Below are 51,637 nucleotides of genomic sequence, written 5' to 3' on the forward strand. Positions count from 1 at the left end.
AATCCACTATGTGAATCAGAAGGAATGAAGGTAATATGTTACACTTCTTCCACTTTACGAAAACGTAAGAATAAGAAAGCTAAGAAAAGGAAAGCTTGCGAAACGTTTCCCGTTCTGGAGAGAAAGGGCGGACCGCCAGCCTTTGGCTGGTGGGGGAAAGTAGAATCCTCTATGTGAATCTATGGGAATAACGGTAATATGTTGCTCCTCACTTTTTTATAAGAGAGGCCATTCGCAGAATCCCCCCTGCAATTCCTGTGGAATTTCACCGATCGGCCATGATGAAGTTAAGGCACCTACCTACATCCGTTTAGGATGTACCGACCTGTGAGCTGCAGGCTCATCTATATCTCCTCTTCTCATATGGACAATTATCGGCAAAGAGTTTATACTGATAAAAAAACGATGTTGTATAGATTGGCAACAAAAGTATGAATTTTCCGGGATAAAGGTGATATCGTGGATATTGAAATAACTGAATTGCTGCAGAAAATAGTGGATGAAGCTCCCATGGGAATATATGTGTTAGATACAGAGAGAAAAATCGTATTCTGGAGCACAGGTGCCGAGCGTATCACCGGATACAGCCGGGAAGAAATGGTGGGCCGCTATTGCTTTGAAGGTATGCTGAATCACATTGACAGGGAGGGGGTTCATCTGTGTCACGACTTTTGTCCTATGATGGCTACCATTTTCGATGGGCAGTCTAGGGAACAGCCGGTATTCCTGAAAGACCGTACCGGTCAACGCATTCCGGTGATGGTTCATACAGAACCTTTATTCAAAGGACAGGAAACGCTGGGGGCTATTGAATATTTCTGGCTTCTGCCGGAATGTGAATATCCTGTGCCGGAAGAACGGAGACACTCATGACTCAGGAACAGATTCAGCATCTGGTTCTTCAGCAGATGCCGGAACATCTGCCGGGCGGTATCCTGATTTATCGTGATAACAAACGGGAAGAGATTCTTTATGCCAACTCCTGGCTTATTTCCATGATGGGGTGTTCCTCTTTTATGGATTTCATGGAGCTGACGGGAGGGACTTTTGCAAACCTGGTTCATCCAGATGACCGGGAAGGGGTAGAGCGGGATATCCGCGAGCAGATTGCCGGCAGCCGAAGCAAACTGGATTTCGTAAATTATCGGATAATCCGAAAGGATGGCTCTATCCGCAGGGTAGAGGAGTTCGGACACAGAGTATTCATCCCCGGGGTGGGTACCGTTTTTTATGTATTTTTTCTGGATAATGACACCAAATATAAGGTCTATGATATGGACTCCCTTACCGGACTTCCAGGGAAAACACGGTTTCTGAAGCATGCCTCTGTAGTTATGAAATTAGCTTCTCTGGATTCCAAGGCGCCGAAAATGGCATTGGTGTATGTGGATATCCGTAATTTTCATCTGTATAATATGCGTAATGGCAGCGAAAAAGGGAATCAATTCCTCATCCGAATGGCAAAAGTACTAAAGGGAAACTTTCCAAATAAGCTGATTTCCCGTTTTGAGGATGACCATTTCGTAATACTGACCAGCCTGCCGTCCCTGAAAAAACAGATTCCGGTAATTACCGGGCAGATTCATGGATTATATGATGCCAGCCATCTGGATGTGAAATTTGGCATTTGCCCAGTGGATGATTATACAATGCCGCTAGAGGTGGGCTGCAGCAGGGCCCGGATGGCCTGTGACACCATTAAGGAATTTCCGGACAAACATGTGTGCTTTTATACTCAATCTATGGGTGATGCCAGGAATCTTCGGAATTATATAATTGACCATTTCCGGGAGGCTATGGAAAAACATTGGATTCAGGTATATTTCCAACCGGTAATCCGCACTGTATCTGGAACCCTGGCAAGCATGGAAGCCCTGTCCCGCTGGATGGATCCTCAAAAAGGGAAAATTAATCCCGGTGTGTTTGTCCCTTTATTGGAAGACAGCCGTCAGGTTCGGAAGTTGGACATGTATGTACTGGAGGAAATCTGCCGTCTGTACCAGAGTCAAAAAGAACAGGGGAAAACCCTGATTCCGGTCTCGTTTAATTTATCGAGAGGAGATTTTTTCCAGGAGTCAGTTTTTGACGAAGTGGAAGAAATACGGAAGCGGTATCAGGTGCCCAGGAATATGCTGTATGTGGAAATCACCGAAAGCTTATTAGTCTATGAAGGGGATATACTTTATCAGGAAATAGAGCGGTTTCGGCAAGCCGGATACGAAGTGTGGATGGATGACTTTGGCAGTGGCTATTCATCCCTGAATACACTGAAAAACTACAGTTTTGATGAAATCAAGATTGATATGGCCTTTTTGGCCCATTTTACGGATAAATCGCAGAACATAATCCAGGCTATAATCCGGATGGCTAAAAAGATCGGAATGCATACGCTGATGGAAGGCGTAGAGACCAGTGAACAGGTGGAATTTGCCAAATCTATTGGATGTGAACAGCTCCAGGGCTATTATTATGGTAGACCTATGCCTTTTGAAGAACTGAAACGAGTATGTCAGGATAAGCACTGGCAGGTGGAAACGCCACAGCTGCGCAAGTATTATGGATCCCTGGGAGCTATCGATTTTCTCATAGACAAGCCGATGGCGGTGGTAGAAGTAACCAACCATCGTATACGATATCTTTTTGTCAATGAAGAATACAGAAAGACACTTCAATCCATTGGAATAATGAGTCTGGAAAAAAACGAAGAGTTTGTTAATGACCAGGCCGGCCCGACCAGCAAAAATATGCAGAGGATGCTGGCAGATGTTATAAACAGCCATACCGAAGAAGCGCTGACATATACGTTAAATGGCCGATATGTGAAACTGGAGGCCAACTACCTGGCCTCTCATGGTCAACATCACCTGGTTCAACTCTACCTGACCAACATCACCATGCAGACCGAGAGAAAATTCAGTGAGAATCTGGACCAGGTTACCCGGAACCTGTTATCCCTCTACCAGATGGTTTTCCTTGTAGATATGGAAAAAGATACAGCGGTTCCGCTGATAATAAATACTCCTTTCCAGGAACATTTTTATCAGAAGCGTGTGGGAATTCAGGCCATGGTTAAGCAGTATGCAGAAACCATGATTCATCCTGAAGATAGAGAACGTTTCCTGGCTTTCAATGAATCGGAATCCATGATGAACCGGATTCGTCAGAACCCAGAAGGAACGATTTCCGGTGTCTTCCGGACCCTGGGAAATGATGAGAAGTGTCACTGGGATATTCATTCCATTTTCCCGACCATGTTGAATGGAAAGATTTATCTCCTCTATACCACCCGAATTTCACCACTTGAAAACGAGTTAAACATAGCCTGCACTTCCAGTAGGGAAGAAAAGGAAACATAGGGCTAACGAATGCTGGCGAAAAAATAATAAAAATGCCATGCAATAAAAAGAATCGGACAAGGGAAAGAAACTATCAATGGTTTCAATCCCGGTCCGATTCTTTTTTGCTTTAAGCCGTACCCCTTACCATTTCCGGGGGATTGTAAGGGGGAACGGAATATTCTCTTGTGAAAGGTAAGAATGCGAAAGCCAAGAGCAGGAAAGAAGGCAGTATGTATGCAGAGAAAGTCTTCTCTTCATTGCCCATAATTCACAATAATCAGAAATTCGCAAGTATTCCGCAAGTATTCCTATGTATGATGGGCTGGTCTGCGGTCAGGCGGACCATTTGTGCAATAGATGGTGGGGGAGAGTGTCGTATGTGACTCTGAAGCAATAATAATGATATTATGTTGCTCCTTGCTGAGACTGGGGAGCGCATAGTCCCGGCATTCCCTCCATAGCTCGAACCTGTTTTTCTATCTCACCGTTTGGCACCTCCATAATACCTTAGTCATCGTCGTAGTCATCATAGTCATCATAGTCGTCATAATCGTTGTCATAATCATCGTAGTCATCGTCATCATAGGCAGAAGCATTTCCATCTTCAAACCCCTGCTCATATCCAAATTGTCTGGCTTCCTCTATATCCCGTTCTGCACTATCTGTGCCATCTGCAAAACCGTTGTCATATCCCCATATATAACTATAGCCGTCATAGCTGTCATAGTCGTCATATTCATAGTCCTGTGTGGTATTATGTTCATTTTCATCGTCCGTGTCACATCCTACGTGACCATGATAGCGGTGGCTTGGATGGACCGAATGAATCCGTATGAGTGGTTGTTTGTCAGAAACAGAGAACAAAGGCTCAGGTGGAGAACTGTGATTTGAAATTTCCTTAGCAGTTGTACTTACCGGGAACTGGCTGCCTGGTGTGGGCGGTGGAAACCATAGAGAGTGTTTTCCTTTTCTTACGGAAGGGATGCTCTCAAGTTTATCCCAGATAACGATAATGACAAGTAACCCCAAAAAAGGGACCAACATAATAAATGACATGAAAAATTATCTCCTAACGGTAAGAATATTCCAGATATACACTATTGATTATAGTATATCAACTGTAATAAGCAATGAGCCGGAGGAGAAATCCGGGACAGCATCTTTTTCAGGAAGGAGATATCATGGTAGCTCTAATGCCATGTGAACCGGTGTTATGCGTAGATTGCAGGTATGTGACAATCGATATAATTCATCGTCAATACTATTGGGACTCTTGGATAGAGTATTAGATATGGGAGATTTTTAGCCAGAAGAATTTGGGAGATATAATAATTGGGGAGATATAATAAGGAATTGGTTTTGATTTCTGTATAGATAATGTAATATAATTAACGAATGTTAAGATATTTATACAAATGAATATGAAAATCATCGCATGGATTGGAGCACTGCTATGGATAAACGTAATGAAGTCATTGCAATTTTAAAATTTCTACAAGAACTTGGAAACCTCAGGATAAAAATCGTTAAAGACATACAGGCTGAGCCATGGTGTCTATTTCTTGATAGGTTGCCTGTCAGGAACGATGAAATCACCGTGAATTATCGTGATCGTGTAGATAGCGGGGAAGAAAATCAATCGCAGGTATTGGTGTCTGTTCATAATCCAGCGCTTCAGGAAGCACCGAAACCACCGGAGAATGTTTGTAATTGGTTGGATCAAAATGAATGGAATAATGCAAAAAAGAAGCCTGAACCTAAAACAGAGGTTGTAAGAAAGGGAAATGATGGCAATCCGCTGAGAGATCAGTATGGCAACTATATATACGATAAGTTTACTGATAATCCAAAGAGGGTTGCTGATTATCAAGGATGGATTAAAGATTGGGAATTTTGGTCGAAAGAAGAACAAGAATTAGAAAGAGTACGCGAGTTGTTTCGTACTTTGTATACATTGTATGTTCAGTTGAAGCAGGAATCAGAAACACTGGAGTTTATGATTGGTAATGGTATTCTTATAGATCATACGGGACAATCAGTAAATCATCCGATTCTTGCCAAACGCGTTCGTATCGAATTTAATTCAGATAGCAACATAATTGCAATTTGTGATACAGATCAAAAACCTGAACTTTATACGTTGTTACTTTCAAATCTGGATATGGTAAGACCTGGTGTTGTGCAGGATCTGCAACAACGTCTTGATGCAGAATATTATCATCCAATGGATCGAATTGATACGCCAGCATTTTTACAAGCGACTATCAACAGTCTTTGTGTTGATGGCAGATTTGTAAAAATGAATGAAGATATACCGCAAGGAACAGCAGATAAGTTTTTCCTGCAGCAGCGTCCTGTATTTTTCTTACGTCGTCGTATCGATGGGCTTACAAAGTTTATAGATACGATAGTGGCTGATATTGAAGAAAAAGGGGAATTTCCGGCATCTCTCGCCAATATTGCGGGGGCAAATATTGCATTTCCCGTTACTGATTATGCTGAGCCGACGTTGGAACAAGGTCTTGCAGAGGTAGGTGGGGAAGACGTTGATATTCTTTTGACGAAGCCTGCAAATAAAGAACAACTTGAAATTGCGCGACAAATTGGTATACATGATGCTGTACTGGTACAGGGGCCTCCTGGTACAGGCAAAACGCATACGATTGCCAATCTCATGGGGCATTTTCTGGCCTTGGGGAATAGTGTACTCGTAACAAGCCATACACCGAAGGCATTGAATGTATTAAAAGATAAGCTACCCAAATCACTTCAAAACCTTTGCGTTTCAATACTCGACGACACAAATAAAGATATGGAAAGCTCAATTGATGGAATCACCGAATATATATCAAAACATAGAACAAAAGAGCTTTCTAATAGGGCTGAACAAGCGCAGGAGGAACGCCAGTCGGTTATCGACAAGTTGGCGGAAGTTCGCAAAAAAATTTATACTATTAATTTCCGTGAACATGAACCTTTGACTTACAATGGCGAAGGAGTATCGCCAATCAAAGCTGCACATTTGGTGAACCTCCATGCTTCTGAATTAGACTATATTCCCGGGAAAATTAAAACTGGGGCACCTCTGCCACTCTCATTTGAAGAGCTTACACAGCTCTATCAATCGAATGTGCAAATAACAGCCGACGAAGAAAAGGAGCTGAATTATAATCTGCCAGATCCGGCAAAACTTGTCTCGCCGGAAGAATTCCGAGGGGTGCTAAAACGTTGCGATACCTTAAATAGGCAGATCAGGGAGGCGGCCAAAAAAATAGACGCTCAGATAGAGTTAATCTCGCCCAATGAAGGAAAGATTGCCGATGGAACAGTACTTAAAGTTACTCAGGCAGATAAGGTGATTCGTCTACGTGCAGCTGAAAATAAAGCATTGTCAGATTTGCATAAATATTTGTCTAATCTCAGTCGTGTAGAGGATTGGATGATTATAGTTGCCGCTGATGGTGTGCGTGGTGCCGGTCCACGACAGCGTTGGGAAAAGCTTTGTGATGCTGTTCTGAAAACTTGTAATTATGCCGATAAATCTACAGACACAATCTTTGGGAAGAATATTGCTATCGACGAAACCTTGAATTTACAGGAATTACGTAAATTGTTACCAGTAATGAAGTCACTTTATGCAGAAAACGGTAAAATTCCATGGTGGAAGAGATTAACCAACAAGAAGTATGAAAAAGCAACTAATGGAATCCATATTAATGGTGAATCTATGGATACGGCTGAAAAATGTGATACGGTTTTACATTTTCTGGAATTAAGCGATATGCGTGATGAATGTGCCCGTTATTGGAATGAGCTTATGAAGGAGACGGGGGTTCCTGCTTTTGAAGAACTTGATGGTGGCAAGGAACCAGAACGCATAGCTAGGAATATCACTGATAAAATTACACATTGGCTTGAGTGGTATTCAAGGGATTTCCAGAATCTCTGTGCCCTTATGAAGAAATCAGGAATGAGCCCGGAGGATATTTTTGTACATGATGATTTTGATGATGACGCAAAGCGGATTCAAAAAATCTTAACAAAGTTTAATGCATTGTTGCCAACATTGATAACAATTCAGAAGGACGCTGGTGAGTTAATAAAGCTGAAAAGTCGTTTGGATGATATTTACCTGGCGCTCGAAGATGCGTCATCACTGGGATCCTCACTTTGTACAAAATTGAGAGATGCCGGTCTGGCGCAGGATATGACTCTTTATGCGGAACTATATTATGAACTCCGTAATCTCTATCAGAAGTACACTGTACAATATCGTCGAAAGAAATATTTAGAACGTTTATACTCTGTTGCACCGATATGGGCCAATGCTATCCGTGATAGGGTGGGGGACCACGGAAAAAGCGAGATTCTTGAAAATATTGAAGAAGTTTGGCGGGTGAAGCAGTACAGCCAGATGATAGCAGATATCACAGCACAGCCGTTTGATGAATTGCAACGGCAAAGTGTTGAATTGTCGCGGAACTATCGTGAAGTGACGGGGAAGTTAGCTGAATATCGTGCGTGGTATCATCTGTTGCAGCGTATTGAAAAAGATGCAACGATGAATCAGAATCTGCAAGGATGGAAACTGATTACGAAGAAAATTGGCCGTGGTACTGGTAAACGAGCGCCACGGTATCGAGCTGAAGCCAAGCAACTCATGACAAAATGTCAAAAGGCGGTGCCCGCCTGGATTATGACGATTAACTCTGTTTTGAATAACATGGTGCCGGGGCGCAATAAGTTTGATGTCATGATTATTGATGAAGCCAGCCAGGCAGATATTACATCACTGCCATTAATGTATCTTGCAAAGAAAATTATTATTGTTGGCGATGATAAGCAGGTTAGTCCAATGGCTGTTGGCCTCGACATCGATAAGATGGACGCATTGGTAGATATGTATATTAAAGACCGAATTCCAAACTGGTCACTTTATACAGGTAATACATCGCTTTATGACATTGCCAAGACTATTTGTCAGCCATTAATGCTGCATGAACATTTCCGCTGTGTTCCAGACATCATTAACTTCTCCAACCAACTTTGTTATGATGGTAAAATTAAGCCGCTACGTGATACTAGTAACTGTAAACTTCTGCCTGCTGTTGTGAATTATCGGACTGATGGACATCGTGATGGAAATAGTAAGACAAATGCCGTTGAGGCCAATACGATAGTTGCGCTTATTCAGAGCATGATTCAGCTTCCGGAATATAAAGATAAGACTATTGGAGTTATTTCGCTTCTTGGTAAGGAGCAGGCAGATAAAATCGGTACGCGTCTGATGGATGCGCTTGATCCTGCCGCTATCGAACGGCACAAAATTATTTGGGGTGATGCTGCGCAGTTCCAAGGTGATGAACGTGATGTAATTCTGCTAAGTATGGTAGACAGTAATGAAGCAAGTGGTCCGCTTAAGCTGAAGAGGCCCGATACGAATGATAACTTTAAACGTTACAATGTTGCTGTCAGCCGTGCACGTGATCAGCTTTTTGTTGTACATTCACTTGACTCTGGTAGGGATCTTAAGGATGGTGATATTCGTAAACGATTGCTTGAATATGCTGAAAATCCACATGCTTTACAGCAAGAGTATGAACAGATTGAGCGTAAGGCGGAATCACCATTTGAAGAAGCTGTTGCGAAGTCACTGGTTAGGAAGGGGTATCATGTGGTACAACAGTGGGCTGTTGGCAGCTATCGAATTGACATGGTAATAAGCGATTCTCAGGGACGTGTGGCTCTTGAATGTGATGGTGAACGTTGGCACAGTGGTGATGCAAAGATTCGTGCGGATATGGAACGTCAGACTATCCTGGAACGTCTGGGCTGGCGGTTTCTCCGGTTGCGTGGCAGTGAATACTACAGCAATCCTGAAAAAGCTATGGAGCGCATTTTTGATAATCTCGCAGAACTGGGCATACAGCCGACTGCTGGCAGCATAGTTAAGAAGCAGGAAAGCACACCGTTACTCAATCGTGTAAAACAAGGATGTTGGAAATTTATGCACCCGGATATGAAAGCTGTCGGAGGTGGAAAGGATAAAATGTTGCTAAAAAGCGAGACGTTTTGTGATATTTTTTGAATAAACCAACTATAATTCAGAGGAAGGCGGTGATGAGGTAGTTTGGCAGGATCAAAGTATAGTGAAAATACATCAAATATACTTTGATAATATTGATGTCGAATTAATTGATAATTTCGTTCAAAACCAAAACGTATTTATCTATCGTTTCAACTAAGAAAAGCCCAAAAAACAGGTATCTTATGAACTGCTGTTTCAGTAGCTGTTGTACCTGGATAATATAAAAAGTTTTCAGACTTTTGTAGAGCAGATAAGCAAAAAAACCGGACGGGGAAATGTCTATATTTTCCATGTCCGTTTTTTTGCTTATTCTGACATTTGCTCACGGGGTTATTGAGGTGGGACAGCATTCCTTGCCTTAAATTTCTGTTTTAGATGGCATAATTCTTTATTTTATTAGATGATAATTATACACAATAATGTGTAATTTTCGGCTGTTATTGATAATAATGAAAATAAAATTTATAATAATTACATAATAGTAAATCGATATAGGGATAAAGTTCAAAGGAAGGAAATAGAAGTTTGTTTATCCAAGCAGAAATTTTAAAATTCTGTATATAAATTCGCATTAGAAGAATGTATGAGAGCAGGATATCATCTAATTTGGCTAGGGGTGGAATAATGGTTAATCAATTAAAAACAGTTACTATTGCTTCTTTGCTTCATGATATAGGAAAGGTGAGCTATAGAGCAGGGGGAGAGAAAAAAACGCATTCTCGCCTGGGAGCCGATTTTTTAGATGCCTTTTGTGGCGAAACGGAAGCAGGGCAGGCAATTCTACGTTGTATTCGTTATCATCATGCAAAAGTTTTAAAAAACTCACATTTGGCAGATAATGATTTGGCGTATCTTGTTTGTGAAGCTGATAACATTGCTGCGGGAACAGACAGGAGAGATGCGGCAGATAAAGGGGAAGCTTTTGGATTCGATTCCAAGCTATCGTTGGAAAATGTTTTTAATGTATTTGAAGGGACAAAAAAGGAAGATAAATCATATTTCCCTTTGAGCGAACTGAATGCCAGAGAGATGCCTGATTATCCTGTCAAAAGTCCAAGGCCGATAGCTTCACCAGGAGAATATGCGAAGATTCTCAATGATTTGAAGGCCAATTTCCAGAGAAAAGCACCCCAGGATATGGAACCTAATGAACTGCTTCGTATCTTGGAAGATACAGTTAGTTTTGTTCCATCTAGTACAGACAAGAGTCAGGTGGCTGATATTTCTCTTTATGATCATGTAAAAATGACAGCGGCTGTTGCTTCAGCCCTTTATCGATACCTGCGTAGCTATCATGTTGATAACCTAAAGGATTATTGTTTTACCCATGGAGAAAAGCATCGCAGAGATAAAAATATGCTTTTTATTTCTGCAGATTTTTCAGGTATACAGAAATTTATTTATCGAGTGCCAACCAAAGGCGCTATGCGCATGCTCCGGGGAAGATCATTTTATCTGCAGATAGTTATGGAAAACATAATTGATGAAATTTTAAGTCGGTTAGGACTTTCCAGGTCAAACCTTATTTATTCTGGCGGCGGTCATTTTTATATGCTGGCAGATAACTCTGAAGAAACGGTGCAACTTTTGGAGAAAGCATTTCATGGTGTTAATGATAGGTTGCTGGAACTATATGGAACAAGACTTTATGTGGCAGCGGGGTGGGTTCCAGTTTGCGCTGAGGAACTAATGGGCAAAACAACAGATGAAGACTCCGTTTTTTATCGTGTAAGCAGGAAAGTAGCAGAGAAAAAGAGGGGGCGTTACAGTCAAAGCCAGATAAAGCAGATGATTGCCGAAAATAGTCAGCTGAATTTTATGGAACCCGGGATGAGGGAGTGTGGCTTGTGTCATCACTCTTTAAAGGAATCCCTTTTGTCTGATTACATGGCAGAAAGAGGAGAAGAAGGTGAAAAGCTTAAGGTTTGTCCTCAGTGCAATGGTATGTATTATCTGGGAAAAATGATGATAGACAGAAACCCGGAGAAAGAGGCGACCTTCTTTGTTGTGCTGAATCAGGAAAAGCCAGATAGTATTCGGCTTCCTGCACCGTTTCATAATCAGTGGTTAAAAGCGGTAACGTCTGAAGAAGGAAATGAATATATGAAGGAGGGAATCATCGAACGGGTGTATAGCAAAAATGATTCCACGACTTCAGAAATGATAGCCACCCGCTTGTGGGTTGGGGATTATGCAGCCCGTGAAAATGGAAAAATTCTTGATTTTGCAGATTTGGCCGAACAAGCTGGCGGGAAGGGCAAAAAGGGAATTCGGCGATTGGGAGTTCTTCGGGCAGATGTAGACTGGTTGGGAGCTGTATTTATGGCGGGACTTCCCGGAGTATATGGAACTCTTTCCCGTTATGCCTCCTTATCCCGGTACTTATCTATGTTTTTTGCGGGGATTATTTCCCATATTTGTTACAAGGAATTGCCTGAAGGACAGAAACCGTTTTATCTGTTTCATGAAAAAGAAGGAGAAAGGGCTGTTCATATTGTGTATTCCGGTGGTGATGATATTTTCCTGGTTGGGGCCTGGGATGATTTGCTGGAAATGTCGGTTGACCTCAGGAAAGCATTTAGAACCTATACTAATGGGCAATTGTCGTTCTCAGCTGGGTTAGGATTCTTTTCCCCTTCTTATCCGGTAATACGAATGGCATCGGATACCGGAAAAATGGAAAACAGTGCGAAGAAAAAGGATGAGTCCGTAAAGGATAGCATTGCACTTTTTGGTACAGGAGGAAGCGATGTGGACATGCCGGTTTTCCGATGGACAGAATTAGAAGAGGGCGTATGGGGAGAAAAGATGCAGTTTCTTCTATCCCATTTTGTGTTTGCCGGCGTGAATGATGAAGAAAAGAAATTGGGGATGCTTTCTGCTGGAAAATCTCTTCTTTATCGTTTGTTGGAAATATTGAATGAACCGATTTTCAATCTGGCTCATTTTGCTTATGTGATTGCGCGGATGGATCCAGAAAGCAGTAAGGGTCCAAAATGTACAGAAGAAGAAAAGCAATGTTATAGCGAAGTGCGGTATGCCTTTTTCCAATGGGGGAAGCATTCCGGGGAAGATCGAAAAGAGTTGGAAACAGCACTTCGTCTGGTGATTTATCGTATGCGGGACAAATAAGGAGGAACAATGGATAATTATGTAGATCGAGCAAATCAGGTTATGCGTAAATTAAAGGAAAAGGAGGATGCGTCAAACAATAACTATAAAATGGTGACGACATCCCAAATCAGAAAATTCCTGGCAGCAGTTAATCGGATTAATGGAAAAATTGACCAGAAAAAAAACGGGAATAAAACTTCAGTAGCCCGTAAAATTCCGGAGGATTTACAGATGGAAATCAAATTTCTGAAGGTGAAACTGGCTTACCAGATTGGACGGGCAGAAGATAAACGACGCAACAACCCCGTAAAGGATTTTGAAAATAAGGCTGAATTATTTAAAGAAATAGATGGGATAGGAGATAGCCTGGAAAAGTATGAAAATTTTGCCCGCTATGTGGAAGCACTGGTGGCATTTCACAAATTTTATGGTGGTGAGGAGGATTAATTATGGAACAGACTCAACTTTTAGCAAAGGTGATTATTCGGGCAAAATTAACTGTGAAGACAGGTCTTCATATCGGTGTTTCCAATGATTATGCCCCTATTGGTGCTGTAGACCATGTCTTTATACGAGATCCTCTGACTAAGCAACCAGTTATTCCAGGTAGTTCAGTAAAGGGTAAAATGCGTACGCTTCTGGCTAAAACAAGAAATGGTATAGGCATAGGAATGTCTCCAGATAGTGATGAAGAGGTTGTGCTCAGGCTTTTTGGATCTGCGAAACAAGGTAACATTCTTTTTTCCCGTCTTCAGTTTTCTGATTCCTTTGTAAGCCAAAACTCGGTGGAACAGTTTTTCGGGCTGGATACAGATACCTATCTCGGGGAAGTGAAATTTGAAAATTCAATTAACCGCGCTACTGGTATAGCCAATCCAAGACAGATAGAAAGGGTACCAGCAGGTATGCAGTTTGATTTTCAGCTGGTTTATAACCTGGAAAGTAATGAAGATTTTGAAGAAGATATGACTGTACTTCAGGATGGATTCCGGCTTCTCCAGTTGGATTATCTTGGGGGACACGGTTCCCGGGGATACGGACGGGTGGCTTTTTCTGATTTTTATGTAAAGAAGATTGATGTCAGAACAGGAAAAGTCGAATTGGATAAAGAACTGGCAGAACGGTTTGGAAGGGGTTGCTTATGAGCACCTATAGAATTCTTCCTTTAAAGTTTACAGCGCCTGTTCATTTTGGTGATGCATCCGGAGGAGGCGGACTGGACGCAGTGCAGCCTGTTTGCAGGGCGGATACTTTTTTCAGCGCCCTGTGCAGTGAAGCAGCCCGAATGGGAAAACAAATACTGAATAGACTGGTTCAGAAAGTAGAAAAAGAAGAAATTGCTTTTTCTGACTTATTTCCCTGGTATTTTCGCGATGGAGACTATGAATGGTATATACCCAAGCCTGTTCTCTCTGTTACGACTAAGGAAGTAAAGGCAGAAACATTGCAAAAGGCCAGAGACATGTCATCTTTTAGAAAGAAAAGTAAGAAAAGATCATTTCTGCGTGCTTCTGATCTAAGGTTTTATGTGGATGATTTACGTTATGGCTCTGCATCACTCGAGGATGAACCAGATTGGGGAGCAATGCTTTCAGCGGTTCATTTCAATGGCAGAACAAGAGTGCCATATTCGGTTGGCGCTTATTTCTTTGCGCCTACAGCAGGACTTTATGTATTAATCCGCATGGAGAATCCTTCTGATTGGGAATGGTTGGAATCTCTCATCAGTATAACAGGGATGACAGGCATAGGAGGCAGAAAATCGAGCGGAATGGGCTCTTTCATTAAAGCGGATGATAGTATATTACTTTCAGAGAAAAACGATAATAAGGATGAAGTTGCTTTATCAGAATTTTTAAAGGATAGGAAAACGGACTGTCAAATGGCACTTTCCGTATTTCTTCCGACAGAAGATGAACTGGAAATAGCAGCTGCAGGAGCTGGACTATGGATACAACGAAGTGGTTTTACCTGGTCTCCGGGCATGGAAGGGCCGGTTAAGACAAAATCTATCTACATGCTTTCATCAGGAAGTTGTTTTGCTGCTCGCCTTCATGGACGTATGGCAGATGTAAGTACCAGTGGAGTTAAGCATCCGGTGTTCCGATATGGAAAAGGGTTATTTTTGGGGGTGCCGAAATGAGTATGCATTATTGGAAAGTGTTGATGGTCTGCAATTCTCCTGTCTTTGTGGGAAGTGGCGAGAAGTTCATGAAGAGTCAGTATATCTATAGTAAGGATGAAAGGAAAGTCTATTTTCTGGATGAAACTGGCTGGATTCGCTTTCTTAATCGGCATGGTATTTTAGATGATTTTTCCAGTTCCCTTTTAAATAATCCGGTTCATTTTAGTTTGTTTAGTTATATTTCCAGACAGATTCGACTTCGGAATAAATATGGTAGTGTTAGAAATATCCTTCAAACTATGAAGCAGGAAGGAGCCATACTTCGTACAGATCCTTTTGAGGGGAATTATAATAAAGGGCCTAAGGATATCCATGGATTTACTTTGGACGTATATGGAGATCCTTATATACCGGGCTCATCCTTGAAGGGGGCTTTCCGTACAGCTATTTTGATGCATTATATTTTTCAAAACCGTAGGTTGTATAAGCAGAATTGGGAAAGACTCAAAACAGTGGCCGGTAAAAAATGCGACATGGGGAAAATAATGACTCAACTGGAGCAAAAGGTGGCTATACCGTTGGATACCAACGGAAAGCGCAATATGGTAAATAGTTATTTCCGAGGCCTTTCTGTCAGTGATGCAAAGCTTGTAAGTGGAGGACTCTGTATTGTGCCAAAAATGGATTTGGGGCTTCATCCGGCTCGTACTCATGAGAGGAGTCTTTTCAGGGAAGCGCTTACACTTGGCTCAAAATTGGAATTTACTCTTGGGATTGATGATTCAGAATCAGCTATGGGTCATTTGGGTATACATGGATTTGGCGATTTTAAGAAAATACTTCAGAATTTTGTTAATTTTCAGTATGAGGTTCTGAAGATACCGTTTGAACCGTATGCACAAGATGAGCTGGAAGATATCCGACATGCTGAATATGCAGATTTTATATTAGGTGGAGGAACTGGATACATTTCAAAAACGCTGTTGTATGCCCTGGCCCCAAATCGGGAGGATGCGGTAGATGTAGTAAGGAAGCTTATGGAAGCTCTCTTTAAAAATGGACATCATGATAAAGATTACGAAATTTCACCGCATACGTTGAAGCTGGTAGAATCCAATGGATACAGGTACCTGATGGGACTCTGTTCTCTGAAGGGGGCGGAAGCGCTATGTTGAGACAAGTGGAATTTGAGATGACTCTCCCTGATGGAGAAAAACTGAATCAGTCCATGGGGTCTCTTATGCAGGGAATTCTCATGGAAAAAACAGATTCTGCCTGGGCTGCAGAAATGCATACACAGAGGGTTCGCCCCTTTAGCCAGTATGTCACCATGAAAGAAGGAAAACCGATATGGTGCATACAGACGATTACAGATCAGGCTTTTGAACACCTGATATATCCTTTGATGAGACTGAACCGGGTGCATCTGAAACAGAGAGGGTTTGATATAGGTCTTTCTCATTTTCATGTGGTCAAACAGGAAAAATTTAGTGATATAGAGACCAAATATCTGTTAAATCACCAAAAAATTCATCATATTAATCTTTCCTTTGTTACTTCAGCTACTTGTAAGACACAGGGGGGATATGCTGTATTTCCTTTCCCTTATCTGATTTTGAAAAACCTGGTGAGCAAATGGAATGCTTTTTCTGACAGTTCTATTATTAACTCTGATCATACGGCAGATCAATTGGATAAAGAGATGCAGGTAGTAGATTATCATCTGCATATGCATCCCTTCTCGCTGGAAGGGCGAAGAATCCGTGCATTTCGGGGAAATGTATCTTATGGTCTGTTTAAAAATGATATGGCTGCCCGTCTTACGGCTATTTTGACAGATTTTGCATCGTATGCAGGGACAGGTATAAAAACTGCTCTTGGTATGGGTGGTACAGCGACAGAAATTTCTTTTTACAGGGAGGGAAAATGATTGCGTATTTTATTCACACCAGCCGGTGATACAGATCCAGTGAGAGGGTATCGTGATGGCGCCATTCTTCATATTCTTAGACATTATGAGGTGGATAAGGTAATTCTTTTTCTGACAAAGGAAATGGAGGAAAAAGAAGAAAAAATGGGATGCTATACTAAAGGCATTTATTCTGTGTCTCCAAAGGTGTCGATTACCCTTATCAAGAGCAGCATTACCAATCCTGATGACTATGAAAGCCTGACGGTTATTCAGGACGACTTTGCAAGGATTTATGAAGAAAATCCGGAGGCGGAATGGCTGATTAATGTAAGTTCTGGGACACCACAGATTAAGACGGTTATGGCACTCCTGGCTTTGGATTATCCAAGGGTCAGGGCGATTCAGGTACTTAGTCCAGAGCACAAATCTAATCGCAGGAATCCTCCCTGCCGGACCAGTGAGGAACTGGTGGAAATGCTGGACTGCAATGAAGACGATCAGGAAGACGCCCCTAATCGTTGCCAAGAACCACGGCTTCTGCTTCTGAAAAAACATGGAGTTTCCATGCAAATAGAATCTCTGGTAAAGAATTATGAATACGCAGGGGCCTATGAATTGGTGAGGCTGAATCCTCACTTGTATTCTGACATGACGAAAAGACTTATTCAGCATGCTGTATACCGAAGAGATCTTATGTGGCGTCAGGCTAACAAGGTCATTTCTAAATATAAAGAGAAACCGCTTATTACACGTCCAGATGATTTTTCCGAATATTTTCAGGTTATGGAACTACGTGAAAGAAAAAAACAATATCCTGAATTTATAGTTAAGTTATCACCGGTATTGATGGAATTAGGAATTAAATATATGGAAAAGCTGACTTGTTTTCATCTGGCAGATTGTTGTGAAAAACGAAGAAGCGTGAAGTATTACGTAACAAGATATGCACTAAACCGCCATTATCCAAAACTTCTTGACTACCTGGAGACACAATTAGGAAACATCTTTCGAGATGGACCTTTGTATTTCAGTACTATAGTTCGTATTTGTGAATATTTACAGCATAATGAATTGAAAGGTCATAAGAATCATGAGAGGATTACCTGTATTTTCAGTAACCTTCGTGTGGTGGAAGAACGAACCAGAAACCTGGTAGCCCATGAAATTACAAACCTGGATGATCACTTGATACAGAAGACTACTGCTGAGAACTGGAACAACTCGTTGGGAATTCCGGGGGGATTGCGTGCAAAGGATATTATTTCCTTGCTTCATGAGGCAGTCCGATTAATTATGGGGCGAGATATTCCATGGTCTTATGATAATTTAAATGATAAAATAATAGAAAGCCTTTACTGCTAGTGCTGGAGAGTAGGATACCAGCTGGGGTGAAATCCCCGCCGATAAGCATGGAGACTAAGGAAACAGAAAAGGTTACGGGAGGAAACCATGAAGAATCGATTTTATAGGAGAACCTCGCCGAGAAATGAGTGCAGAGAGCTCATGCAATCGAGCCTCCCAGACCTGCTGTGAAAGAATATTCCCCAAACATGGGGACGAAAACCAGAACACCTATTAAGCCTCAAAATTCTTCTCAAGTGAAAGAATATTCCCCAAACATGGGGACGAAAACTGTCGAAACAGTCTGATATAATAAAGACACAAACGAGTGAAAGAATATTCCCCAAACATGGGGACGAAAACTGTAAAAATTGTACATGTAGCATACGTTTGACATTGTGTACGCGTGAAAGAATATTCCCCAAACATGGGGACGAAAACCCAACGGCTTTACAAGTATGTTGCAATGTGATAGTGAAAGAATATTCCCCAAACATGGGGACGAAAACTTCCAACAGGCCGTAACCGTCAAACCGGAAATAATCATCATGTGAAAGAATATTCCCCAAACATGGGGACGAAAACTCAATAAAAGCCTGCACATGTTCAACGTAGATATCAAATCCAGTGAAAGAATATTCCCCAAACATGGGGACGAAAACGATATTCATCATTCACCATGTAACCATTACCGCATTCCGGAAGTGAAAGAATATTCCCCAAACATGGGGACGAAAACAACATTATCCCTTGCAAGGCGAACGGCGTCTCTATAGCTGTCGAGTGAAAGAATATTCCCCAAACATGGGGACGAAAACTCTCTAGTAAGCATGCTAATCATTCTCCTTTTTCTTTAAATCTTGTGAAAGAATATTCCCCAAACATGGGGACGAAAACCCGCCCGCAATAATCACAGAACCGCATACTTTCCTTTCCACGTGAAAGAATATTTCCCAAACATGGGGACGAGAACCCGAATTGCAATGAAGCGCTATTCATTGCCTTTTTTGTATGCAGTGAAAGAATATTCCTTAAACAGGGGGGGGCGATCGTTTATTTATGAAAAAGTGAGGAAGAAAGCATAAAGACATATGACCTATGGATATCCATCACAATTGTTATGCTTATAAAAGTAGCATTTATTGGAGGAAATGGAGTGAAGTGTATGAGCTGGTTATACTTAACCGAAGTAGGTGCAAAGTTAGGAATGAAAGAGGGACATTATGTTATTAGTCGCGGAGAGGAAAATATTGCAGAAATACCAGCTGAAATAGTGGAGGGCATTACTCTTATTGATAAGGTGCAGGTATCATCAAAAATTATTGTGGATTGTTTAGAGCGGAATGTTCCAGTCACATGGCTTTCTACAGAAGGTAAGTTTTTTGGTAGATTGGAGTCAACATCAAATAGAGATATATTACAGGTGAAAGCACAGTTTGAGGCGCTTGAGGATTGTACTTTTCGTCTTGAGTTAAGCCGCATGGTTGTATTTAGAAAAATTTATAATCAGCGTACTATTTTAAGGAACTATAATCGAAGGGCAAAAAGCACTGACGTAAGGTCAATTTACGAAAAAATCGGTATCTTAATGGGGAAAATACGAAGTGCCGGAAGCGTCGATGAAATTATGGGATATGAAGGAGCGGTTTCCCGACTTTATTTCAAAGCACTTAATGTATTTTTACCCAGGGAATTTCAATTTGAAAGAAGGACCCGGCGTCCGCCACGTGATTATTTCAATTCTATGCTGAGCTTTGGGTATACGCTGCTTTTGTATGATTTTTATAATGCGATTGTTAACAGTAATATGAATCCATATATAGGATTTTTGCATACTTTACATAAGGGACATCCTGCATTAGCTTCAGATCTAATGGAGCCTTGGCGGGCTGCAGTAGTAGATTCTTTTTGCTTGGCTATGGTAACCCACCATGAAATAGACGATACATACTTTATAAAGAATGATGATAATGGAGGAGTATATTTGAATCGTGTGGGAAGACGTATATTTCTTAAAGCATACGAAAGAAAAATGAGAAGTATGAATTCATATTTCAATGGCAAATACTCATGGCGTCATACAGTTCAGATGGAATGTGATTCCTATCGGCAGGCTATTCATAAGAAAGATCCAATATTGTTGAGAGCTATGGTGATTCGATAATGAATGAAAAAGAAATAGCAGTTACTGATGTTTCAAGGTATATTGTATTGGCCATTTATGATATAGCAGATAATAAGCGTCGGCAGAATATGGTTAAGTGCTTATCACGGTATGCGGTAAGGGTACAGAAATCTTGTTTTGAAGGGATTCTCACAACAAAACAATGTTCGCAAATGGAGAAATATGCCAGCCGTATAATTAATGATAGTGAAGATTCTCTTCGCATATATCGTCTGCGGGATCATACTAAAGTAAAATCATGGGGAAGAGGACACATAGAAACAGAAGATGTTGTAATATTTTAATTTTTATTTATGCGTCTGGTGATTTTATCATTCAAAAATATAGACACATTTTATAGTGAGGAAGGTTAATGTTTTGCATTATAATTAATTGACAAATCCTCACAACACAAAAGGAAGCTCATCTTTTTAGGATGAGCTTCCTTTTTGTATGCAGAAAAACCCCCGGTTAGACCGGGGGTTCCGTTAAGTTTTAGCGTTGAGTATTTAAAGGTTTTTATGAAAAAAGTTGATATCCATAGTTTATTACATACTCAGTGGGAATATAAGTATCACATAGTATTCGAACCTAAATACAGAAGGAAGGTGTTTTATGGGCAGAAACGCTATGAAATAGGACAAATACTAAGAGAATTATGTAAATGGAAAGGAGTGAATATGTTAGAGGGAGAAGCCTGTCCAGATCATATACATTTACTGTCATAGAAGATGATGGGGGAGTGGGAGAATGGAGATACGCGTACTGCAGTACTTTATGGCGGTAGCCAGGCATGAGAACATCACCAAGGCGGCGGAGGAACTTCACCTGACGCAGCTGACGGAAGCCGGACTGATATTCAAGGCGAGAGCGCAGGAGATTTTCAGCCTGACAGAAAAGACGAAGGAGCAGTTTGCCAAGATGGATGAGCTCGTGGTGGGGGACATCTACATTGGTGCCGGCGAGACGCAGGCGATGGCCTATGTCGCGAAAGTCCTGGCGCCGCTCCTATCCTCACATCCAGTTCTATCTGGTCAGCAGCAATGAAGACCTGATCTACGATTCTCTGCAGAAGGGATTGCTCGACTTTGGGATCGTCTGCCGGGCGGATGCACCGCGGACGTATGTGTTTCGCCGCATCCCGCACGACGATGCCTGGGGGCTCATGATGCGGGCAGACAACCCTCTGGCGGTCAAAGAGGCCGTACAGCGCGCCGATCTCTTGCAGGGGCCGCTCATTGTATCGGAGCAGGCGATGAAGCATCACGAGTTGGATTATTATTTCGGCAGCGCAGCGGAGAAAATCGAGGTGGCCGGCACCTACAACTTGCTCCACAATACAATCTTCTTCATCGAGGAGGGCATGGGCAGTGCGCTTTGCTTCAAGGGCATGGCGGATGCCGTAGGTTCGTCACGCGGGCTCGTCTTCCGTCCCTTGGACCCCGTGATTTACTCGGCGAATTATGTGGTCTGGCGCAGAGACCAGGTTTTCTCCCGCGCCGGTCGTCTCGTCGTGGCGGCCCTGGACGAGGCGTTCTCTAACCATGCCTAAATTGTATCATAGATTATTAAAACCAAGTATTGGTAATCATAACCCCCCTCCCTTATAATGAATGCATCAAGTAAAACAACTGGGCATGCAGCGCTGAGTTGCAACGAATGATACACGCATCAAGGCGGTCGCGACATCGGCTATGTACGACATGTCGGATAGCATCCGCAACCACTTTCAAGGGGATTACTATACGACGGAGCAGCGCGAGATCGTCAAGTACCTCAGTGAATGATTGCTGGAAAGACGTAATCGGGAGGAGGATGTTTGATGAGCAGATTGTTCTTTTTCTGTTGTGCTCTGATTGCACTTCTCGTGCTGGGATGTGGCGGTCCCGGAGTGGAATCCACATCCTTGTCCGGAAAGGAGGTAGAGATGCACGAGACAGGAGCGGCATACCTACTAACGGGCAGCAAAGCGTATGCTCTAAAGTGGGCTGACACGGAGGCTGCTGCCGAGTTGCGGCAGCAGTTGCCACTGGCCAAGACGTTTACAGAACTCCATGGCAACGAGAAATACTACAAACTGCCGCAGCATCTGACAGCGGCGGACGAAGATGTCCGCGAGATCCATAAGGGAGATGTCATGCTGTTTGACGGCCAGTATGTCGTGGTGTTCTATCAGGATTTTCAGACGACCTACCGCTACACGCGCCTGGGTCATGTCGAAGCAGCCAATGATCTGGACGCTGCTCTGGGGGCAGGTGATGTATTCCTGACCTTGCAACCATGAGATGGGGAGAGCGGTCTGGAGGCGGAAAGGATGAAATAATATGAAACGACAGCAGCTATTGCTCTTGATTCTGGCATTTGGTGTGTTCAGCATCCTCAATACGGAGATGGGCATCATCGGCATCTTGCCGATGGCGGCGGAGATGTACCATGTGGATATCGTACAAGCGGGGATGCTCGTCAGTATGTTCGCGCTTGGCGTGGCCATCGCAGGGCCAACGATGCCGCTGCTGTTCTCGCGCTTCAATCGCAAGCGCGTGATGCTGCTTGTTCTAGGTGTGTTCACTTTCTGCAATGCATTGGCAGTCGTTGCGAGCGACTTCCAGCTCCTTTTAGTCCTGCGCGTCGTACCGGCCTTTTTCCACCCGGTCTACTGTGCACTCGCCTTCAGCGTGGCCGCCGCTTCGGTGGCTCCAGAGGATGCGCCGCGGGCTGTGGCGAGCATCAACATGGGCGTCGCGGCCGGCATGGTCGTCGGCGTGCCCATCAGCAATGTCTTGGCAGCGACGTTTGACTTTTCGGCGGCGATGGTCTTCTTTGCAGGCGTGACGGGGCTCATGTTTCTGCTGACAATGGCCTTTGTGCCGGACTTGCCGGTGACGCAGCCAATGCGCTACGGCGCGCAGCTTTCCGTTCTGAAGCGTCCGCCGGTCTGGCTGGCCATCGTGGCGGTTATTTGCCTCAATGGCTCCATCTTCGGCGTCTACAACTACCTCGCTGATTATTTGCAGAAGGTTGCGGCACTGCCGGGAGAGCTCATCGCAGCGCTGCTCCTCGTCTATGGTCTCTTGAACATCTGCGGAAGCTATCTGGGCGGCAATCTCCTTGCCAGGTGTCCCAGCGTGACCGTACGCCTTTTCCCGCTGTGTACCATCGCGCTCTACTGCCTGCTCTTTGTGGGCGGTGGGAAGCTGCTGCCTCTTCTCGCGGCACTGATCGTGGCCTGGGGCATCCTCGGCGGCATCAATGCGAACATCAATCAGTACCTGCTGGCCTGCGTGGCATCGGATGCGCCGGATTTCAGCAACGGCCTGTTCCTGACAGCGGCCAATCTCGGCTGCATGGCGGGAACCATGATCAGCGGCTTTTTCATCCGCAGCCTCGGACTGCCCTTCGTCGTCTGCGGTGGCCTGCTGCTGGCGGCCGCTGCCCTGCTACTCACAAAGTTCGTACACTGCCGGGCAGATGAGCAACAGGCGACGGATTATCTTATCGGCTCGTAACAAGTGGTTTTATGGCAGATTGCTGTTTGTTTTTGACGCTTCGGCGATGTACTGCTGGAACTCTTGGCGGAAGACATTGCTGGATTTTGAGAGCAGGCGGTATTTCTTCCGAGTTCATCTTCCGTCTGATTGACGAGCGCGAGGTGCGGAGTTCCATCAAAGATTCCCTTTTCGTCCGTATGCAATAAAAGTACCTGCTTCTATTTTAGGGAGCAGGTACTTTTTTGATAAGCATTTAATAAGAAAAATGTATGACGCAAACTAAAATATAAGCATTTTACATTTCTTGGAGGTATATTTATGGCAAATTCCTTTTGCTCATCCCATTCTATCCGTACCCCGGAGGGGAATATGCCCATGGTGCATTGGGCAGTGGTGGAATCTACGCCGGGAGGTATGACAGCTATGGGACGCATTGCCCAGGAAACGGTTGGACCGCAGTCGGCCCGCGAAGCAGGCACGTATGCGCTGTATGGTGGTGTCGATGCCAAGAATCCAGATGTGATGAGGCTTCTGGAAATCTATGAAAGCTATGAAGCTTATCGCATACACAGCACCAGTGAAGCTTTTCAGGCATATCGGGCAGCCAGACTGCCTGTTCTGAAAAATTTGCGGATATTGGAAGCGGATGGCATCGCCTTGGAGCAAAAAGACAAGGGCGTGGGCAAGGTGGTTTACATGCACCGCTATGAAGTCATCCCGGAAAAGCTGGCCAAGTATCAGAAGCTGACAACCCAGGAGGCTCGCAGGGCTGTAAACGAAGATGGCGGTGTTCTGGGGATGTTCGTTACTGCAGAACACGACGCACCAAACGTCATCCATACCATGGAAATCTATCGTGACAGAGAAGCTTTCGAAAAATATCAGGCTTCCGAAGCATGCCAAACATATATGATGGAGGTCATGCCTATGTTCAGCATGACTCACATGGTTGAGAATATGCCTGGCAATATCGTGCTTAGCGATAAGGGAATCCATAATAAGTGATTATGGGGAGCGGTATGAAAAATAAAATTATCTATGGCATCACCGTAGGCGTCATTGGGGTCATGCTGGCAGGGGCTCAGACTGCCATGTCTGCAGCAGCTTGGATGCTTCCTGAAACTGGCCTGCAGATGGAAAGCTAAGCCAAACAGGCTTATGTTGCAAAGGAAATGGGCAAGTTTTTCCATCCTCAACCGGGAGACGCAAAATCTGCTCCTGTGAAATTCGAGGTGCCGCATGGTTGGATCTACCGTACTTTTACAGTAGATGGCCTGAAGATGGAGCAGGTGCAAAATCCATCTGGCAAGGAGGGCCGGGTTCTGCTGAAATTACATGGTTGCGGCTATGTACAGGGACTCCATGACAGACACCGACAGATGGGGGTAAATCAGGCAGTACTTACGGAAGCACAATCGCTTTACATGGTTCATTATCGTCTTGCACCAGAGTATCCCTTCCCGGCTGCTTTAGAGGATGCCTTTAAAGCATATGAGTATATCCTGAATCAAGGTGTTGAGCCGGAGAACATCATCGTCATTGGCGATTCGGCTGGGGGAAACCTGGCCTTGGAACTGGCGGTATATCTCAAAGAGCATAATATGCCGCAGCCCAAAATGTTGATACTGATTTCACCCTTGACCACCTTTGCCAATGACCTGCCTTCACGTGGGTATAATATGGATCGTGATTTAGTTTTGGGACGCAATGCCTCCCCCCCTTTACAAGGCTGTGGTAGATTCTACCTATTCCAAGGGTACAGACCTTAAAAATCCTCAACTTTCCCCATTATATGCCAATCTTACGGGACTTCCCCCCATGTTGATACAGGCTGGTGGCTATGAACTACTGCTGGATGACAGTATTGAGCTTATGCGTAAGGCAGCATCCAATGATGTGGATGTAACCTTGACTGTTTATCCCGGTATGCCTCATGAATTCTCTCTGATGATGCCGGAGCTGGATGACAGCGTGGCTTCCTTTAGGGAAATTCGGGACTTTGTCAGCAGGCAGATGCGCTAGTAACAGATTTTTGACATTTTTATTCCAAGCTCACATGGGAAGATTTTTTAGATGATTATTGACAATTTGCTATATTAGGTTAAAAGAAAAGACAAGAAGGATTCCTTTAGCGTGTGCAATTTTACACTTTGCTATACACCAAGGGAGTCCTTCTTTTTATATTTTTACGCATGAAAGGATAATTATGTCTTTTGCAATTACCGATTTGCTTTTGAACACGGGGGTGTTCAAAATCCTTGCCATCGTTCGATTGTATCAAATATTGAATATTATGGGGAATGTATAGTTTTTGTGGAATTGGAACTGATGCAGACAGAATACTTCAAATAGTACAGATTCAACACAAAAGGAAGCTCATCTTTTTAGGATGAGCTTCCTTTTTTAGTAGTATTTTAACTTTTTATATTTAATCTCAGAAATGCGTCAGCGTCAGTTTTTCTGCATCCGTCCCCGGAGCAGTACAGAGGATGGCCGTTCCTTTTACCTTGTCCAGGCTGTCACATGGTTCGGGTACATATTTTCCGTCATGGGAGACGTATTGAATGAGTTCAGCAGGGGCGCCGCCACCGCTCTGGCGTACTATGATGCTTCTGGCACCGTTAGGGAGTCCGTTGGTGGCATCTTTTGTGATGATGATTGGTGTACGGATCAGAGTGAAAGACTGATAAATCTGGAATTTCCCTTTATATAGGCGTCCCCATACGGCGGAGTCTCCGCCGGTTCCACTGGTGTATGGTCCGGTGATGACAGCGAAAATTTCATCGGTACCATCACCGTTCAGGTCCACTTTATTATAGACGTAGCTGGTGTGGGTCCGTTCTTCTTTTCGAATATCATAATAGTCAGCAATGGCCTTCTCCAGTTCAGGGCAGGGCTTGGTTTCCGCATATTGTTTCGGGATAGAGGCAGGAATCCACGATTCTGAATCGTAGAAATGGTTATTTTTTTTTTTTGTCAATTCCAGTGCGGTCAGTCCGTATTCCTGATAGAGGCGGATATTATTTTTTCCCAGACTCCATTCTTCCCAGGTGGCTCCTCCTTCAGAAGGCCTGGTCTGGATATTTGTGGGATTTCCGTAAAGTTTTTGCAGAGTTCTACTGTAAGGCTTTGCCTTAGGGGAATCGAGCTGTATGGTTACAGTGCTGACTTTTCCTTCGTTGTCGTACAGCGTTCCTGCCTGAGTGTTTTCTCCAAAGAGGGGGAGGGAATATATTCGGCCAATTAATGTCGTGCCGTCTGCCGCATAATTTTCAGTACCGCCTTGAACATAGCGGCCGGCATGTAAATTATCCTCGCCCGGGAGGAGAAGGCCCAGGCGGATGGAATCTCTGGTCTGGCGAAGTATGGCAGACTGCGTATCAGTGGGCTGTAAACTGGAGAGTGCAGCATTGGCTGACACTGAAGAGACAGCACAAACCCCACAGGTCAGGGCACAGGCCAGGAGGAGACAATAAAGTGATCTATGTTTCATGATTATAGACCTTTCTTTCAAATGAATAGAATATTTGTTATCTGGATATATTGTACAATAATGCAGGCAGACAATGATAAGAACTCCAACACTTATAATACCGGGGGATAGAGCCGCTCGTGTAGATAGAAAAGATATTTACGGCGGAAAAGACAAAATCATTCCTTCCTTATAAAAATTCAGGGAATAGTTTTATACTGAGCACTTCCGGATTTTCTGTATAGCTGCATTCGGTTGCCGTAACACTTCCGCATTGTGACAAATGCTGTTGTCTGCTGCGAGAATCCGTTCTCTGGTAATAATCGCATATACAGGATGTAAGTGCATATCCTTAGCGGGGAAATTACAGACTTTATACTTGCATTTTCAGCAGATTGCTGTTTGATGGAATTAGGAAGTCCTTTGCAATCTCGACAGGCTTAACAAGCCAGAGATGAGGGGCTGTGTAAAACTGAGAAATTTTTTCACAGCTCTTGGATGACTAGGAGTTCCGCTCTTCAGTCTCATGTTATAATAAAGAAAAAGTGAAATATTTTTATTGTTCGTTTGATGATAGGGGATGAGTGCAGATGAAAAAGCAGAAGGGACAGGATTTGATAGAATATGCGTTTCTGCTGGCTCTTATAGTTGCTGTGGGAGCAGGCATATATTCCGCTGGCATGCCGCATTCTATTTCCAACGTTTTTGTGCAGGCCGGTTCGCTTCTTGGGGAGGCATCAAAGAAACAGCTTTCTGCAGTTTCTTCTTATGATGATATTATCAAACGTCTGGGGGAAGGGCGTTACCAGGGACTTGCGGATATACTGAAGGAGACCCCGGATGGCCAGGCGGTGGATATAGATTCGGATAGCGCTGCCGGACAGCAGTTGGCGCAGAAGCTGAATATCCAGACTAAAGATGGGGATGGCTGGTTTGCAAGAGTCAATACAAACGGATATTTCATAGTGTCTTACTATTCGGCGGACGCTAATAAGGGAGTAACGTTCAGCCAGCTGAAGAGTGATTACAAAGACAATCCGGGTAAGTACGGCAAGGATCCTGTAACATCCCGGTATAAGACGACTTTCAAAATTAACGAAGGGTATTATTATCCGAATGGAAATTTGAAAACCTATAATACGGTAGGCCATATAGAAACCAGTCCGAATGGGAGTGGAATGAGTATTTATCCTGGAGCTCGATAACGGGCAAGGGATTAAGGGTGTTTCATGAAAGAAGGGGTTGTGAAAACATGAGAATTGTTTTTCACAGCTTTTTTTCATTGTTGTGTTATCAAAGGGAAACAGAAGAAAATATACTGGATAAGTAAGTCACTGGTATATAATGGATTTAGAGGAATATAGGCAGATAAATTCAGGGGATATGGAATGGAAGAAAAATGTTGACAACCAGGAATTATATCACCTGATATTTGCTTTTTTATTGATGGTGCTATTACCGGAAAGAAGTGTTTTTATGAATGAACTGCTAACCCATCCTGCGGCCGCATTTGCTCTCATTGGCGTGTTAACGTTGATTCTTGGAGGCCTTTATTTCCGCCATGTTCATCTCAGCACGCGGACTCTTGTCAATATGTCACTGATGCTGGCTATTACCGTGGTTCTTCATCAGATAAAACTTTTTCATATGCCTCAGGGAGGCAGTGTGACAGCAGGTTCCATGGTGCCGCTGCTTCTTATTGCTTATCGTTATGGGGTGGGAATCGGGTCATTGGCAGGATTTCTTTATGGCTTGATTGATCTGCTTTTGAATCCATTCATAGTACATCCTGTACAGGTTCTGTTTGATTATCCTTTGCCATATATGGCCATGGGACTTGCCGGTCTCTGGAGCAAGCATCTGTATGTGGGCACAGCGCTGGCTTTCATCGGTCGCTTTTTCTGTCACTTTATTTCCGGGATAGTGTTCTTTGCCTCCTATGCTCCGTCGGGGATGAGTCCTGTGCTTTATTCTATGGTTTTTAATGCCAGCTATCTGTTGCCGGAGTTCATTATTTGCTGCCTCATACTGAAACTACTGCCACTGAGGCTTATTATGCGCAGTATGAAATCCTAAATCAGGGGCAGACAAACGGCCTCTATAGCTGCCTCTTTGATTTTGTTATAACGAAAGAAAATGACATTTAAATTGGATATTCATGCTTTTTATCTATGATAATCATGCGTTGAAAGACTTTTACAGAAGTAAAGGGAAAGTTATATTCTATATATAGGAATAAGTTCGGTAGTATAGCAAAAGGAGGTATATCATGTTAGGTAATTTTTCTTATGTTAACCCAACCAAACTGTATTTTGGAAAAGATGCACTTTCTTTTCTCCCTGGCGAACTGGCCAGATATGGGAAACATGTGGCACTGGTATACGGGGGCGGATCCATCAAGAGAAATGGTATTTATGACCAGGTTATGAATATTCTGAAAAAAGCAGGAAAAGAAGTGACTGAAATTTCCGGGGTCATGTCCAATCCTACGGCTGACAAGCTCAAAGAAGGGGTACAGATTGCAAGAAAGGCCAACGTTGATTTTATTCTGGCTGTAGGCGGCGGTTCCTGTTGTGATTATGCAAAAGCACTTTCTGTATCTGTTCATTATGATGGGGATCCATGGGATAAGCATTTCCTGAAGATGGAAGAGCCGGATTGTGAAATTGTACCGGTAGGATGTGTGCTTACTATGGTAGGAACAGGTTCTGAGATGAATGCAGGCTCTGTTATTACCAATCATGAACAGAAACTGAAAATCGGCCATGTATTTGGTGAAGAAGTTATGCCTCGTTTCTCCATCCTGAATCCGGAATTTACCATGACGGTGCCACAGTATCAGATGATTTCCGGTATTTATGATATGTTTAATCATATCTGTGAACAGTATTTCTCCGGAGATGATGATAATTCCAGTGATTATCTGGCAGAAGGGCTCATGCGCTCTGTTATCCATTCCTCCCGCATAGCAGTGAAAGATCCGAAGAACTATGAAGCAAGAAGTAATCTGATGTGGGATGCTACGTGGGCACTGAACACCCTTATAGGGAAAGGCAAGACTCAGGACTGGATGGTTCATATGCTGGGGCAGGCTGCAGGGGCCATTACCAATGCGGCACACGGCATGACTCTGGCTGCTGTATCACTCCCGTATTATCGTCATATTCTTCCGTATGGACTGCCGAAGTTCAGACGTTTTGCTGTCAATGTATGGAACGTACAGACTGAAGGAAAGACCGACGAAGAAATTGCCAGAGAAGGACTTTCTGCAATGGAATCCTGGATGAAAGAACTGGGACTGGTTATGAACCTTACTGATCTTGGTGCAACGGAAGAAATGATTCCGGATATCGTAAAGGCAACTATTATTCTGAATGGTGGCTACAAGACACTTACAACAGAAGAAGTAGAAGAGATACTCAAAGAAAGTCTGTGATTCTAGTAGGAGAAAGACAATGCAGACTTTCAGACGTCAGATTGGAAGCTCAGGAGATCTCCTTTCAGATAAAACCGTAAGGCAGTAAACTTTGTTTGCCGACTTGCGAGTCGAAGGCTCGCATTGAGCATGAGCATTAGCTCATCCTTGTATGTGAATCCATGGGAATGATGGTAATATGCTGCTCACCATCCTTTCAGCTCTCCTGCCATGTATCTCTAACCTGATTTTTTCCCTTGCAATTTTTTTTAAGCGGGATATAATAAGATACATAAATAAATATAAATGTATGGCAATGAGGCCTGTGTACTTTGGTACGCAGGCCTTTTCTATGTATGGAGGCGACGGATATGAGGTAGGAGTGTGAGACTGATTCATAAAGTCGGAAAATCAGTATAAGATATTGAAACAATTGTAATTGCATACAACAGGTAATGGTGCCGCAATGGAAGCTACAGTTATTCCATGCGGTTTTTTGTTTCTGAGAAAAGGGTTGGTCTGTATGAGAAAATATATATTAATTCCATTTTTGGAGTTATGTCTTCTTCCTGGAATCGCGAGAGCAGCTGATGCAGGAAGTGAACTTAATGGAGCAGATATCACCTTTATGGCCATATCCACGCTTCTGGTTTTGATTATGACTCCGGCACTGGCCTTTTTCTATGGAGGCCTCGTCCGCCGCAAAAATACAATTAACACCATTATGATGTCCATGGTGTGTCTGGCAATTTTTGCTGTTCAGTGGTTCGTGTATGGCTATTCACTTTCCTTTGGTCCCGATGTAGGAGGCATAATAGGCAATCTGGACTGGTCTTTCTTCCATGGAGTGGGAATTGCAGCTAATCCTGATTATTCGTCCACTATTCCACAGATTCTGTTCGCACTGTTTCAGATGGCCTTTGCCATACTTACACCGGCTATTGTCAGTGGGGGCATTGTAGAAAGAACACGATTCCCGGCGTATTGCCTGTTCATCCTGCTCTGGGGCACTTTGGTTTATGATCCCATGTGCCATATGGTATGGGCGGTAGGTGGCTTTATCAGGAATGTGGGAGCTTTAGATTTTGCCGGTGGTACGGTTATTCATGTGACTTCCGGGTTTTCAGCCCTTACAGCAGCCATTCTGATTGGAAAGAGGAAGGGGTATGGTACACTGTCCCTTCGTCCTCACAATATTCCCTATGTTTGTCTTGGAGGCAGTCTCTTGTGGATGGGGTGGTTCGGTTTTAACGCCGGCGCAGGGCTTTCTGTTTCCGGTGTTATGACACAGGCCCTGGCCAATACAGGGATTGCATCCTGCACAGCCGGGCTGGTATGGATTATTCTGGAAGAATTTATTCATAAAAAGATTACCGCGCTGGGGCTCATGACGGGTATTCTGGCAGGGTTGGTCGGAATCACACCTGGTGCTGGCTTTGTGGATACGAATGCAGCTTTTGTTATTGGAGTTACTACTCCTGTAATCTGCTTCTTCTTTATTTCCTGTGTTAAGTCTTATTTTGGCTATGATGATTCGCTGGATGCTTTTGGTTGTCATGGTATGGGCGGTGTATGGGGCGCTCTGATGACTGGGATATTCTGTACTAAAGCGGTAAATAGTGCCGGGGCAGATGGGCTTCTTTATGGGAACCCGGCACAGATGATTCCGCAGATAACCGGTATTGTGGTTGGCATGGTTGTCGCTGTGGTTATGACCGCCGTTATTCTGAAAGTACTGGGGTGCTTTATGACCGTGCGTGCAACGCCATCGGAAGAAGCCCAGGGACTTGACCTTATTGATCACGGTGAACGAGCTTATAATAAGTTATAAGAGGTGCAGATATGGATACGGAAAAGAAAATTTATAAGGTAGATGCGGTTATCCGGCCGGAAAAGCTGGAGGAATTAAAGGATAGACTCTATGCTATTGGTGTTACCGGTATAACGGTATCGGACGTATACGGTTGTGGTCTTACTCATGGGCAGGAAGAAATTTACAGAGGTAACGTACTCACAGTAAATTTGCTTCCTAAAGTCAAAGTGGAAATTGTCATATATGAGACTCCGCTCGAAAAACTTATTGATACCATTCGAGATACCTGTAATACCGGACATGTAGGCGATGGAAAGATTTTTGTTTCTGAACTGCTGACAGCCATTAAAATCCGTACAGGCGAACGGGGCGGCGATGCCATCATCGATGATAAGGCCTGAGGGGCTGAAAAGAGATATAAGAATTGAGGAGGGGGAAAAGGCCAGAGAAAATCCTCAGACAGCGATGAGCAGAACGCATAGATTGCAAACGTTTGAATTGCGACTTCATTAAACCTCAAATCTGTCCATGAGCTATAGCTCATACGGAAAGGGGTTGACATAGTAAATATTGAATGCTACAATCTAAGCAATTTAAAGTAAAACAACCGTTGAGCAGGGATAGTAACCTGGCAATATTCATTACAGAAAACCGATAGATGATGAGAATTCGGTATGTATGTGCCTGGCGAATGGGCCTGTGAGGTGCAGTCTGATCCATATGGGGTAGGAACTGCCGGAGCCTTCACCGTTACAGGAAGGCACGTATCGATTGAAATATCTGTACGCTGAGCAGGGCTTAATAGCCAATATGGGTGGTACCGCGGAAATTAACTTTCGTCCCTTTGTCATAATGACAAGGACGAAAGTTTTTTGTTTTTCAGGAAGATTACTGGAGGGATGGATATGCAGAAAATAGATGATGTATCAACGTTAGTGTTTACTAAGGCCAGAGGTGGAAAATTCAGATGGCTTACTATTTCTACACTGATGCTGGCTATTGGTATGCTTCTGCATCTGGTTTCTCCATCTGTCTTTGGATTTACACCGAACTGGATGATTGCCACATACTGTGTAGCCATCCTGCTCACTAAGCCGTCATACAGACAGTGCATAGGTATCTGTATGGTGGCGGCACTGATGGAAGTGTTTACCAGTAAGGCAGCGTTCCCTTATGGCAATTTCTTCAGTGAATTTGGCGGGGCTCTGGTTGCCGGATTTTTCGCACATTCCGTACCGCCTCTTCGTGTAGGCAGATTTTCTCTTCGCCCTATACTGACTGGATTTGTAACGACTTTGGTCAGCGGGTTTATCTTTGTAACTATTCTCAAGGTGGTCGTTGGTATTCCTATGCCGGTATATCTGTATGGTATCCTGCCGGCTGTCGCTATGGTAGCCGCTGGTAATGCGGCCATTACTCCTTTCCTTTATTTCCCGGCAAGACATCTTTTCCAGACAATGAATGGAGAGGCTGCAGTAGATGAAGACGTAAAGGACAGCGATCACAGCCAGTTAATTTTAAAGCAGTCCAGACCAGGGGTAATCAGCATTGAACATCTTTCTTATACCTACCCCGGAATGGAAGGGGAAGCACTTCATGACATAAACCTGGCGGTAGAAAAAGGAGATTTTCTGGTAGTAACTGGTGCCAATGGGGCAGGAAAGACCTCACTTCTTATGGCTATGGCAGGAGCTGTTCCCCAGTACTATGGCGGTACCATGAAAGGGATGGTATTTACCGGAGGTAAGGCGGTAACCCAGACATCCATTTCCGATCTGGCCTCTAAGGTCGGCGTTATTCTTTCCGATTACAGTGCGCAGATTGTTACGCTCACAGTTGGGGAAGAAATGGCATTTACGTTGGAAAATCATGGATACAGTCCGGAAGAAATTAAGAAAAGAAGTAAAGAAGCGCTGGCCAAGGTAAGACTTACCGGACTGGAAAAGAGGGAAGTTTCCACTTTGTCCGGTGGACAGCGGCAGCGTCTGGTTGTGGCAGCGGTACTGGCAGAAGAACCGGAAGTGCTCATATTTGATGAACCTACCAGTGCTATGGATCCGGAAGGGATTTCTGAATTTTATGAAATGGTAGGTCGGCTGAATCGGGAAAATGGATTGACCGTTGTGGTGGCGGAACACCATCTGGAAGCGGTTCTTCCCTATGCGAACCGGTTCGCTCTTCTGGATCGCGGACATCTGCTGTCAGAAGGTACGCCTGAACAGGTCATGAAGTTTATGATGAATCATCAGGTCTATGCCAATGCGATACCAGATATCTATAAGGCACAGCTTGTTCTGGAAGAAGAAGGCTGTCATTTTGAAAAACCATTTCTCAGTGTTTCGGATGCTCAGGCGTCCATTGCCAGAGCGGTGAAAGGAGAATAATATGCTGGAATTACAAAATGTATCTTTCCGGTACACGCCCAGGGGAAATAATATTTTATCTCATTTTTCCGCATCTTTTGGCGAAGGTGAGCTGGTTGCCGTTACCGGGCGCAATGGGAGTGGTAAAACAACCATGACAAGGATTTTGGTGGGGCTGGAAAAACCATCAGAAGGTATAGTTTCTTATGAGGGAAATGATATTTCTGCAGAAGACGCATCGGCACGCAGTCGATTCATAGGGTATGTGTTTCAGCAGCCAGATCGTCAGATGTTCATGCCGACGGTAAGGGAAGAAGTCGCATTTGGTCCACGTATGCAGGGGCTTACCGGGAAGGAACTGGACGATGCAGTGGAAAATGCTATGCGTGCGGTGGATGTGGCCGAAGAAGCAGATCGGTATCCTCGCTCCCTGCCAAGGGGCACACAGCAGAGAGTGGCTATTGCATCAGCTATTGCCATGAATATCCGCTATCTTATTCTGGATGAACCTACAAGCGGGCAGGATGGAAATGAAAAAAAACGTCTTATTTCGCTGATGAATGCATTGCGTAAACAGGGAATAACGGTGATTCTGGTAACTCATGATATGGATATTGTGGCATCAGACTGCAGCCGGGTTATTGTCATCGCTGATCATGAAAAGGCTTATGATGGTACACCGGAGAATCTATTTGCCTCGGAAGGAAAGGCAGAGCAGTGGGGGCTGGCCGTTCCATCGTCCGTTGCCCTTGGCAGAGCGCTGCCGGGGAGCCCGTACTGCAAAGATATGGTTTCTTTCTGTAATGCGTATATGAAATTACATGGGAGGGAGTAAATTATGGAAAAATTAGTACCGCTTACAAAAATTATTCTTACACTGGCCACTGCGGTATGGTCCCTCACGCTTCAGACTCCTTCCGGACTGGCTGTACTGTGTGTGTTTGAACTGCTTATTCTGCTTCTGGCCAGACGTTTATTCAATAGCCTGAAAGCTGTTTTCCTGCTTGTGGTTTTTGCAGTTATGCTGGGACTTATTGAATATGCTGGTGGTGGAACACCGGTAGAATGTTATGTTTCCGCATTCCGTATGCTGGCGCTTACTATCATTTTTATTTACCTCCTTGGTACGGTACGCCTTCAGGATCTTACGGCAACCATGGTGCAGCAACTGAAAGTTCCTTATGAGTATGCATTCATGTTTACTGCCGGGCTCCGTTTCATTCCTGATTTTCTGGAAGAAAATCGCATGGTAACGGAAGCCCAGGCCTGTCGAGGAATGGCCGTGAAGGGCTCCTTTATTAAAAAGTGTAAGAGATATATGAATATTGTACGTCCACTTATGCTCCGTTCTCTGGAACGAAGTGAAACCATGGCACTTTCTCTTGAACTTCGTGGATTTGGTGGGAAGGGGAGAACCTTTGTGGACAGTGTGGCTCTGCATGGGGCGGATTATCTGGTGGTAATTCTGACATGCGTTGCAACGATTATGGTATTTTATGCAAGAATGAAATATGGAGCTTGAAACGCTGATTGTATACAGGACTGAAAGTGAGTACTGGTAATTTCTACAGGGAAGAGCAGTACGTTGAATGGGATAGCCATTGGAACGGCTGCTCTTTTTGCATGTGACCCGCAGTAACATCGGAAGAGGAATAAGACTAAGAACTGTGGAGAATCATATGAGGTAAATATAGAGAAAATGTAATATTTTCAGATAGTTGACATTATTTATCTATTTTTGGATTTTTTTATATCTATATTAAGAAAATTTGATGTAGGCAGTATAATCGGATTTCGAATAAAATGTATATGTATATATTTACCTTTTTGGGGTAGTATAGTAAACTTATATTGTCTTATTTTTTTATTCTTGAAAGGAGGAAATTATGTTCAAGAATATAACAAAAATGAAGACACCGCATACTTATGCAATTATTTTCGGTGTCGTAATTTTTGCGTGGATTCTGACATTTCTGATTCCGGCTGGGCGTTTCAGCACTCATGATATTACTTATAAAGATAACAACGGAACAGAAAAGACACGTACTGTACTTCAGCAGGATTCATTCCGTTACTACTACCATTACAATATGGGGGCTGTGCAGAAAGATCTGACTGCTATTGCCAACAATCCGGAAAAGCTGGATGAAATGGGTATTGATAAGGGTGACCTGGATGATCTCCTTAAGACCAACAGCGCAGAATGGACCGATGAAGATCTGTCTGATGCAGGCATTACCGATGCTGCCCTTTACAAGGAATTTGGTATGGGCATCTATGACCAGTCTGCACCGCTGCACAAGACCGCCAGAATCTGGGGTACAGAAGATACCGGCGGATTTGGTGTTCTGAATTATGTATTTGAAGGGTTGGTAACCGGTGACAGAACAGGTACTGCAGTTGGTATCGTAGCATTGATTCTGGTTGTCGGTGGTTCTTTTGGTATTATCATGAGAACCGGTGCAGTAGATGCAGGCATCTATGCTTTCATCAACACATCCAAGGGCCTGGAACGTGCGGCTCTTCCACTTCTCTTCTTTGTATTCTCTCTTGGCGGAGCTACCTTCGGCATGGCGGAAGAATGTATTCCGTTTGCCATGGTTATGGTTCCGTTTGTAATTGCGCTTGGGTATGACTCCATTGTTGCAGTTACTGTAACTTTTGTAGCTTCTCAGGTTGGTAATGCGGTATCCTGGATGAGCCCGTTCTCCGTAGCTATTGCTCAGGGTATTGCAGGCATTCCGGTTCTGTCCGGCACCAGCTTCCGTCTTCCTATGTGGTTCATCGTTACCGCACTGTCTGCGGCATACATGATGATTTATGCAGAAAAGATAAGAAAGCATCCGGAATCTTCTGTTGTATATGAAAGCGATAAGTTCTTCCGCGACAGAATGAATGAAACCACAGAAGAAGAAAAGGAATTTAAGCTTGGACATAAGCTCATTCTTGTGGAAATGCTTGCTGTTCTGGTATGGATTGTCTGGGGCGTAACTCAGGAAGGTTATTACATCCCAGAAATTGCATCTCAGTTCTTCGTTATGGGCTTTGTAGCTGGTGTTACAGCCATCATCTTCAAGCTGAATGGCATGACCATTAATGAAATGGCTGCTTCTTTCCAGTCTGGTGTTAAGGATCTGGCAGGTACTGCAGTGGTAGTAGGTATGGCTAAGGGCATTCTGCTGGTTCTGGGTGGCAGCGATGCAACCGAACCATCGGCTTTGAACACCATTCTTCACTATATCGGAGAATCTGTTCATGGCATTCCGGCGTTCTTTGGCGCAGAAATCATGTACCTGTTCCAGAGCTGCTTCAATCTGGCAGTTACCTCTAACTCTGGTCAGGCAGCCCTGACAATGCCGATTATGGCTCCGCTGTCTGATGTACTTGGCATTCATCGTCAGATTGCTGTCCTGGCATATCAGATGGGTGCAGGCTTCGTAGACGCATTTACTCCGGTATCTGCGGCTCTGATCGGTGTACTGGGTGTAGCTCATATTGATTGGGCAACCTGGGCGAAGTTCCAGATTAAGATGCAGGGATTCTTCTTCCTTATGGGTACAATTATCCTGTTTATTGCCTGCATGATTGGTTTGCAGTAACTGGCAGAAAGCCTTATACCACAGGTGACAGGCTTTGTGTTTCTTGAGGTGTATGGCGTGACGATATGCCATACACCTTTTTTGTTACATTTCATCTATGGAGGAAATAATGGTTATTCTCATTAAAAATGCAGAAGTTTATGCTCCGGAGAAACTGGGGCGTAAGGATGTTCTTGTTCTGGATCAGCATATTGCCGCTATCGGAGATAATCTGAAGGTCGATTTTGGCGGTGCAGTTCCGGTCACTGAAGTAGATGGAACCGATATGGTTCTGACGCCAGGCTTTATTGACAGCCATGTGCATGTACTGGGCGGTGGCGGAGAAGGCGGTTTTGCTACCCGTACCCCGGAAGCTGTGCTTACTGACTTTACTACCTGCGGGATTACTACCGTATGCGGACTGATCGGCACTGACGGCGTGACCCGTGATATGCGGTCACTTGTAGCCAAAGTGCATGGCCTGGATGAAGAAGGTATCAGCACCTACTGCTATACCGGAAACTATAAGATTCCGATTAACACACTTACAGGCGATGTAATGACCGATATCATGATGATTGATAAGTGTATCGGTGTTGGGGAAGTGGCATTGTCTGACCACAGATCTTCTCAGCCTACACAGGCAGAATTTGAACGTATTGTTGCCGATGCCCGTGTGGCAGGTATGCTTTCCGGAAAGGCCGGAATAGTGGACATCCATCTGGGCGACAGCACACGGTATCTGGATATGATTCTTGCACTGGTTCATAATACGGAAATTCCATATACCCAGATTCTTCCGACACATATCAACAGAAATGCAGAACTGTTTGATGCCGGCCTCGATTATGTAAAGGAGGGCGGATATATTGACTTCACCGGTAATGCAGACATCGATTACTGGGAAACCGTATGCAGTGAAGTCAGAGTTTGCAAGGGATTCCGTCGTTATTATGACCTTGGACTGGATCCGGATCACTTTACCATGTCTTCCGATGGCCAGGGGTCTATGCCAGTATTTGATGCCAATGGCGTATATAAGGGAATCGGTGTAGCAAATTCTGCATGTCTGCTCAAGGAAATCAAAGAATCTGTAGACAGAGAAGCTCTGCCGCTGGATTTTGTTCTCCGTTGTGTTACCTCTAATCCGGCTAAACTGCTCAAACTCCACAACAAGGGACATATCCAGACTGGCTATGATGCAGATATCCTGTTGCTGAATAAGAAGGATCTGAGCGTTAATACCGTAATTGCCAAAGGCCAGATTATGGTCAGTGAAGGTAAACCGGTTAAATTCGGTACATTTGAACATATCAGAAAATAAATACGGACTAAATATGGGGTTTATGTGAGAATCCAATATTTGGGAATGACAAAAGGGACTGTGAAATAATGAATAAAATCATTTTTCACAGTCCCTTTTGATGTGCCATGCAAACGATATTTCTGTATATTGTAAAGATTAATATTCAGGGAACCATTCAATAATCAAAGGCTTTTCAAAAAGTTTACGGAACACAGGTATGATAGGTGTGACGGCATGTGCAAGAATGTCCACGTTGTCTGTGCTGAAATATACGCGCATGTCCGCTGAATGGGAAGTTCCGGAGCAGACAATCTTTTCCACAGCCCGGTCGTTGGCTTCATCCAGCGCTTCTGCCAGCTGAAGGAAGCAGGCCAGCTGACGAACGGTATCCCAGTCTTCATCTTCCAGCATGTCCGTGTAAGGGTTATTCTTCAGGAATTTGCGGGAATATCCATGATGGAATGCCACAATGAATGCGCACATAATCTGTTCCTTATGAGAAAGGCCGAAAATACGGGCATTGGCCGTAAGGTAAGCGCTGTGGCGGGCGTGGCTGTAATAGTTGATAAGCATGCCGGCATCATGGAGGAGTGAAGAGGTCATCAGTAGTTTTCTTTCCCGCCCATGCATACGATGAAGTGGTTTCCACTGATCGAACATGGTGAGTGCCATCTTGGTTACATGAGAAGCATGTGCCCCATCGTGGAGAGGGATGGAATGGCGGTAATTCTTTACAGAGTTTACCAGCATATTTTTCAGGTAATCTTTTTTGCGATCATATTTATTGTCATAATATCGGAAAAAGACACCTTCACGAAGACCGCATCCGGAGATAATCAGTTCTTCTGCGTTTACCAGTTCCAGCAGCTGTTCAATAACCAGGGACCCGGCAATGATAATATCGGTCCGTTCTTCGGACAGACCGGAAATATTTTCTCGCTCATGGGCGGATGTCCTGGAAAGGTAATCAATCATTTTGAACAGTTCTTTTACCGGGAGATGGTAGTTATGGAGTTTCGGCAGGGGATATCCGGTTTTTCTCTGATGCATCTTAGCCAGATTTCGAACAGTGCCTCCGATTCCGATAACAGGAAGCCCTGATTTAGGAAGCCAGGAAATGCGATGTAGCTTAGAAGATATAAATTCTTCCATTTCTTTGCGTTGTGATGAGGAAATTTCATCGGAAGAATCAAATTTCTGCGTCAAAGTTACAGCACCGATAGGAATGCTGATGGATTTAACCCGTTTTTTGTTTTTGACCAGGGAAATCTCAATACTGGCACCGCCCAGGTCAAAAAGGAGAAAGTCCTTTTCATCAATCGTGTGGATTACCCCGGAAAAACCCAGGGTGGCTTCTGCATATCCGCTGATAACCGTCATGGGAATACCGGTTTTGGCGCGGACTCTCTTGATAAAAGAAGCCCCGTTTCGTGCATTTCGAACGGCAGCTGTCGCTACGGCAAGAACCGTCCCAATATGCTGACTTTCGATAATATGTGCATAAACAGAAAGAAGTTTAAGCGCCCGCTGCTGTGCTTCTTCTGTGAGGCACATGTTGTTTTCCAGCATGCCAGCTGACAGGCGGATGGATTCCTTTTCCTGATATACCAGTTTATGGGCACCATTCTGAGTAATTTCAATGATAATGAAGCGGATTGAATTTGATCCTAAATCGATAACAGCTACTTGTTCCATGTTTTCTCCTTCTTTAATAACTGTCTTTATTTTACAACAGGGAAGAAGATTTGAATACAAATTTTACAATTTTTACAACGAGGAATAGAAATGTGGAGTGACAGAAAGATGAAAAAGTGATATATTTCCAGAAGAAGTAAATTAAAATTAACTATAACAGCATATAGCCCAATGATAGAGAAATTTGTATTATAATGATAATAAAGTAAACTTCTATATCAAAGGTTTGGAAAAGGAGTATTACATGAATTCGAATACAAAAATGTTGTACGGAGTTATTCACATTGGATCTACAGCGTTATCTATGCGAATTGTATCGTATCATAACTTAGATGATATTCAGGTTATTGAAGAAGTGGCTAAAGAGGTTACTTTTGGTGAAGAAGTTTATCTCAATAAGAAACTGTCCTTTGCTTCGGTTAACCGGCTGTGCAGTATGCTGAATGGCTTAAAGCAGCTTCTTAACGACTATCAGGTAAAGGAATACAGCGTATATGCAACGGCAGTATTCAGAGAAGCAGAGAACAAGCGAGCTATTCTTGATCTGGTACATGTAAATACGGGCTTTGATGTTCAGGTGCTGGATATGTCTCAGGAAATTTATCTGGAACATTTTGCATTGCAGCATCAGCTCAGGAAGTATAACCATAAAAATTCACACAGCCTTGGATCTGATTTCCTGTTTGTGGATATAACTTCCGGGGCGATGGGGCTTACCGTATGGCAGGGAGGCGTACTTACTTATCAGCATGACATACATGTAGGGACGCTTCGTCTGCTGGAAACCTTTAGTGCTAACCAGCGTGCATCCAGAGATTATCCGGATGCCCTTGCAGAATATATTCATGCGGTAATGAGGCCTGTCTGGAAGACCATTGAGCAGTATCATCCGTCAACTCTGGTGTTCTCGGGGCGTGAATCAAGGATTATAGCCAGACTTCTTGGATGGCCGGTTATTAAGCATAATATGGCCATCTGCAGTCCGGAAAAGATTAACAGTCTCTATGATGCAGTTGGGAGGCAGTCGTCTTCCCATATCCGGCAGGCATATGGAATTACAGAAGCGGAAGCGGATGTGGTTCTTCCTACCATTCATATATATCGGGAAATTCTGGAACACGTACCGGCGAATAAAGTGGTCATGATGGGAACAACCTTCCTGGAATCGCTGAGTATGTATTATGGAGCCGGAAAGACTGATGATCAGGCCATCGTGGAAATGCAGATTCAGAATCTTAAGCTTACTGAATCCATTGCCGAAGGGTACTATTATGAACCAAAACATGCGCATTGTATGCAGAATTACAGTCATATCATTATTGAAGCCTTCCGCTCAGTGAATGGCCTGGGAAAACGGGAGGAATTCCTTCTAAGTATGGCGCTGATTCTCAGCCAGATTGGTAAGTATGTCAATCTGATAGACTCCAGCAGAAACACTTGGAGCCTTATCCGCAGTATTGATATATTCGGCATTTCCGAAAAGGAAAAGGATGCGGTGGCATGCATTGCCTTTTATGAACACAAAGGTATGCCGGAAGAAGATGATTATGCGTTCAAACTTCTGGATGACAGCATGAAGATGACCGTGCTGAAGCTGATTGCGGTGTTCCGTCTTGTACGGGCTATGGATATTTCACGCAAACAGAAAATTCAGGATGTTACAGCCCGTATGGTGGATGATACACTGCTGATTGAATATGATACCAGCGCGCGCACAGCACTGGAAAGCTGGTTCTTTGAAAAGGAAAACGATTTGTTTAAGAGTGTTTTTGGTATTGAAGCCAAGCTGGAGAGAAGATAATGATGAATACAACAGATTTCAAACAGAAATTTTATCTTAATCGTGAACTTTCCTGGCTGTCATTCAATGACAGGGTTCTCGAAGAAGCGACCGATCCCAATAATCCTCTTTTGGAAAAACTGAAGTTTGTAGCTATTACCTCTTCGAATCTGGATGAATTTTTCATGATTCGTGTGGCTGGTCTCAGACATCAGAAGGAAAATGGGGTTACCAGAAAAGATATTGCAGGAATGACTCCTGAACAGCAGCTTCAGCACATATCGGAATCGGCACAGCACCTGGTGGCTAAACAGTATATGTATCTTAAGAAAATACTGAATGCGCTGGAACTGGAAGGCCTGTATTTTGTCAAGCCGCGTGATCTGACTAAAGGACAGCTGGAATGGCTCAGAGATTACTTTGAAAGGGAAATATTCCCGGTAGTTACTCCTATGGCTGTGGATTCATCCCATCCATTCCCGTTCCTGGCTTCCAAGAGTCTGAACCTGGCAATGCTTCTTGAAAAGATTGAACGTACCGGCGACGATGATAATGATATCGACGTCAAAACGGCCATTGTTCCGGTGCCTTCGGTTTTGTCGAGAATTATTGCTCTGCCGGAAGATAAGGAAAGAAAGGGCTGTCATGATTTCGTCCTGCTGGAAGATGTAATCCGTCACTTTGCACAGCAGTTGTTCATGGGGTATGATCTGCTGGAAGCGCATGCGTTCAGAATTACCCGTGACGCCGATCTGTATATTGATGAAGAAGACGCCAAGGATCTGGTAGTGGAAGTGGAACGTCAGTTGAAAAAGCGCCAGAAAGGGGAAGCCGTACGTGTGGAATTTGAGCGTGGAACCAGCCGGTTTATGCAGCGTTTTATTACACAGTCACTGAATCTGGTAAAGAACGACCTGTATGAAATTGATGGTCCGATTGATACCACTATGTATTTCCGTTTCTGTGGCATTCCCGGATATGATAAGCTGAGATATCCGGAGGCGCATCCATACACTCCGTGGAGCATGATTCAGTCCCATGAAAAGGATATCTTTTCCATGATTCGCGAAAAGGATATGCTGGTGCATCTGCCGTATGAATCCTTTGATGAATCGGTAGTTAACTTTGTCATGTCAGCGGCTACGGATCCGGATGTACTGGCGATTAAACAGACACTGTACCGTGTAAGTTCCCGGAGCCCGATTATCTGGGCACTGGAAAAAGCGGCGCAGAATGGTAAGCAGGTCACGGTTCTCATGGAAGTTAAGGCCCGTTTTGATGAAGAAAATAATATTCACATGGCCAGACGCCTTGAAAAGGCGGGAGCTCACGTAATTTATGGGCTGGTAGGGCTGAAGACTCACTCCAAGTGTACATTGATTATCCGCAGGGAAAAGGATGGCATCCGGAGATACGTTCATGTAGCTACCGGTAACTATAACGCGTCTACAGCAAAACTGTATACCGATTTGGGGATATTTACCTGCAGTGATACATTTGGTGCGGATGCGTCTGCATTCTTCAATCTTCTGTCCGGCTATTCTGATCCGCCGGTATGGGATTCCTTCCTTGTGGCACCTATCAATCTGCGCGAACGCTGTGTAGCCTTGATTGACAGAGAAATTCAGCATGTTAAGAATGGGGAAAATGGGCATATTATTGCCAAGATGAATTCTCTGCTGGACAGCCGTATGGTGGATAAACTCTATGAAGCTTCGCAGGCAGGGGTAAAGATTGAACTCATTGTCCGTGGTATCTGTGTGCTTATTCCTGGAATTCCAGGGGTGAGCGATAATATTACGGTTCGCAGCCTGGTGGGGCGTTTCCTTGAACATAGCCGTGTGTTCTGGTTTAATAATGGCGGCCGTGAAGAACTGTACATTGGCAGTGCTGACTGGATGCCGAGAAACCTTAATGATCGTGTAGAACTGATGATTCCGGTAAAGGATACCGACTGCATGCACCGCATTAAGAACATGGTGCTTAAGGAACTGGAAGATAATCAGAAGGCGCATATCATGCAGTCCAATGGTACCTGGGTCAAGATGATAGCCAGTGAAAATAAGGTATGTGCCCAGGAATATTTCCAGAAGCTGGCAGAACAGCGCGGTGAACAGGAAAAGATGACTCTGAAACAAAAATTTGAACCTTATGTTCCTGTGAAATAACAGAAAGACCATTTATAACTGAAATAACAAAGTAAGTACAACCCTGAGGAGAGTTGCTGTTGCAGGCAGCTCTTCCCGGGGTTGTGCTTTTTGTGTGCCAGTACAGGATAGCCTTGTAAATAAGAAGGGGCTGCTGTATGTACAGATGGATATATCTGTAAAGTATGGAACGCTATAACTAATATAACTATTAACACCTGGTGATAATAATTGTAGTAAGTGGTGATAATCCACCTGAAGGATGGTAAAAATGGGACAAAAAGTGGTAATAACAAATCATTGACAATCATAAAAATGACATTCCGGTGGCGGATGGTTCAAAACTTCAACCATTGAATTTATCGGTATGGTGGTAATTTTCAGCGATTTATAAATATGCATCACTTCAATATATCCATTGGATAAGTACAAAGTTTACAATAAAAATATCAATAAATTAAGATATAATCGGATAAATTAGGAATATTAATAAAATTTTCCGTAAATAAACCATGCATTTATCCGGTAACAAATTGAATAAAAAACACGACAAATACTGAATAATATCACAACAATACTTATTGTCAACTGCTATAAATTTGACATAATGTCCTCATATGGTAGAATATTTCACATAGGAAAGGGAAATGTGGATATGAAACTTAGAAAACTTCGACATGTTGCAGCCAGTATGTTTATAGCAGTAGCTGCTGTAGCAAGCACTCAGATGACCATGGCGGCTTTTTCTTTTACCCCTCAGCAGTTTGGAGAAAAAGCGGTTACCATTATTGATGGATCCAAACGTAAGGTGGTTCGCACTAATGCGACTGAATATTCTCACATTTTATTTGAAGAGAATATTAATATGGGGGCACACGATACCTATTGGTCCAGTACACCTGTAGTAGAAAACGGTTCAATTGTAGTTATCGAACGTGCCACCCCGGTAACCATTGAAGAAGATGGTAAGACAAGAAAGATTTATACCACCGATAAAACCGTGCAGGGGGTTCTTAACAGTGAAGGATATGACTGGAAAAAGAAGATGGCACTGGAAGATGGCATGGAAGTCATCCGCCCCAATATGGTTATTCATGTAGTTCCATATACAACAAAACAGGTGACCATGAAGCAGAATGGTCCTGTGTATTATGACAGATGGTATGACAGTACTCTTCCTGCCGGACAGGATGTTATCGTAGACCCGGGGGAAGGCGATAAGGAAGAAGTTGTAGTACAGCAGGTCATTGTGGATGGTAAGGTGCTTAAGAGTCAGGTACTTCAGACAAAGACACTGGCACCGGGCCGGCATGGAAAGTTAAAGACTGGAAGCCGGACTGGCGAAAATGTGGGTAAGGTTATTCACATGACAGCGACAGCCTATCATCCGTCCGATGGTAATGGCGCAGGTATTACGGCAACCGGAACCAGAGCTGGTTATGGAACGGCAGCGGTAGATCCCCGCGTGATTCCGCTGGGCAGCAAAATATATGTCAGCGGCTATGGCGAAGCGGTAGCGGAAGATACGGGCGGTGCGATTAAAGGGCAGCGCATAGACCTCTGCATGGAAGACTATGCACAGTGCTATTCTTTTGGTCGCCGTACCGTAGAAGTTTTCGTAAACTACTGATAAAGTCGGGAAGGGCAATCCCTTCTCGCTTTTTTATTGGAACAAATTGCAGCCATAGTACAGGCATAATCGGGATTTCTTGCAGGTCCATGATATAATAAGTAGGATTTCAGGAGGTTGATTATGATAATTGGCATAGCATTCCTGGTGGTTATACTGGACCAGGTTGTGAAGTATATAGTGCAGCATTCTATGGAACTGGGGCAGACGATTCCGCTGATTCCTCATGTATTTCATCTCACGTATATACTGAATCCGGGAGCTGCGTTTGGAATACTGGCTAATCAGAGCTGGATATTTCTCCTTGTGGCACTGGCGTTGTTTGTTGCATTCTTTGTTTATAGAAAAAGAATGGAAATGACTCCGCTCTATTTTCAGGCAGCTGTAGGCATGCTGCTTGGCGGAACGCTGGGAAACGCGATAGACAGACTGCGTTTACATGCGGTAGTGGATTTTTTTGATTTCAGAATATGGCCTATATTTAATGTGGCCGATATAGCCATTTGCTGTGGCATTGCATTAATTCTTTTATTTTACTGGAGGCGGGCAGAATGATAACCAGAACGTATTCCATAGATAAGTCCGATGAAGGAAAACGTGTAGATCAGTTTCTTACGGAACAGACAGGGTTTACCCGTTCGGAAGTGCAGAAGTGGATTAAGGCGGGAAATGCTTACCGGCAGGGAGAAAAAAAGCTGAAAGCCAATTATCGTCTGGAGGCAGGCGACACTATTGTATTTTCATGGGAGGTGAAAGAGGAGCAGACAGTGCAGGCAGAAAATATTCCTCTCGACATCCTGTATGAAGATGAAGATATGATAGTCATCAATAAACGCAGAGGTATGGTATGTCATCCGGCTCCTGGAAATGAACACGGGACACTGGCTTCTGCCCTGCTCTACCATTGCGGGGAATCTATCCGACAGGTTGGAGATCCCAAACGACCGGGAATTGTGCACCGTCTGGATAAGGATACATCCGGTGTTATGGTAGCGGCCAAATCTATGCGGGCGTATGAAAGCCTCAGAAAACAGATTGGAGAACACACGGCAGTTCGCCAGTATGTGACACTGGTACATGGGCAGATGGAAGGTGACCATGGGGAAATACGTTTTCCTTTAGGGCGAAGTACTAAAGACCGAATGAAATGGGATGTACAGCCGGAAACCGGAAAGCCGGCGGTAACCCATTTCCGCGTAATTGAGTATATGAAACATTATTCCTATCTGGAATGTCGTCTGGAAACCGGACGTACACATCAGATCCGCGTTCACATGGCGCATATCCGTCATCCGGTAGTAAACGATCCGCTCTATGGATGGAAGAAGGATAATTTCCCGATTCAGGGACAGGCACTGCATTCTCGTACATTGGATCTGGTTCACCCGGTTACGGGAAAGCCTATGCATTTTGAAGCGCCAATACCGCAGGATTTCCTGGCTTGCCTGAAACAGGCAAGAGAGGAATGACCAGAGCTTTGACAACAGAGCCTGGGTAAAGTACAATTAAGAGTACCAACGGGGACGTACTGGTTTCGACAGGGGTCACTGTATCATAAATAGCGAGCCGGGATTCCATCTGCCCGTAAAACGGTGGGAAAACATAAAAGCAAACAACGAATTTGCTTTAGCAGCTTAATTTAAACTGCTTGCCTCTTCGGAGTATTCCTGTGACTTCGGACAGGTATCAACTAACAGGATACCAATGAGAGACTTCCGGTATCTCGGCGGGAAACAACACCGGAATAGATAAAGGCAGTTTGTTCCTGTACGAAACTTTATCGAATTCATAAAACAGTAACTGCGCTCGGAGAAGTTTATGGGGCAGGCCTTTTGGACAGGGGTTCGACTCCCCTCGTCTCCACCAGAATAAGACAAGGATTGCAGAAAGGAAGATACTTTCTGTAATCCTTTTTTGTATTGGATGCTAAAAGGTTTACAAGGAGGAGATTTCATGTGCGGTTGAGTGTTTGGACGATGGCGGCCTCTGGGATTTGACGCCCACCATCCAGAACGGGCAGTATGTCCATGATGTGATGGGCGTGGCTGATGCCAACGACAAACAGTGGTACCTGACGAAACTGGAAAAGAAAGTGAACAAAGACACTATTCCTCTCATGAAAGCCGCCGATAACAGCTATGCGCTCTACCGCCTGGATATTGACAGCCTGAGAAAGCGCATGGGAGATCTCCGTTTCCGGAATGTGAAGGATGACTCCGGCATCTGGGCCCGGGATTTCCACGGCGCCTATGAAGGACAGGGCACAGACAGCCGGTACAACGGTTTCCAGCTGGGCTATGACTATGCTGCTAATGAAAAGGGTGTTTATGGGTTCTTCGGAGAGCGGACCATTTCCAATCCGAAATACAGCTATGGTTCCTCCAAAGACCACGGCCTTTCCGGCGGCCTCTACGGCACCTGGTTTGGTGACAGCGGTGTATACACCGACGTGGTAGCTAAGTGGGGAAGGGACGATACCAGCCTCAGGACCTGGGGTGACTATCCTGACAGGGCCAGCTACCGCACCCGCAGCGAAAGCCTTTCCGTGGAATGGGGCAAAACCTTCACCAGAGACGACGGCCTCTTCCTGGAACCGGAAGCGCAGATGGTCTTCGGACGTCTGGGAAGCAAAGACTACACCACCAGTCGCGGCAGGACGGTGCATATGGGAAGCTATGACAGCGCCATCGGCCGCCTGGGTCTCCTTCTGGGCAAACGGGTCACCGAAGGGGAACATCCCTATGACTACTACCTGAAATTCTCGCTGTTCCATGAATTTGGAGGGGAAAGAAACTTCCACCTTGCAGCGCCTGACGGCGAAACCATGGACTACAGCGAAGACTACCGGGACACATGGCAGGAAGCCGGTTTCGGCGGCACCTGGCACGTCAACGACCACACCAGCCTTTACGCAGACGCAGAAAGAAGCTTTGGAGGGAACTGGCATAAGAAATGGCAGTGGAACCTGGGCATTAACTGGCAGTTCTGATAGAAGACAATCAAAAAACGCACGGCTGAGACCGTGCGTTTTGGCGTAAGCGAGCAGAAATCAGGCAGATGGAAAACTTCATAGATATGAGCTCTTTCTGTGGGTTTACTACAAAAGAGACGGATGATGTGGACTGTTGGGGCTTTATCCTTTTTGAATCATAAGATGTGACATTGTAATAGAAGGAAGTATGTTGACTTTTATCGATATGCATAATACAATGTAGCCAGGAATATCGATAAATATCGTTATACAGAAAAGAGGGAATGTAAATGATTAAACCAATTACAGGAACAGCAAATTTTGATGCAGCTATTGCCAAAGGCGATGTAATCGTAGGGTTTTCTGCTCCATGGTGTGGGTTCTGCCGTAAGATTCGGCCGGTTATGGAAAAACTGTCCGGTGAAATGGATATTCCATTCTATGGAATAAATATTGATGAAGATAAGGAATTGGCTGAACGCTATAATGTAGAAACCATTCCGGACATTTTCTTCTTCCGCGATGGAAAACCACTGGGCAGCATTATTGGCTATGGTAATGTAGGGTATAAAGAACTCAAGGAATTCTTTGCACAGTATCGGTAAGTAAAAGAGTGCATGTCTGTATATACAGGCATGCACTTTTTGTGTCAAATTAATGGTAATGGGGCATAGTATTAGTGGCGTACATAACAATAAACTCAATCGAATGCTATTATGGATACAAATTCATTGGATAGGCTTGTCTTTTAATACTATGTGAACTCCACAGGATTACATAATGCTTTGACTCATATAAAATGGCATTCATCAGAATGCAGATGAACAGAGGGCGGCAAGCGCACTAAAATTTTTCTCTGGAGAGAGGGACCATCAAAGATGGTGGAAAATAGAATACTCTATGTCTGTGTGAAGGAAAGCATGCAGCACATTTTCCATTCTGGAGAGGGGGAATGACGACAAGGGCTTGTCGTCATTGGCTGTAAGTCCATAGAATTATGAAATCTTTGATTTCCATACGATTGACAGCCCGGTCTTTGCTGGTGGATGGTGGTGGAAAGTAGAATCTACTATGTGAATCAGAAGGAATGAAGGTAATATGTTACACTTCTTCCACTTTACGAAAACGTAAGAATAAGAAAGCTAAGAAAAGGAAAGCATGAAAAACGATGCTCCTTTCTTGAAAGAAAGGGGGACCGACGAAGTCGGTGGATAGTTGATTCTACTTTGTTTGAATAAAGGAAAGCAGAAGGATATCACATATTTCCCTCTCTGGAGTACGATAGCCAATCATGGTGCATAATATCCAATCTCCAGCTTTAAAGCAGACCCGCCTGCCATATATAAGATATCAAGGATTTGCAGGCATTCGAGACAATCCGTTGTCTCGAATCCATCCGCTTGGCGAATGGTGGAAAGTAGAGTCCACTATGTTGGAATGTAGGAAAGCATGTTGTTGTTTTGGGATTATTGTAACCAGGCGATCTGCATTCTTACCCTTATCAAGCTTTAATACGGACCTGGATACCAAATGTTCTATTCTTGCAAAGGGCAAGAATGCAAAAGCTGATTAACGGAAGCATGCGAAACGTTTCCCGTTCTGGAGAGAAAGGGGGACCGCCAGCCTTTGGCTGGTGGTGGAAAGTAGAATGCTGTATGTTAGGAAATAGGGAGGCATGCTGATGTTCTCCTTCTGACGTCTGACCGTCTGATATCTGGCCCATGTGCTGCGAAGCGACATTAAACTTTCTAATATTGCTTGCACAGCGCATGGCTTAGTGCTATTATCATATTCGCCGTTGATGAGGCGGCCACTTCCGGAAAGCGGTTCAACCGTTTTCCGGAAGACATCGCAAAAAAGCACTTGACATTATAAAGCAATGCATGCTAATATAATG

40 protein-coding genes, 1 other RNA gene, 1 pseudogene, 1 CRISPR repeat array and 1 other annotated feature are annotated in these 51,637 nt (G+C 43.9%); of the genes and pseudogenes, 39 read left to right on the top strand and 3 right to left on the bottom strand.

All coding sequences use genetic code 11. From position 1 onward, the window contains the following. Positions 1-459 precede the first annotated feature (459 nt). Together BLQ79_RS04940 and BLQ79_RS04945 are read left to right on the top strand one after the other, a co-directional pair. Entirely contained in the window at positions 460-873 is a 414-nt protein-coding gene (locus tag BLQ79_RS04940) for a PAS domain S-box protein (protein WP_234944931.1), read from the top strand. After that, complete coding sequence (locus BLQ79_RS04945) at positions 870-3,356, top strand: EAL domain-containing protein (protein ID WP_091364480.1); 2,487 nt, start codon at positions 870-872, stop codon at positions 3,354-3,356. The genes BLQ79_RS04940 and BLQ79_RS04945 overlap by 4 nt, the downstream gene beginning before the upstream one ends. Positions 3,357-3,845: 489 nt before the next feature. Here the strand turns inward: BLQ79_RS04945 and BLQ79_RS08300 are convergent, their stop codons facing one another. Further along, entirely contained in the window at positions 3,846-4,394 is a 549-nt protein-coding gene (locus tag BLQ79_RS08300) for a hypothetical protein (protein WP_091364485.1), read from the bottom strand. A 397-nt stretch (positions 4,395-4,791) separates the two neighbouring features. Here BLQ79_RS08300 and BLQ79_RS04960 point away from each other — a divergent pair, with 397 nt between their 5' ends. The 19 genes and pseudogenes from BLQ79_RS04960 to BLQ79_RS08445 all read left to right on the top strand — a co-directional run bounded on the left by BLQ79_RS04960 (position 4,792) and on the right by BLQ79_RS08445 (position 25,592). After that, entirely contained in the window at positions 4,792-9,426 is a 4,635-nt protein-coding gene (locus BLQ79_RS04960) for an AAA domain-containing protein (RefSeq protein WP_159427846.1), read from the top strand. A 579-nt stretch (positions 9,427-10,005) separates the two neighbouring features. After that, positions 10,006-12,558: a type III-A CRISPR-associated protein Cas10/Csm1 gene (gene cas10 / locus BLQ79_RS04970; protein ID WP_091364493.1), complete on the top strand. Its 2,553-nt coding sequence runs from the start codon at positions 10,006-10,008 to the stop codon at positions 12,556-12,558. 9 nt (positions 12,559-12,567) lie between these two features. After that, complete coding sequence (gene csm2, locus BLQ79_RS04975) at positions 12,568-12,987, top strand: type III-A CRISPR-associated protein Csm2 (protein WP_091364494.1); 420 nt, start codon at positions 12,568-12,570, stop codon at positions 12,985-12,987. Positions 12,988-12,989: 2 nt separating this feature from the next. After that, positions 12,990-13,685 (top strand): type III-A CRISPR-associated RAMP protein Csm3, encoded by a 696-nt coding sequence (gene csm3, locus BLQ79_RS04980; protein ID WP_091364497.1) that lies wholly within the window; start codon positions 12,990-12,992, stop codon positions 13,683-13,685. Continuing rightward, on the top strand, positions 13,682-14,683 hold the full coding sequence (gene csm4 / locus BLQ79_RS04985; protein WP_091364506.1) for a type III-A CRISPR-associated RAMP protein Csm4: 1,002 nt from the start codon (positions 13,682-13,684) through the stop codon (positions 14,681-14,683). The genes csm3 and csm4 overlap by 4 nt, the downstream gene beginning before the upstream one ends. Positions 14,684-14,706: 23 nt before the next feature. Continuing rightward, positions 14,707-15,840, top strand: coding sequence for a type III-A CRISPR-associated RAMP protein Csm5 (csm5, locus tag BLQ79_RS04990; protein WP_268761820.1), 1,134 nt, complete (start codon positions 14,707-14,709; stop codon positions 15,838-15,840). Further along, on the top strand, positions 15,834-16,595 hold the full coding sequence (gene cas6, locus BLQ79_RS04995; RefSeq protein ID WP_091364508.1) for a CRISPR system precrRNA processing endoribonuclease RAMP protein Cas6: 762 nt from the start codon (positions 15,834-15,836) through the stop codon (positions 16,593-16,595). The genes csm5 and cas6 overlap by 7 nt, the downstream gene beginning before the upstream one ends. Beyond that, positions 16,596-17,939, top strand: coding sequence for a type III-A CRISPR-associated CARF protein Csm6 (gene csm6 / locus BLQ79_RS05000; protein WP_091364509.1), 1,344 nt, complete (start codon positions 16,596-16,598; stop codon positions 17,937-17,939). It begins immediately after the preceding gene. Between the two features lie 167 nt (positions 17,940-18,106). Then, a CRISPR array of direct repeats spans positions 18,107-18,891; the repeat unit is 35 nt; unit sequence GTGAAAGAATATTCCCCAAACATGGGGACGAAAAC. A gap of 192 nt (positions 18,892-19,083) precedes the next feature. Then, complete coding sequence (cas1, locus tag BLQ79_RS05005) at positions 19,084-20,082, top strand: CRISPR-associated endonuclease Cas1 (RefSeq protein WP_091364510.1); 999 nt, start codon at positions 19,084-19,086, stop codon at positions 20,080-20,082. Then, positions 20,082-20,387 carry a CRISPR-associated endonuclease Cas2 gene (cas2, locus tag BLQ79_RS05010; protein ID WP_091364511.1) on the top strand — a complete coding sequence of 102 codons (306 nt, stop codon included), beginning with the start codon at positions 20,082-20,084 and terminating at the stop codon, positions 20,385-20,387. Before cas1 ends, cas2 begins: the two co-directional genes overlap by 1 nt. A 216-nt stretch (positions 20,388-20,603) precedes the next feature. Beyond that, a pseudogene (tnpA, locus tag BLQ79_RS05015) lies at positions 20,604-20,804 on the top strand (IS200/IS605 family transposase); the annotation flags it as partial. A 28-nt stretch (positions 20,805-20,832) separates the two neighbouring features. Further along, on the top strand, positions 20,833-21,129 hold the full coding sequence (locus tag BLQ79_RS05020; RefSeq protein WP_091364512.1) for a LysR family transcriptional regulator: 297 nt from the start codon (positions 20,833-20,835) through the stop codon (positions 21,127-21,129). Then, positions 21,065-21,634, top strand: a complete 570-nt coding sequence (locus BLQ79_RS05025) for a LysR family transcriptional regulator substrate-binding protein (protein ID WP_159427848.1) — start codon at positions 21,065-21,067, stop codon at positions 21,632-21,634. Before BLQ79_RS05020 ends, BLQ79_RS05025 begins: the two co-directional genes overlap by 65 nt. 270 nt (positions 21,635-21,904) lie before the next feature. Next, on the top strand, positions 21,905-22,366 hold the full coding sequence (locus BLQ79_RS05030) for a cyclophilin-like fold protein (RefSeq protein WP_091364514.1): 462 nt from the start codon (positions 21,905-21,907) through the stop codon (positions 22,364-22,366). A gap of 40 nt (positions 22,367-22,406) precedes the next feature. Next, a complete protein-coding gene (locus BLQ79_RS05035; protein WP_091364515.1) occupies positions 22,407-23,588 on the top strand; it encodes an MFS transporter in 1,182 nt (393 codons plus the stop codon). A gap of 300 nt (positions 23,589-23,888) precedes the next feature. After that, on the top strand, positions 23,889-24,575 hold the full coding sequence (locus BLQ79_RS05040; RefSeq protein WP_091364516.1) for a putative quinol monooxygenase: 687 nt from the start codon (positions 23,889-23,891) through the stop codon (positions 24,573-24,575). Between the two features lie 14 nt (positions 24,576-24,589). After that, complete coding sequence (locus BLQ79_RS08435) at positions 24,590-24,715, top strand: hypothetical protein (RefSeq protein WP_268761818.1); 126 nt, start codon at positions 24,590-24,592, stop codon at positions 24,713-24,715. A 27-nt stretch (positions 24,716-24,742) separates the two neighbouring features. After that, positions 24,743-25,339 (top strand): alpha/beta hydrolase fold domain-containing protein, encoded by a 597-nt coding sequence (locus BLQ79_RS08440; protein ID WP_091364517.1) that lies wholly within the window; start codon positions 24,743-24,745, stop codon positions 25,337-25,339. Further along, entirely contained in the window at positions 25,278-25,592 is a 315-nt protein-coding gene (locus BLQ79_RS08445; protein WP_091364518.1) for an alpha/beta hydrolase, read from the top strand. Before BLQ79_RS08440 ends, BLQ79_RS08445 begins: the two co-directional genes overlap by 62 nt. Before the next feature lie 412 nt (positions 25,593-26,004). Here BLQ79_RS08445 and BLQ79_RS05055 read toward each other — a convergent pair whose 3' ends face one another. Further along, a complete protein-coding gene (locus BLQ79_RS05055; RefSeq protein ID WP_091364519.1) occupies positions 26,005-27,063 on the bottom strand; it encodes a hypothetical protein in 1,059 nt (352 codons plus the stop codon). Positions 27,064-27,632: 569 nt separating this feature from the next. On the opposite strand from BLQ79_RS05055, the gene BLQ79_RS05060 reads away from it, so the two are divergent. From BLQ79_RS05060 to iadA, 10 genes are all read left to right on the top strand, one after another. Continuing rightward, the gene (locus tag BLQ79_RS05060) at positions 27,633-28,247 is read left to right on the top strand and encodes a hypothetical protein (RefSeq protein WP_091364520.1); all 615 of its coding nucleotides are present in this window, start codon (positions 27,633-27,635) and stop codon (positions 28,245-28,247) included. 271 nt (positions 28,248-28,518) lie between these two features. Continuing rightward, complete coding sequence (gene thiT / locus BLQ79_RS05065) at positions 28,519-29,118, top strand: energy-coupled thiamine transporter ThiT (protein WP_200779834.1); 600 nt, start codon at positions 28,519-28,521, stop codon at positions 29,116-29,118. A gap of 193 nt (positions 29,119-29,311) precedes the next feature. Continuing rightward, a complete protein-coding gene (locus BLQ79_RS05070; protein WP_091364521.1) occupies positions 29,312-30,478 on the top strand; it encodes an iron-containing alcohol dehydrogenase in 1,167 nt (388 codons plus the stop codon). Positions 30,479-30,980: 502 nt separating this feature from the next. Continuing rightward, positions 30,981-32,288 (top strand): ammonium transporter, encoded by a 1,308-nt coding sequence (locus BLQ79_RS05080; protein ID WP_091364536.1) that lies wholly within the window; start codon positions 30,981-30,983, stop codon positions 32,286-32,288. A gap of 11 nt (positions 32,289-32,299) precedes the next feature. Further along, the gene (locus tag BLQ79_RS05085) at positions 32,300-32,671 is read left to right on the top strand and encodes a P-II family nitrogen regulator (protein ID WP_091364523.1); all 372 of its coding nucleotides are present in this window, start codon (positions 32,300-32,302) and stop codon (positions 32,669-32,671) included. Between the two features lie 200 nt (positions 32,672-32,871). Next, positions 32,872-33,117 (top strand) — a binding site (T-box leader). Between the two features lie 58 nt (positions 33,118-33,175). Continuing rightward, positions 33,176-34,654: a tryptophan transporter gene (locus tag BLQ79_RS05090; RefSeq protein WP_091364524.1), complete on the top strand. Its 1,479-nt coding sequence runs from the start codon at positions 33,176-33,178 to the stop codon at positions 34,652-34,654. 1 nt (position 34,655) lies between these two features. Next, positions 34,656-35,468 carry an energy-coupling factor ABC transporter ATP-binding protein gene (locus tag BLQ79_RS05095; RefSeq protein WP_091364525.1) on the top strand — a complete coding sequence of 271 codons (813 nt, stop codon included), beginning with the start codon at positions 34,656-34,658 and terminating at the stop codon, positions 35,466-35,468. 3 nt (positions 35,469-35,471) lie between these two features. After that, positions 35,472-36,155 carry an energy-coupling factor transporter transmembrane component T family protein gene (locus BLQ79_RS05100; protein WP_091364526.1) on the top strand — a complete coding sequence of 228 codons (684 nt, stop codon included), beginning with the start codon at positions 35,472-35,474 and terminating at the stop codon, positions 36,153-36,155. 364 nt (positions 36,156-36,519) lie between these two features. Next, on the top strand, positions 36,520-38,232 hold the full coding sequence (gene yfcC / locus BLQ79_RS05105) for a putative basic amino acid antiporter YfcC (RefSeq protein WP_200779835.1): 1,713 nt from the start codon (positions 36,520-36,522) through the stop codon (positions 38,230-38,232). Between the two features lie 109 nt (positions 38,233-38,341). Next, entirely contained in the window at positions 38,342-39,535 is a 1,194-nt protein-coding gene (gene iadA, locus BLQ79_RS05110) for a beta-aspartyl-peptidase (protein WP_091364527.1), read from the top strand. Positions 39,536-39,673: 138 nt separating this feature from the next. On the opposite strand, the gene BLQ79_RS05115 is transcribed toward iadA, so the two are convergent. Further along, entirely contained in the window at positions 39,674-41,212 is a 1,539-nt protein-coding gene (locus BLQ79_RS05115; protein ID WP_091364528.1) for a Ppx/GppA phosphatase family protein, read from the bottom strand. A 244-nt stretch (positions 41,213-41,456) separates the two neighbouring features. On the opposite strand from BLQ79_RS05115, the gene BLQ79_RS05120 reads away from it, so the two are divergent. The 8 genes from BLQ79_RS05120 to BLQ79_RS05155 all read left to right on the top strand — a co-directional run bounded on the left by BLQ79_RS05120 (position 41,457) and on the right by BLQ79_RS05155 (position 50,345). Continuing rightward, positions 41,457-43,013, top strand: coding sequence for a Ppx/GppA phosphatase family protein (locus BLQ79_RS05120; protein ID WP_200779836.1), 1,557 nt, complete (start codon positions 41,457-41,459; stop codon positions 43,011-43,013). Then, entirely contained in the window at positions 43,013-45,160 is a 2,148-nt protein-coding gene (locus tag BLQ79_RS05125) for an RNA degradosome polyphosphate kinase (protein WP_407639618.1), read from the top strand. The genes BLQ79_RS05120 and BLQ79_RS05125 overlap by 1 nt, the downstream gene beginning before the upstream one ends. Before the next feature lie 634 nt (positions 45,161-45,794). Continuing rightward, positions 45,795-46,769 (top strand): G5 and 3D domain-containing protein, encoded by a 975-nt coding sequence (locus BLQ79_RS05130; protein ID WP_091364540.1) that lies wholly within the window; start codon positions 45,795-45,797, stop codon positions 46,767-46,769. Positions 46,770-46,889: 120 nt separating this feature from the next. Beyond that, the gene (gene lspA / locus BLQ79_RS05135) at positions 46,890-47,324 is read left to right on the top strand and encodes a signal peptidase II (protein WP_091364541.1); all 435 of its coding nucleotides are present in this window, start codon (positions 46,890-46,892) and stop codon (positions 47,322-47,324) included. Further along, positions 47,321-48,238 carry an RluA family pseudouridine synthase gene (locus tag BLQ79_RS05140; protein ID WP_091364529.1) on the top strand — a complete coding sequence of 306 codons (918 nt, stop codon included), beginning with the start codon at positions 47,321-47,323 and terminating at the stop codon, positions 48,236-48,238. Before lspA ends, BLQ79_RS05140 begins: the two co-directional genes overlap by 4 nt. A gap of 50 nt (positions 48,239-48,288) precedes the next feature. Then, positions 48,289-48,635, top strand: a transfer-messenger RNA (tmRNA) gene (ssrA, locus tag BLQ79_RS05145). A 103-nt stretch (positions 48,636-48,738) separates the two neighbouring features. Next, positions 48,739-49,758, top strand: coding sequence for an autotransporter outer membrane beta-barrel domain-containing protein (locus BLQ79_RS05150; protein ID WP_091364530.1), 1,020 nt, complete (start codon positions 48,739-48,741; stop codon positions 49,756-49,758). Positions 49,759-50,030: 272 nt separating this feature from the next. Beyond that, positions 50,031-50,345, top strand: a complete 315-nt coding sequence (locus BLQ79_RS05155) for a thioredoxin family protein (protein ID WP_091364531.1) — start codon at positions 50,031-50,033, stop codon at positions 50,343-50,345. The last annotated feature ends 1,292 nt before the right edge of the window (positions 50,346-51,637 follow it).

It is taken from the genome of Dialister histaminiformans, from assembly GCF_900103425.1.
In the GTDB taxonomy this organism is placed as follows: domain Bacteria; phylum Bacillota; class Negativicutes; order Veillonellales; family Dialisteraceae; genus Allisonella; species Allisonella histaminiformans.

Bases quoted from the DNA above. Each gene is read 5' to 3' on its own strand.
- BLQ79_RS04945 (WP_091364480.1), top strand. From the start codon at position 870: ATGACTCAGGAACAGATTCAGCATCTGGTTCTTCAGCAGATGCCGGAA.
- BLQ79_RS08300 (WP_091364485.1), bottom strand. From the start codon at position 4,394: ATGTCATTTATTATGTTGGTCCCTTTTTTGGGGTTACTTGTCATTATC.
- BLQ79_RS04960 (WP_159427846.1), top strand. From the start codon at position 4,792: ATGGATAAACGTAATGAAGTCATTGCAATTTTAAAATTTCTACAAGAA.
- cas10 (WP_091364493.1), top strand. From the start codon at position 10,006: ATGTATGAGAGCAGGATATCATCTAATTTGGCTAGGGGTGGAATAATG.
- csm2 (WP_091364494.1), top strand. From the start codon at position 12,568: ATGGATAATTATGTAGATCGAGCAAATCAGGTTATGCGTAAATTAAAG.
- csm3 (WP_091364497.1), top strand. From the start codon at position 12,990: ATGGAACAGACTCAACTTTTAGCAAAGGTGATTATTCGGGCAAAATTA.
- csm4 (WP_091364506.1), top strand. From the start codon at position 13,682: ATGAGCACCTATAGAATTCTTCCTTTAAAGTTTACAGCGCCTGTTCAT.
- csm5 (WP_268761820.1), top strand. From the start codon at position 14,707: ATGGTCTGCAATTCTCCTGTCTTTGTGGGAAGTGGCGAGAAGTTCATG.
- cas6 (WP_091364508.1), top strand. From the start codon at position 15,834: ATGTTGAGACAAGTGGAATTTGAGATGACTCTCCCTGATGGAGAAAAA.
- cas1 (WP_091364510.1), top strand. From the start codon at position 19,084: ATGAGCTGGTTATACTTAACCGAAGTAGGTGCAAAGTTAGGAATGAAA.
- cas2 (WP_091364511.1), top strand. From the start codon at position 20,082: ATGAATGAAAAAGAAATAGCAGTTACTGATGTTTCAAGGTATATTGTA.
- BLQ79_RS05020 (WP_091364512.1), top strand. From the start codon at position 20,833: ATGGAGATACGCGTACTGCAGTACTTTATGGCGGTAGCCAGGCATGAG.
- BLQ79_RS05025 (WP_159427848.1), top strand. From the start codon at position 21,065: ATGTCGCGAAAGTCCTGGCGCCGCTCCTATCCTCACATCCAGTTCTAT.
- BLQ79_RS05030 (WP_091364514.1), top strand. From the start codon at position 21,905: ATGAGCAGATTGTTCTTTTTCTGTTGTGCTCTGATTGCACTTCTCGTG.
- BLQ79_RS05035 (WP_091364515.1), top strand. From the start codon at position 22,407: ATGAAACGACAGCAGCTATTGCTCTTGATTCTGGCATTTGGTGTGTTC.
- BLQ79_RS05040 (WP_091364516.1), top strand. From the start codon at position 23,889: ATGGCAAATTCCTTTTGCTCATCCCATTCTATCCGTACCCCGGAGGGG.
- BLQ79_RS08435 (WP_268761818.1), top strand. From the start codon at position 24,590: ATGAAAAATAAAATTATCTATGGCATCACCGTAGGCGTCATTGGGGTC.
- BLQ79_RS08440 (WP_091364517.1), top strand. From the start codon at position 24,743: ATGGGCAAGTTTTTCCATCCTCAACCGGGAGACGCAAAATCTGCTCCT.
- BLQ79_RS08445 (WP_091364518.1), top strand. From the start codon at position 25,278: ATGCCTCCCCCCCTTTACAAGGCTGTGGTAGATTCTACCTATTCCAAG.
- BLQ79_RS05055 (WP_091364519.1), bottom strand. From the start codon at position 27,063: ATGAAACATAGATCACTTTATTGTCTCCTCCTGGCCTGTGCCCTGACC.
- BLQ79_RS05060 (WP_091364520.1), top strand. From the start codon at position 27,633: ATGAAAAAGCAGAAGGGACAGGATTTGATAGAATATGCGTTTCTGCTG.
- thiT (WP_200779834.1), top strand. From the start codon at position 28,519: ATGAATGAACTGCTAACCCATCCTGCGGCCGCATTTGCTCTCATTGGC.
- BLQ79_RS05070 (WP_091364521.1), top strand. From the start codon at position 29,312: ATGTTAGGTAATTTTTCTTATGTTAACCCAACCAAACTGTATTTTGGA.
- BLQ79_RS05080 (WP_091364536.1), top strand. From the start codon at position 30,981: ATGAGAAAATATATATTAATTCCATTTTTGGAGTTATGTCTTCTTCCT.
- BLQ79_RS05085 (WP_091364523.1), top strand. From the start codon at position 32,300: ATGGATACGGAAAAGAAAATTTATAAGGTAGATGCGGTTATCCGGCCG.
- BLQ79_RS05090 (WP_091364524.1), top strand. From the start codon at position 33,176: ATGCAGAAAATAGATGATGTATCAACGTTAGTGTTTACTAAGGCCAGA.
- BLQ79_RS05095 (WP_091364525.1), top strand. From the start codon at position 34,656: ATGCTGGAATTACAAAATGTATCTTTCCGGTACACGCCCAGGGGAAAT.
- BLQ79_RS05100 (WP_091364526.1), top strand. From the start codon at position 35,472: ATGGAAAAATTAGTACCGCTTACAAAAATTATTCTTACACTGGCCACT.
- yfcC (WP_200779835.1), top strand. From the start codon at position 36,520: ATGTTCAAGAATATAACAAAAATGAAGACACCGCATACTTATGCAATT.
- iadA (WP_091364527.1), top strand. From the start codon at position 38,342: ATGGTTATTCTCATTAAAAATGCAGAAGTTTATGCTCCGGAGAAACTG.
- BLQ79_RS05115 (WP_091364528.1), bottom strand. From the start codon at position 41,212: ATGGAACAAGTAGCTGTTATCGATTTAGGATCAAATTCAATCCGCTTC.
- BLQ79_RS05120 (WP_200779836.1), top strand. From the start codon at position 41,457: ATGAATTCGAATACAAAAATGTTGTACGGAGTTATTCACATTGGATCT.
- BLQ79_RS05125 (WP_407639618.1), top strand. From the start codon at position 43,013: ATGATGAATACAACAGATTTCAAACAGAAATTTTATCTTAATCGTGAA.
- BLQ79_RS05130 (WP_091364540.1), top strand. From the start codon at position 45,795: ATGAAACTTAGAAAACTTCGACATGTTGCAGCCAGTATGTTTATAGCA.
- BLQ79_RS05140 (WP_091364529.1), top strand. From the start codon at position 47,321: ATGATAACCAGAACGTATTCCATAGATAAGTCCGATGAAGGAAAACGT.
- BLQ79_RS05155 (WP_091364531.1), top strand. From the start codon at position 50,031: ATGATTAAACCAATTACAGGAACAGCAAATTTTGATGCAGCTATTGCC.